The sequence below is a fragment of the Corynebacterium sp. HMSC059E07 genome (assembly GCF_001814395.1).
In the GTDB taxonomy this organism is placed as follows: domain Bacteria; phylum Actinomycetota; class Actinomycetes; order Mycobacteriales; family Mycobacteriaceae; genus Corynebacterium; species Corynebacterium hesseae.
Window position 1 is genome coordinate 56,862 of the sequence record NZ_KV816284.1, and the last position, 57,671, is coordinate 114,532.

The 57,671-nt window shown below is 59.9% G+C and carries 51 protein-coding genes, 1 tRNA gene and 1 pseudogene (2 of these 53 cut by a window edge); 25 read left to right on the forward strand and 28 right to left on the reverse strand.

What is annotated here, in order from left to right; translation table 11 throughout:
* Together mshC and HMPREF2967_RS03065 are read right to left on the reverse strand one after the other, a co-directional pair.
* Positions 1-775 carry the 5' portion of a cysteine--1-D-myo-inosityl 2-amino-2-deoxy-alpha-D-glucopyranoside ligase gene (gene mshC, locus HMPREF2967_RS03060; RefSeq protein WP_070520550.1) on the reverse strand. It extends 470 nt beyond the left edge of the window, so 775 of the gene's 1,245 nt are visible here — the first part of the coding sequence; the start codon lies at positions 773-775; its stop codon lies off the left edge, out of view.
* A gap of 97 nt (positions 776-872) precedes the next feature.
* The gene (locus tag HMPREF2967_RS03065) at positions 873-1,724 is read right to left on the reverse strand and encodes an undecaprenyl-diphosphate phosphatase (RefSeq protein ID WP_180952115.1); all 852 of its coding nucleotides are present in this window, start codon (positions 1,722-1,724) and stop codon (positions 873-875) included.
* Positions 1,725-1,793: 69 nt separating this feature from the next.
* On the opposite strand from HMPREF2967_RS03065, the gene HMPREF2967_RS03070 reads away from it, so the two are divergent.
* Together HMPREF2967_RS03070 and HMPREF2967_RS03075 are read left to right on the forward strand one after the other, a co-directional pair.
* Positions 1,794-2,831 (forward strand): NHL repeat-containing protein, encoded by a 1,038-nt coding sequence (locus HMPREF2967_RS03070; RefSeq protein ID WP_070684955.1) that lies wholly within the window; start codon positions 1,794-1,796, stop codon positions 2,829-2,831.
* A 44-nt stretch (positions 2,832-2,875) separates the two neighbouring features.
* A complete protein-coding gene (locus tag HMPREF2967_RS03075) occupies positions 2,876-3,988 on the forward strand; it encodes a quinone-dependent dihydroorotate dehydrogenase (RefSeq protein ID WP_070684957.1) in 1,113 nt (370 codons plus the stop codon).
* A gap of 45 nt (positions 3,989-4,033) precedes the next feature.
* On the opposite strand, the gene HMPREF2967_RS03080 is transcribed toward HMPREF2967_RS03075, so the two are convergent.
* Positions 4,034-4,429 carry a hypothetical protein gene (locus HMPREF2967_RS03080; RefSeq protein ID WP_070684958.1) on the reverse strand — a complete coding sequence of 132 codons (396 nt, stop codon included), beginning with the start codon at positions 4,427-4,429 and terminating at the stop codon, positions 4,034-4,036.
* 23 nt (positions 4,430-4,452) lie between these two features.
* Positions 4,453-5,015 (reverse strand): annotated as a pseudogene (locus HMPREF2967_RS03085) (YbhB/YbcL family Raf kinase inhibitor-like protein).
* A 210-nt stretch (positions 5,016-5,225) separates the two neighbouring features.
* On the opposite strand from HMPREF2967_RS03085, the gene HMPREF2967_RS03090 reads away from it, so the two are divergent.
* Positions 5,226-5,311, forward strand: a tRNA-Leu gene (locus HMPREF2967_RS03090).
* A 75-nt stretch (positions 5,312-5,386) separates the two neighbouring features.
* Here HMPREF2967_RS03090 and HMPREF2967_RS03095 read toward each other — a convergent pair.
* Positions 5,387-6,058, reverse strand: coding sequence for a DedA family protein (locus tag HMPREF2967_RS03095; RefSeq protein WP_198531012.1), 672 nt, complete (start codon positions 6,056-6,058; stop codon positions 5,387-5,389).
* Positions 6,059-6,403: 345 nt separating this feature from the next.
* Between HMPREF2967_RS03095 and HMPREF2967_RS03100 the strand changes: the two genes are divergently transcribed.
* Together HMPREF2967_RS03100 and HMPREF2967_RS03105 are read left to right on the forward strand one after the other, a co-directional pair.
* Positions 6,404-7,144, forward strand: a complete 741-nt coding sequence (locus tag HMPREF2967_RS03100) for a TVP38/TMEM64 family protein (RefSeq protein WP_070684960.1) — start codon at positions 6,404-6,406, stop codon at positions 7,142-7,144.
* A gap of 37 nt (positions 7,145-7,181) precedes the next feature.
* Positions 7,182-7,754, forward strand: a complete 573-nt coding sequence (locus HMPREF2967_RS03105) for a MarR family transcriptional regulator (RefSeq protein ID WP_070520572.1) — start codon at positions 7,182-7,184, stop codon at positions 7,752-7,754.
* On the opposite strand, the gene HMPREF2967_RS03110 is transcribed toward HMPREF2967_RS03105, so the two are convergent.
* On the reverse strand, positions 7,751-8,599 hold the full coding sequence (locus tag HMPREF2967_RS03110) for a DUF3097 domain-containing protein (protein ID WP_070684962.1): 849 nt from the start codon (positions 8,597-8,599) through the stop codon (positions 7,751-7,753). The genes HMPREF2967_RS03105 and HMPREF2967_RS03110 overlap by 4 nt on opposite strands.
* Before the next feature lie 33 nt (positions 8,600-8,632).
* Here HMPREF2967_RS03110 and HMPREF2967_RS03115 point away from each other — a divergent pair, with 33 nt between their 5' ends.
* Positions 8,633-9,400, forward strand: coding sequence for a hypothetical protein (locus HMPREF2967_RS03115; RefSeq protein ID WP_070684965.1), 768 nt, complete (start codon positions 8,633-8,635; stop codon positions 9,398-9,400).
* On the opposite strand, the gene HMPREF2967_RS03120 is transcribed toward HMPREF2967_RS03115, so the two are convergent.
* The 3 genes from HMPREF2967_RS03120 to HMPREF2967_RS03130 form a co-directional block, all read right to left on the reverse strand.
* The gene (locus HMPREF2967_RS03120) at positions 9,397-10,515 is read right to left on the reverse strand and encodes a ferrochelatase (RefSeq protein WP_070684967.1); all 1,119 of its coding nucleotides are present in this window, start codon (positions 10,513-10,515) and stop codon (positions 9,397-9,399) included. The two genes, HMPREF2967_RS03115 and HMPREF2967_RS03120, sit on opposite strands and share 4 nt — an antisense overlap.
* Before the next feature lie 26 nt (positions 10,516-10,541).
* Positions 10,542-12,455 (reverse strand): DIP1281 family NlpC/P60 protein, encoded by a 1,914-nt coding sequence (locus HMPREF2967_RS03125; RefSeq protein WP_070684969.1) that lies wholly within the window; start codon positions 12,453-12,455, stop codon positions 10,542-10,544.
* A gap of 1,386 nt (positions 12,456-13,841) precedes the next feature.
* Entirely contained in the window at positions 13,842-14,318 is a 477-nt protein-coding gene (locus tag HMPREF2967_RS03130) for an Rv1476 family membrane protein (protein ID WP_070564515.1), read from the reverse strand.
* A 346-nt stretch (positions 14,319-14,664) separates the two neighbouring features.
* Here HMPREF2967_RS03130 and can point away from each other — a divergent pair, with 346 nt between their 5' ends.
* From can to HMPREF2967_RS03150, 4 genes are all read left to right on the forward strand, one after another.
* On the forward strand, positions 14,665-17,481 hold the full coding sequence (gene can, locus HMPREF2967_RS03135; protein ID WP_210386950.1) for an aconitate hydratase: 2,817 nt from the start codon (positions 14,665-14,667) through the stop codon (positions 17,479-17,481).
* A gap of 172 nt (positions 17,482-17,653) precedes the next feature.
* Entirely contained in the window at positions 17,654-18,226 is a 573-nt protein-coding gene (locus HMPREF2967_RS03140; RefSeq protein WP_070564512.1) for a TetR/AcrR family transcriptional regulator, read from the forward strand.
* 120 nt (positions 18,227-18,346) lie between these two features.
* Entirely contained in the window at positions 18,347-19,129 is a 783-nt protein-coding gene (locus HMPREF2967_RS03145) for a hypothetical protein (RefSeq protein WP_070684972.1), read from the forward strand.
* A gap of 257 nt (positions 19,130-19,386) precedes the next feature.
* Positions 19,387-19,884 (forward strand): hypothetical protein, encoded by a 498-nt coding sequence (locus HMPREF2967_RS03150; RefSeq protein WP_232770619.1) that lies wholly within the window; start codon positions 19,387-19,389, stop codon positions 19,882-19,884.
* Here the strand turns inward: HMPREF2967_RS03150 and HMPREF2967_RS03155 are convergent.
* Entirely contained in the window at positions 19,881-20,570 is a 690-nt protein-coding gene (locus HMPREF2967_RS03155) for an SDR family oxidoreductase (RefSeq protein ID WP_070685027.1), read from the reverse strand. The genes HMPREF2967_RS03150 and HMPREF2967_RS03155 overlap by 4 nt on opposite strands.
* 79 nt (positions 20,571-20,649) lie before the next feature.
* Here HMPREF2967_RS03155 and HMPREF2967_RS03160 point away from each other — a divergent pair, with 79 nt between their 5' ends.
* The 4 genes from HMPREF2967_RS03160 (at position 20,650) to HMPREF2967_RS03175 (ending at position 23,642) form a co-directional block, all read left to right on the forward strand.
* Positions 20,650-20,919: an ACT domain-containing protein gene (locus tag HMPREF2967_RS03160; protein WP_070524521.1), complete on the forward strand. Its 270-nt coding sequence runs from the start codon at positions 20,650-20,652 to the stop codon at positions 20,917-20,919.
* A 15-nt stretch (positions 20,920-20,934) separates the two neighbouring features.
* Positions 20,935-22,299, forward strand: a complete 1,365-nt coding sequence (locus tag HMPREF2967_RS03165; RefSeq protein WP_070684974.1) for a PFL family protein — start codon at positions 20,935-20,937, stop codon at positions 22,297-22,299.
* A gap of 73 nt (positions 22,300-22,372) precedes the next feature.
* Positions 22,373-23,062: a MerR family transcriptional regulator gene (locus HMPREF2967_RS12770; RefSeq protein WP_083312574.1), complete on the forward strand. Its 690-nt coding sequence runs from the start codon at positions 22,373-22,375 to the stop codon at positions 23,060-23,062.
* Positions 23,063-23,210: 148 nt separating this feature from the next.
* Positions 23,211-23,642 carry a hypothetical protein gene (locus tag HMPREF2967_RS03175; protein ID WP_232770621.1) on the forward strand — a complete coding sequence of 144 codons (432 nt, stop codon included), beginning with the start codon at positions 23,211-23,213 and terminating at the stop codon, positions 23,640-23,642.
* A 30-nt stretch (positions 23,643-23,672) separates the two neighbouring features.
* Here HMPREF2967_RS03175 and HMPREF2967_RS03180 read toward each other — a convergent pair whose 3' ends face one another.
* Together HMPREF2967_RS03180 and HMPREF2967_RS03185 are read right to left on the reverse strand one after the other, a co-directional pair.
* Positions 23,673-24,410: a hypothetical protein gene (locus HMPREF2967_RS03180; protein ID WP_070684979.1), complete on the reverse strand. Its 738-nt coding sequence runs from the start codon at positions 24,408-24,410 to the stop codon at positions 23,673-23,675.
* Between the two features lie 218 nt (positions 24,411-24,628).
* Positions 24,629-26,260, reverse strand: a complete 1,632-nt coding sequence (locus HMPREF2967_RS03185) for an ABC-F family ATP-binding cassette domain-containing protein (protein WP_070684981.1) — start codon at positions 26,258-26,260, stop codon at positions 24,629-24,631.
* A gap of 161 nt (positions 26,261-26,421) precedes the next feature.
* Here HMPREF2967_RS03185 and HMPREF2967_RS03190 point away from each other — a divergent pair, with 161 nt between their 5' ends.
* Positions 26,422-28,434: a fructose-specific PTS transporter subunit EIIC gene (locus HMPREF2967_RS03190; RefSeq protein ID WP_070684983.1), complete on the forward strand. Its 2,013-nt coding sequence runs from the start codon at positions 26,422-26,424 to the stop codon at positions 28,432-28,434.
* Here HMPREF2967_RS03190 and HMPREF2967_RS03195 read toward each other — a convergent pair.
* The 7 genes from HMPREF2967_RS03195 to HMPREF2967_RS03225 are packed head-to-tail and all read right to left on the reverse strand — an operon-like array spanning position 28,431 to position 34,706.
* Positions 28,431-28,856, reverse strand: a complete 426-nt coding sequence (locus tag HMPREF2967_RS03195; RefSeq protein WP_070524254.1) for a metal-sulfur cluster assembly factor — start codon at positions 28,854-28,856, stop codon at positions 28,431-28,433. The genes HMPREF2967_RS03190 and HMPREF2967_RS03195 overlap by 4 nt on opposite strands.
* Positions 28,857-29,306 carry a Fe-S cluster assembly sulfur transfer protein SufU gene (gene sufU, locus HMPREF2967_RS03200; protein WP_070564486.1) on the reverse strand — a complete coding sequence of 150 codons (450 nt, stop codon included), beginning with the start codon at positions 29,304-29,306 and terminating at the stop codon, positions 28,857-28,859.
* Positions 29,303-30,550 (reverse strand): cysteine desulfurase, encoded by a 1,248-nt coding sequence (locus tag HMPREF2967_RS03205; protein ID WP_070564483.1) that lies wholly within the window; start codon positions 30,548-30,550, stop codon positions 29,303-29,305. Before HMPREF2967_RS03205 ends, sufU begins: the two co-directional genes overlap by 4 nt.
* A 60-nt stretch (positions 30,551-30,610) precedes the next feature.
* On the reverse strand, positions 30,611-31,369 hold the full coding sequence (gene sufC, locus HMPREF2967_RS03210; protein ID WP_070524257.1) for a Fe-S cluster assembly ATPase SufC: 759 nt from the start codon (positions 31,367-31,369) through the stop codon (positions 30,611-30,613).
* Positions 31,370-31,396: 27 nt separating this feature from the next.
* Complete coding sequence (gene sufD, locus HMPREF2967_RS03215) at positions 31,397-32,587, reverse strand: Fe-S cluster assembly protein SufD (protein ID WP_070564479.1); 1,191 nt, start codon at positions 32,585-32,587, stop codon at positions 31,397-31,399.
* Positions 32,588-34,033, reverse strand: a complete 1,446-nt coding sequence (gene sufB, locus HMPREF2967_RS03220; protein WP_070524260.1) for a Fe-S cluster assembly protein SufB — start codon at positions 34,031-34,033, stop codon at positions 32,588-32,590.
* A 22-nt stretch (positions 34,034-34,055) separates the two neighbouring features.
* A complete protein-coding gene (locus HMPREF2967_RS03225; protein WP_154736555.1) occupies positions 34,056-34,706 on the reverse strand; it encodes a helix-turn-helix transcriptional regulator in 651 nt (216 codons plus the stop codon).
* 198 nt (positions 34,707-34,904) lie between these two features.
* On the opposite strand from HMPREF2967_RS03225, the gene mptB reads away from it, so the two are divergent.
* From mptB to HMPREF2967_RS03250, 5 genes are all read left to right on the forward strand, one after another.
* Positions 34,905-36,668, forward strand: a complete 1,764-nt coding sequence (mptB, locus tag HMPREF2967_RS03230; RefSeq protein ID WP_070564476.1) for a polyprenol phosphomannose-dependent alpha 1,6 mannosyltransferase MptB — start codon at positions 34,905-34,907, stop codon at positions 36,666-36,668.
* A gap of 6 nt (positions 36,669-36,674) precedes the next feature.
* Positions 36,675-37,589, forward strand: a complete 915-nt coding sequence (locus tag HMPREF2967_RS03235; protein ID WP_070564473.1) for an ABC transporter ATP-binding protein — start codon at positions 36,675-36,677, stop codon at positions 37,587-37,589.
* A gap of 45 nt (positions 37,590-37,634) precedes the next feature.
* A complete protein-coding gene (locus HMPREF2967_RS03240) occupies positions 37,635-38,396 on the forward strand; it encodes an ABC transporter permease (RefSeq protein ID WP_070564470.1) in 762 nt (253 codons plus the stop codon).
* 82 nt (positions 38,397-38,478) lie between these two features.
* Positions 38,479-39,489, forward strand: a complete 1,011-nt coding sequence (locus tag HMPREF2967_RS03245) for a COX15/CtaA family protein (protein ID WP_070564468.1) — start codon at positions 38,479-38,481, stop codon at positions 39,487-39,489.
* Between the two features lie 102 nt (positions 39,490-39,591).
* Positions 39,592-40,563 (forward strand): quinone oxidoreductase family protein, encoded by a 972-nt coding sequence (locus HMPREF2967_RS03250; RefSeq protein ID WP_070564669.1) that lies wholly within the window; start codon positions 39,592-39,594, stop codon positions 40,561-40,563.
* Positions 40,564-40,582: 19 nt separating this feature from the next.
* On the opposite strand, the gene HMPREF2967_RS03255 is transcribed toward HMPREF2967_RS03250, so the two are convergent.
* The gene (locus tag HMPREF2967_RS03255; RefSeq protein ID WP_070564465.1) at positions 40,583-41,527 is read right to left on the reverse strand and encodes a heme o synthase; all 945 of its coding nucleotides are present in this window, start codon (positions 41,525-41,527) and stop codon (positions 40,583-40,585) included.
* 340 nt (positions 41,528-41,867) lie between these two features.
* On the opposite strand from HMPREF2967_RS03255, the gene tkt reads away from it, so the two are divergent.
* From tkt to pgl, 5 genes are all read left to right on the forward strand, one after another.
* A complete protein-coding gene (gene tkt, locus HMPREF2967_RS03260; protein ID WP_198531016.1) occupies positions 41,868-43,943 on the forward strand; it encodes a transketolase in 2,076 nt (691 codons plus the stop codon).
* Between the two features lie 44 nt (positions 43,944-43,987).
* On the forward strand, positions 43,988-45,076 hold the full coding sequence (tal, locus tag HMPREF2967_RS03265; RefSeq protein ID WP_070564459.1) for a transaldolase: 1,089 nt from the start codon (positions 43,988-43,990) through the stop codon (positions 45,074-45,076).
* A gap of 130 nt (positions 45,077-45,206) precedes the next feature.
* Positions 45,207-46,739: a glucose-6-phosphate dehydrogenase gene (gene zwf, locus HMPREF2967_RS03270; protein WP_083303832.1), complete on the forward strand. Its 1,533-nt coding sequence runs from the start codon at positions 45,207-45,209 to the stop codon at positions 46,737-46,739.
* Between the two features lie 21 nt (positions 46,740-46,760).
* Positions 46,761-47,693, forward strand: a complete 933-nt coding sequence (locus HMPREF2967_RS03275) for a glucose-6-phosphate dehydrogenase assembly protein OpcA (RefSeq protein WP_070564456.1) — start codon at positions 46,761-46,763, stop codon at positions 47,691-47,693.
* A gap of 72 nt (positions 47,694-47,765) precedes the next feature.
* On the forward strand, positions 47,766-48,527 hold the full coding sequence (gene pgl / locus HMPREF2967_RS03280) for a 6-phosphogluconolactonase (RefSeq protein ID WP_070564453.1): 762 nt from the start codon (positions 47,766-47,768) through the stop codon (positions 48,525-48,527).
* 108 nt (positions 48,528-48,635) lie between these two features.
* Here pgl and secG read toward each other — a convergent pair whose 3' ends face one another.
* From secG to uvrC, 8 genes are all read right to left on the reverse strand, one after another.
* Positions 48,636-48,869 carry a preprotein translocase subunit SecG gene (gene secG / locus HMPREF2967_RS03285; protein ID WP_070524288.1) on the reverse strand — a complete coding sequence of 78 codons (234 nt, stop codon included), beginning with the start codon at positions 48,867-48,869 and terminating at the stop codon, positions 48,636-48,638.
* 186 nt (positions 48,870-49,055) lie between these two features.
* Positions 49,056-49,835, reverse strand: a complete 780-nt coding sequence (gene tpiA / locus HMPREF2967_RS13390; protein ID WP_070564450.1) for a triose-phosphate isomerase — start codon at positions 49,833-49,835, stop codon at positions 49,056-49,058.
* A 42-nt stretch (positions 49,836-49,877) separates the two neighbouring features.
* Positions 49,878-51,095 carry a phosphoglycerate kinase gene (gene pgk, locus HMPREF2967_RS13395; protein WP_070564448.1) on the reverse strand — a complete coding sequence of 406 codons (1,218 nt, stop codon included), beginning with the start codon at positions 51,093-51,095 and terminating at the stop codon, positions 49,878-49,880.
* 237 nt (positions 51,096-51,332) lie between these two features.
* The gene (gap, locus tag HMPREF2967_RS03300; protein ID WP_070532937.1) at positions 51,333-52,340 is read right to left on the reverse strand and encodes a type I glyceraldehyde-3-phosphate dehydrogenase; all 1,008 of its coding nucleotides are present in this window, start codon (positions 52,338-52,340) and stop codon (positions 51,333-51,335) included.
* A gap of 481 nt (positions 52,341-52,821) precedes the next feature.
* Positions 52,822-53,811 (reverse strand): DNA-binding protein WhiA, encoded by a 990-nt coding sequence (gene whiA, locus HMPREF2967_RS03305; protein ID WP_070564445.1) that lies wholly within the window; start codon positions 53,809-53,811, stop codon positions 52,822-52,824.
* Between the two features lie 179 nt (positions 53,812-53,990).
* Positions 53,991-54,989, reverse strand: coding sequence for a gluconeogenesis factor YvcK family protein (gene yvcK / locus HMPREF2967_RS03310; protein WP_070564442.1), 999 nt, complete (start codon positions 54,987-54,989; stop codon positions 53,991-53,993).
* 76 nt (positions 54,990-55,065) lie between these two features.
* Positions 55,066-55,947 carry an RNase adapter RapZ gene (gene rapZ / locus HMPREF2967_RS03315; protein ID WP_070524299.1) on the reverse strand — a complete coding sequence of 294 codons (882 nt, stop codon included), beginning with the start codon at positions 55,945-55,947 and terminating at the stop codon, positions 55,066-55,068.
* Between the two features lie 38 nt (positions 55,948-55,985).
* Positions 55,986-57,671, reverse strand: partial view of an excinuclease ABC subunit UvrC gene (uvrC, locus tag HMPREF2967_RS03320; protein WP_070683013.1) — the 3' portion only. Its footprint extends 369 nt past the window's final position; the window shows 1,686 of its 2,055 coding nt (coding positions 370-2,055); the start codon falls outside the window, past its right edge — the gene reads right to left on this strand; it ends in the stop codon at positions 55,986-55,988.

A 57,671-nucleotide genomic window follows, 5' to 3' on the forward strand; every position in this document is an offset into this window, starting at 1 on the left:
CGTGGTGCGGGAACTTCAGGTCCGACCCGCCGCCTTGAATATCGAAGCTGGAGCCAAGCCGGTTGGTTGCGATGGCGGAGCACTCAATGTGCCATCCAGGGCGGCCCGGACCAAAAGGCGAATCCCAGGCCGGTTCGCCTTCACGGTGCGCGCGCCAAATAAGAGCATCAAGAGGATCGCGCTTACCAGGGCGATCAGGGTCGCCACCGCGCTCGGCAAAGAAGGTCTCCATTTGCTCGCGGGAGTAATTCGACTCGTAGCCGAAGTTCTTCGTGGCCTCGATGGATGCGTAGACGTCCGGATAGTCGGGGTCATCGACGACGTAGGCCGCACCTGCGTCGAGAAGCGCCTGCACCATCTCCGTAATCTCGTCGATGGCTTCCATCGCCCCAACGAAGTGCTGCGGAGGAAACACGGAGAGCAGCTCCATGTCTGAGCGGAAAAGGTTGATTTGGGAGGTCCCCAACTCGCGCCAATCCACGCCATCGCGCTCCGCGCGCTCGAAGAGCGGATCATCCACATCGGTGATGTTCTGGGCGTAATTCACCTTGTAGCCGTTATCCAGCAGCTGGCGGTAAATCAGATCAAAGGTCAGATAGGTCGCGGCGTGGCCCAGGTGGGTCGAATCATATGGGGTGATGCCACAGACGTACATGGTGGCAGTCTCCCCACTGATGTCGAGCTTCTTGACCGCTTCATCAGCGGAGTCATAGAGGTGAAGCGGCGACGGGGCGCCAGGGACGGAATCGATGTGCGGGACAGGCCAAGATTGCATGCCCACAATCCTAACGTGTGCTGCCTCCGACGCGGGCGCATGGCCGGGCACATGGCTGTGTATCGCAGGGTGCTGCGGGGCTGGGCCTCTTCACCTCCTACGCGGCCAGCACGCCAAGGCCCAGCAAGAGCATGACGATCAGGCCGACGGGGATGCGGTAAGCGGCGAACCACTCGAAGGAGTGGCTGCCCACGAACTTCAGCAGCCAGGCGATAGATGCATAGCCCACAACGAAGGCGATGAGCGTGCCAACGAGTAATTGGGCGCCGGTGGCGGATTGTCCCACGGTGGGACCGAAGGCGTCGCCAAGCGAAAACAGCCCCGAGGCCATCACCGCCGGAATAGCCAACAGAAAGCTAAAGCGCGTGGCCACCTCACGGTCGAGGCCGAGGAAGAGGCCACCGGAGATGGTGCCGCCGGAGCGTGAGACGCCAGGGATGAGCGCCAGGCATTGGCATAGTCCCATAACGATGGCATCGCGCATCGTGAGCTCGTCGAAGCCGCGGGTTTTCTTACCCACGCGCTCTGCCAGGATGAACACAAAGGAAAACAGGACGAGCATGGAAGCAGTAATCCATAGGTTGCGCAGATTATCCCTAATCAGGTCTTTCCCCAGCACTCCCAGGATGCCAATCGGGATTGAGCCAACGATGACCATCCAACCCATTCGATAATCCTGACCGCGCTGGTCCTTGTGTACGAGGCCCACGCACCAGCCTTTCAGGATCTGCCAAATCATCCCGGCGAAGTAGACGATCACCGCTAGCTCGGTGCCCAGCTGGATGACAGCGGTGAAGGAAGCACCGGCATCCTGTCCCCAGAAAAGAGTGGAGACGATGCGCAAGTGCCCGGACGAGCTCACGGGCAGGAATTCGGTGAGGCCTTGGACAAGAGACAGGACGATGACCTGCAGCCATGTCATGGCTTCAGTTGTAGCTGTTGTAGTCACCCGCGATAGCCTACTCGGGAGTCCCATCGCTTCCTGTTTCCACCACGCTGGCTGCTAGGATGAGGGATCGTGAAAACGCGTCGAGTCCTGCTTTCTTTTGCCCTCCTTTCCAGCGCATGCGCGCTTGCCGCCTGTAATCCTACGGTCGGGGTTGGCGGGGACCCCGACTCGGCGGTCTATGGCAAGGCCGAGCCCGCGTCCTCCCCGGCATCAGAGAAGCCGGTGGGTACCGTCGTGCCATTCGATGCAGCGACAGACCTCGCAGCCGTCGGCGACATCCTCGCCGTGCGCACCGAGGACTCGCTCGCGGTAGGTTCAGCTGCGGACTTTGAAGGCAGAAAGTCGACGCAGGTCACCGTGGACGAGAAATGTGGTGACCTCACCGCTTCTGAGAAGCACTTCCTTCTAGCGTGCGGGGATAGAGTTATGCTCATTGATCCGCTCAAGCCGGATTCCCCGCAGGAATTGGCTGTGGAAGAGGGGCAACCGGTGACGGTGGCTGCGGAAGCCTCCAGTGGCGAAGTCTTCGTTGGCTCGAAGGACTCCACCACCATCGGCGTGTACCTAGACGGCGAACGCACTACCGGCATCACTGTGGAAGCAGGCTCGGATCAGCTCATCTCCGTGCCTAATCCGGATGGCGCCGACGGCATCGTCCGTGTCTTGAGGGAAGACTCCACGATTCAATCGTTGGACTGGGAGAAGGAGCGTGCAGGAGGACGCCTTCGCGTGGGCCAGGGTGTAGGTCAGATCGCAGGCGGCGAGGGCGCCGTGGTTGTGGCTTCGGATACCGTCGGAAAGCGCATCGCCATTTACACCGCCAGCGACGTCATCCGCTTGCACCAGTACGGCAATACCGATGGCACCCCGTGGGGTGTGGCTTGGGACGCCGGGCGCAAGCTAGCGTGGGCGACAACTACAGACAACAACCTCCTCCACGCCTACACCATCGCTGCGGGTGTCCCGGAGAACGTCGGCACCATGGATACGGTGGCGGATGCGCGCAATATTGCCGTGCTTGGCGACGGCACCCTCGTCACCGCCTCCGCTTCTGGCGACGGGCTCCAATTCATTTCTGATCCACAGCTCGAGAAATCCCCGCGTTAGTATTTCAGTCCCCCCCTTAGCCTCAACTTTCCAAAGGACAATGCATGCAGTACTCCGCTCTTGACCGCGCCCGCCACGTGGCTTACCAAGCCGCCTTGAAGGGGATGTTTAAGCTCAGCCCGGAAAGAATTCACGGGATCATCAACGGTGGGTTGGCTGTGTTCCAATCGGCCGGCCCCTTCAACCGAGCTCTGGGCAAAGCTTTGCCGGTTACCGATCCCGTCCTTGAACAAGACGTGTTTGGGGTGCACTTTCCGCGCCCGCTGGGTCTAGCAGCAGGCTTTGACAAGAACGCGGCGGCAGCCGACGTCTGGTCCGCCATCGGCTTTGGGTACGCGGAGCTGGGCACCATCACCCCGAAGGCGCAGCCGGGAAACCCGGCTCCCCGGTTGTTCCGGCTCAAAGCAGACAAGGCCATCCTCAACCGCATGGGCTTCAATAACGAAGGGGCGCTGGCGGCCGCACGAAACCTCCGGAAGCGCCGCTACAACGATGTCATCGGCATCAATATCGGAAAGAACAAGGTCACCGAGGCTGAGCACGCGGTGGATGACTACCGTCAGTGCGCATCAGTTCTCGGGGAGCTGGCCGACTACGTTGTGGTCAACGTGTCCTCCCCTAATACCCCGGGGCTGCGTGATTTGCAGGCAGTGGAATCGCTGCGCCCCATCATGGAAGCCGTGGTGGAATCGACGTCCTCGCCGGTCTTGGTCAAGATTGCCCCAGACCTCAGCGATGAGGACATTGATGCTGTGGCGGATATGGCCGTTGACGTGGGGCTGGCGGGAATCGTGGCTACCAACACCACCATTTCTCGCGAGGGTTTGAAGACCCCATCCGCTGAGGTTGCCGCCATGGGCGCAGGCGGCGTGTCGGGTCCCCCGGTGGCTGCGCGTTCCTTAGAGGTGCTCAAGCGCCTCCATGCCCGCGTAGGCGACGACCTGGTACTCATTTCCGCAGGCGGAATCTCCACCCCGGAGCAAGCATGGGAGCGCATCACGGCAGGCGCTTCGCTGTTGCAGGGCTACACCGGCTTGATTTACGGCGGCCCGGATTGGATCCGTGACATCCACCGCGGCATTGCCCAGCAGATCCACGCTCACCGCCTCAGCAATATCTCGGAGGCCATTGGTTCTGGTCTTGAATGGATTGACTAGCCCGGCGAAGAGCTTTCAGGCCAGCCGCACGGAGCGCTTCAGCGTTTAGCAGAGTGTGCGGCGGATGATAACCGCGCACAGCCCTGCCGCCACTGCGTAGAGGAAGACGACGTATTGGCCCATCGTCGTGAGGACCGTACTAGGCAGCGCGCGGCTGGCGATGATAAGCACTAGCGCGAGAATCAGCGCAATGATTTGTTCGCGGCTACCACGCTGATCGCGGCGTTGGGTACTGAATGCGCCGACGAGGAGGGCCGCACCAACGATGGCGAGGCGGCGCCACGTCCATTCGAAGGTGGCGCCCCATCCGTCGGTGAAAATGGACACGAGCCCGAATAGTGCTAACACGGCAGCCAACAACATGAAAGCGCCGCCCACGCGCAGGGCGGCGGGGATTTCTACTCCGTCGGATGTGGGAGGGATGTCCGGGTTCTTACTCATTGTGATGAGTGTAATTGGGCCGCTTAGTGGGCCTCGTACCAGCCCCAGGTAATCGCGCGCCCGAGGGCGTGGAAATAAAGGTTGAAGCCGAGGACCGTAGGTGTTGCCTCCGGGTCGATCTCGAGGCGTTCGACGTCGACGGCGTGAACGGCGAAGAGGTAGCGGTGCGGGGCGTGACCTGCCGGCGGCTGGGGGCCATAATAGACGCGCTGGCCGGAGTCACCGCGCAGGCTGATAACGCCTTCGAGTCCGAGATCCTCAGCGGACCCTGCACCTGTGGGGAGCTCGCGTACGTCGGCCGGGATGTTGAAGGCCGCCCAGTGCCAGAAGCCGGACCCCGTCGGCGCGTCAGGGTCAAAGCACGTGACGGCAAAGGACTTGGTCCCTTCGGGCACATCCGACCACGACAGCTGGGGCGAGACATTTTCAGGTGCGCGGAAACGCTCTGCGATCTCCGCTCCCTCCTCGATATCGGACGAGGCCACGGTAAAAGCTGGGACACCCCCAACGGTGCATAGGGGTCTGGACCGGGGAAACGGGAGTCGGTGGCGTAGTTCGCAGTGGAATGTGAAGTGTTACTAGTCATAAATCCATTTCTACCGGAAAGCTATCTGCCGCGTTGTCGCTTACTACCCGGCTGTCTCAGGAGGTGGCAGTGGATACGCAACTTTCATCGTTGTGTTTTCCTCGTTTAAGAACCCAGTGAAAACCCGTTCTGAAGTGGCGATTTGTGAAGTTATGCCGGTTCGGGATACAGTATGCGAGTGCCCAGCCGAGAGGCTGAACAAACACCCTAGCCCGGGTGGCGGAATGGCAGACGCGCTAGCTTGAGGTGCTAGTGTCCTATTAACGGACGTGGGGGTTCAAGTCCCCCCTCGGGCACAGACCGAAGCCCCGTGCTTCACACCGTCAGAGATGATGATGTGAGGCGCGGGGCCTTCTTCATGCGTCGAAGGTCTATGCGTGCGATTCCGCAGTAGGTGCCGTCTCCTCTACTACCGTAGCCTTCTTCTTCGACGTGATGTAGCTATGCAGGCCCTTGATGACGATAGGCGCCACCGACAACGCGATGATAAGCAGCATAATCTTCTCAATCGAGTCAGCAATACCCGGAATGTTTCCGAGAAAGACACCAACGAGATTCATGGAGAGCACCCAAGCGACTGCGCCGCTGACATTCCATCCAATGAACTTCTTGTACCGCATTCCCGCCGTGCCGGCGGCTACCGGAATGAAGGTGCGCACGATTGGGACGAATCTTCCGAGCACTAGTGCAAGCGGGCCGTGCTTGTGGAAGAAGTCCTCGGCGGTGTTGAGATACTCCAGTTTGAGAAGCCGAGCGTCCTTCTTAAACAGGCCACGGCCAAAACGGTGCCCAATCCAGTACCCCACCTGGTCACCAGCTATCGCGGCGATCATGCCTACAGCAATGAGTACCCACAGGGAGACCTGGAGCTCATGGCGCAGAATCGCGGCAGTTACGAGTAGTGAATCACCTGGAAGAAATGGGAAGAGCACACCGGACTCGATGAAGACGACAAGGGCTATACCACCGATGAACCAGGGCCCAAAGGCTTCGAGCAAGGTGGCTGCGTCCATATAAGACGTGAGGTTGTGGATAAAGTCCATAATGCTCTCCAAAGAAAAATGCAGGCGCCAGGGCGGGCGCCAAAAGTAGGTAGTGAATCAGGAATTCGCTCCGCAGCTAGGGCGTAGAGACAATAAAGGTGAAACTAGCTAAGACGGTCACAATAGAAGTGGCCCTAGAGATGCTTGCGGATGCGCAGTGCTGTTCAGTATCCCGCGTGCAAGGCAATACTCATGCATCGAATCGCGGCTTAACAGTAAGTTGAGGTGCAGCTCTCAGCTGCTCCCCAGCCAGCCAAGCCGTCTCCTGCCTCCGTCTTTAGCCGTTCTCCCATGCTTTGGACTCAATGCGGGGTTTGGCGTCTTCGGCACTAGACTTCTATCTCTATGAACACAGGTTGGGTGCACAGCGTCGGGGACTTCTTCGCGTCCCTGGGCCGCGCTGCGTGGCAAAGCTGCAAGCGTTGGACGTGGAAACGTTGGACGGCAGTAGTCGCTGCCGGTGCGGCATTGACGCTACTCGCCGTGCTTGTCGACGTCCCCTCACTCACCGCCCTCCGCACGTGGTCAGACCAACTCGGGCCGTGGTTTGTCGTTGCTTTTACGGGCGCCTACATCTTCTTCACCCAGTTCCCTATTCCCCGGACCGTGTGGACTTTGGCGGCAGGCCTTCTTTTCGGCCCGTGGCTTGGGCTTTCTGTTTCCCTTGTCGCGCTGACTATCTCCGCCACCATTTCTCTCCTTATCGTCCGCGGCTTACTTGGTGAGTGGATTCGCCCGCATCTCACGCACAAAGCGGTATATGCAATCAATGCCCGGCTTGAGCGCCGGGGTTGGCTAGCGGTGGCGTCATTGAGAATGGTCGCCGGAGTTCCGTTTTCCTTACTAAACTATGTTGCAGCGCTCACGCCGATTTCGGTGACTCACTTCGCCATCGCTACACTCATCGGTTCGATTCCCACCACCGCCATCGGGGTCTTCTTCGGGGATGCGCTCACCGGAGCGATGAGCCCCTACACGATCGCCGGCTTCCTTATCGCTGCGGCAGTGGGAATCGCTGGTCTCATCCTAGACACGCGGTTGCCGCTCGGCCCCGGAATGCGTGGCCCAGTCAAGCGCAAAGAGTAGACTGAGCGTTGTTTCTTGCTGGAAGGAGTCTCTCACTGTGCTAGCTGTCCATGCCCGCTACCGCGGACGCTCGGTACGCCGCGCCGATTTGGTCCAACGATCCGCCGCCGCGCTTTCCACCCTGGAGGGAATCGGCGAGTTTGAGGTCCTTGGTGTTGAGGATATTTGCGCTGTGGCCTATTCTTCTCCGGCGGTCTGTGATGTCGTTATGGCGCTTCTCGCGGACGGTGACTGGGCCATTGGCATTGGAATTATCCCTGGCGAAGGCGCAGGTGATGCCGAAACACGCGCAGTGGCAACCGCCGCGGTAAAGGGCTCGGCGCGGGCCGGACACGTCTACGCCAAAATTGATCGGCGCGGGCGCGCTGCGGAGGCGCAGGATATTGCAGCGGCATTCGCCCTACTCGGCTTTGTGCTGCACAAGCGCACAATGGAAGGCCGTGAGGCGACATCTCTTGTACGCGGCGGGTTGAATCAGAACGAAGCTGCGGAAGAGCTGGGCATTTCCAAACAAGCGATGTCCCAGCGCCTCCAAGCGGCGGGGTGGGCAGCAGAGACGGCCGGTTGCCAGCTCGCCATCAACCTCATTGACCGAGCGAATTCGAATTAGAGCAAATCTTCTTTGCTCAATTCCGGTGTTGTGACAAAGTCGACGAGCCGCTCGACGGCGCCGATGAGCGTGGAATCGAGATCCCGGAAAGAATTCACGGCGTTGTACACGCGGCTCCACCCTTCCTTGGGATCAGACCACCCCGCGCGCTTGCAGATGCCCGTCTTCCAGTCTTCCCCATAGGGAACCTCGGGCCAGGCGCGCAGCCCTAGGCGCTCAGGCTTTACAGCCGCCCAGATATCAATGAAGGGGTGACCGGTGACAAGCACGTGCTTGCCCACCGTTTGCGTCAACCGCGTTTCCTTTGATCCTTCGACTAGGTGATCCGCGAGGACGCCCACACGGCGTCCCGGACCGGGCTGAAACTCAGCCAGGCGTTCCTCAAGGTTATCGAGTCCTTCGAGGTATTCGACGACCACACCTTCCACCCGCAGATCGTGACCCCAGACCTTTTCAACGATGGCCGCGTCGTGAATGCCTTCAACCCAAATGCGCGAAGGTGCGGCAACTTTCGCCTCAAGATTCTCCACACGGCGCGACCCGGAGTTTGACTTCCGCGGCGCCTGCTTTTCGACGTATCGCGTTAACGTCACTGGCTGCCCCTCCAACAAGAACCCCCCTTTCACGAGTTTGAATACTCGCTCATTTCCATGTCGGTCCTCGAGGCGCACGACTGGGCCCCATACGGTTTTGTCGACGCCCAATACTGCCCCTACAAAGTCATCACCTCGAACCTCGACGACCATGCCTGGTTCAGCGGGTACCTCGGGGTACTCCGGCTTCTTGTTCCGCGCATGTCCTGCAAAAATATCGCCACCATAGGGATCTCGGGAATTCAAGCTCATAGGGGTCTACCCTATCGTCTACACTGTCCAGCCATGGATATGCGCGCCGAAGTCTGGTCCCCTGTACAAAACGTTTCTGTTTGGCTTGGTGCATGGCTATGGGGTCACGAATCCACCGATGACCTTCTCGATGCCCTCAGCGAGCTGGGTGGTGAGCAACAAGGAGTCGAAGGAGAGCCGTTTGTTGATGTTATGTCACTTCTCCGGCGTGAAACGGCCTCCGTCATCGAGCTTGGAGAGCGCGAACCGCTGCTTCGGCTAGTTCTCTCCGGTCCTGGCGACGCGCCAGCACTTCCAGCCGGCACGGAATCGGCGCGAGCGGCGGCAGAAAATCCGGCAGGCGCAATCGTGGTGCGTACCAATAATCGGGATCGAAACCTGGTGTTGGTGCCCACCTATGCCGTGGGCGCGACACGGTGGACGGTGATTGAAGAGACCGCCCCGTTACCCTCGCCCGCTTGGCTTAGCCCGGGCGAGGCCGATGAGCTCTTGAGCACTGCGACGAATGAGTCAGCAAACCTCATCGAGGCATTGGGCTATCGCAGCGATGCCCTCCCCAATCCCCGGCTAACAGTAGGCACACTAAGCGATTTCTACGACACCCCCGGATTACCCGCTGCAGTGCCGGGGCGGGCAGCGAAGCTTTTCGCCCGCGCCGACCGCGTGGCGGCCATCATCGAGACGGTGACTGACCGCATTCAAGATCACAGTCTCGATCCGCAGCTTCTGCGCCTGTGGCGCCATATCCGCCAAGCACGCATGGCCGGCGTGGCTTATGCGCTCACCGATTTCGCGCGTTAATGCGGCTTGCGCAGAGACCAGATGTCACAGCAACCTTCAGCGCAGGGTGCGCCATTGACCGTACAGCCCTGAACGGTAACCTCACCGAGTGAAGCAGGTTCTGCGTCATGCTCTAGCTCCTCGATGAGGTCCACGACGAGCGAGGCAAACCTTGCAGATGGACCAGCGGTGCGGGTGCGATAGACGCTGACGCCCATTTCCTCAGCGGCTTGCTTCAGTTCAGTATCGAGATCCCAGATGACCTCCATGTGATCGGAGATAAATCCAATTGGGCACACGACGACGCTGTCGACACCATCTTCCTCGTGGATTCGCGTGGTGTGGTCGACAATGTCCGGTTCCAACCACGGGGTGGCTGGGTTTCCTGAACGGGATTGCCACACTAGGTCATAATTCTGGACCCCGGCAGCCTTGGCTACGAGCCGTGCAACCTCCGCTACCTGGCGGGAATAGATATGTTTATCGCCTTCTGCTCCCCCAACAGCATCGTGTGCCGATGGCACTGAATGCGCAGTAAAAAGCATGCGGGTGCTAGCCAGCTTGTCTTCCGGAACCTCCGCATAAGCCTCACGGACGGCTGCAGCCATCTCCTCGATGAACTTGGGGTGATCGAAGAATTGGCGCAGTTTGGTGAAGTTCATGTTGGGCAGTTGCTCGTCCTCGAGGTGCTTGCGCAATGCAACGATGTCTTCGTTGTACTGGCGGCAAGCACTGTAGCCACCCCAGGCGGAGGTGGCGAATACGGCGACGTTGCGCACACCATCGGCGGCCATCTGCTCGACGGCTTCTGTCCCAAACGGGTACCAGTTACGGTTACCGAAATAAACCGGTAGATTATGTCCGCGTTCCTTCAGCTCTGCGGAAACATTAGAAATAATCTCTCGATTTAGCGCATTAAGCGGACTAATGCCGCCTAGGCGGAAATAGTGTTCCCCGACGACTTCGAGCCGCTCGCGCGGGATGCCTCGCCCACGGGTGACGTTCTCCAAAAACGGGACGACCTCCTCGTTTCCTTCCGGGCCACCGAAGGAAAGGACGAGGAGGGCGTCAAATGAGGAGGGCACCGAATCGGTGCCGCGGGTGTTGCCCTGGGCAGTACGCAGTGTGTCAGTCATGCAGCCCAGTTTAGCAACGGGCTGAACTAGATCAGTCGCACGGCATAGGGTGCCATGCCGGCTTGACGTACTGGGGAGATGCTGACGTTTTGACCGGACTGCGGAGCTTCGACCATGGTGCCGTCACCAAGATAGATTGCCACGTGCTGATTTCCGCTCGGGCCGTAGAAGACAAGGTCGCCCCGCTGCATCTCGCTCGGGGAAATCTTGGTTCCCTTCTGATACTGGTAGCCGGTGTAATGCGGCAGGGAAATGCCGACGCCAGCAAAGGCATAGAGCACCAGCCCAGAACAGTCGAAGCCGACCTTGTTGTAGTCGCCATAAGAGTCAGCGACGCCGCCGTCGCGAATGCCCTGCGTAGGACCGTTGGCATCGCCACCGCCCCAGGCATAAGGAACTCCTACTTGAGACGTCGCACGCTCGATCACGGTCTCGATCTTCGCTTCGCGAGAGGCATCGCCCAGTGAAGCGGATGCCTTCTTCGTCACGCTATCGGTGGTGTCAAGTTCCTCCAGGACACCGGAGACATCGGATTCAAGGGAATCCTCGTCATCAGTTGCGTTCGCTGCATCGCTATCGGACGTCTCCGTGGAATCCGTCGCTTCCCCAGCGCTGTCTTGCCCACCCTGGAGGGCAAAGAGCTTGGAAGAGCCCTCCGCCAGAGCATCGATTTCCTCTTGGCTCAAGCTGTTATTGTGGTCCGGCTGAGATGCGGCCACCATCGAGGCCACCGTTCCCACCGCTTCAATGCCAAGTGCAACGGTTTCCGCATCGATTCCGTTCGGATCGAACGAGCTGGAGCTACCGCCCTGGGAGTTCTCGGCGTTCTCTTCAGAGGAGCTGGCCGTGCTTGTCGACGACAACTCTTGCACGTTCGGATCGGAAGCCACAGTGCTTGCGGCGCTAGAGAGCTCTTCCAATTCGTCTGCAGAGGCAGAAGCCGTCGACGGCTGCGATTGAAGCGTGGGGTTCTGTGCCTCAGAGTCGGAGGGGCCGGCCACGGTGGACGCTGTGGACTCGGCGGTCGGCTCCGTGCTGGCTGGTGTCGAGTGCCCCGCAGCGGACGGTGAGGATACCGTCGATGGGTCGTCGGCAGGAGTTGCGGCACTAGACTCAGAACGACCCTGTGCAGAATTAGTCCCGGCCCGCTCCTTGACCTTAGATCCAGTTGTTGGGCTTGACACATCTTCTCCGTCCAGACCCTTGGCTTGATTTAGCGCCTTATGAAGAAATGAGAGTTGGGAAAGCAGATCCTCGCGTTCGGACGTGGATTCCTCAATAGAAGCCTCGGACGCGGAGAGTTGCTCGCGCGCGGCAGCCTCGGCATCGGCCGCCCGGTCCGCACGTTCCTCGGCCAGTTGTTGGGTCTTCCGCAGCTGGGATTCCTTGTTCGCCTTTTCCGTGCGCTGCTTCTCCAAGTCGCTAACGACGGCCTGCTGCTTCTCAGACTGCGAGCGAAGGTAGGACTGGCGCTCCAGCATGTCCGAACGCGCGTCTTTTCCTGCCGCATGGGAGACGGCATCGGAAGTATTGGCTCGGCGGTAGGCGGAACGGGAGACCTCATCCAGCTTGGCCTGAGCATCGGCGACATCCGCTTGTGCGTCGTCAAGCTGCTCGCGCGCTGTCGTTGTTCCTTGGCGCGCTTGGTTTGCCTTAGTGCGGGCGTCGTTGAGATCGACCAGCGCACGGTTGACGGTTTCGCGCTGCGCACCTATGGAGGCTTCCGCTTGTGCGATGCGCTCCTCAATCTGGGCGATTGCGCCCGCGAGATCTGCGATGGATGGGTTGTCGGAGGATAGCAGGGATTTGATGTTGATCTGCTCAGGTTCCGCAGCCACTGCAGGAGTGAGCGCGGAGACAGTAGACAAGGCGGCGGTGGTCGCTATGGCAGCGCACGCTGCCTTAAAGCGTCGAAAGCCGAAAGATGATGTGGTGGCCACGAGGGTTATCTCCTAGACACCTACCCCGGAGATGTCACGCATGTTGCGTAGACGAGCTTGCCGGACATCGAGACCTGGAGGCGACGAGTTGGACGAGCAAAAGAAACAGCGGTGTGTACGTAGCTAGTCTCGCCTTCAAGCAGGATGAGGCGGCAATGGATTTCCCAATGGGACAACAGATTTCCCAATGGGAATAGTGGACTTAATAAGGCTTGCGCCCGGAATTGACCGGGATACGCGAACGCGGCTTGCCCCTGAAGAGCTCTTTGCTCTCTACGCCACTAAATGCCGAATAGACGGGGCGGCATTTTCTCTCACAGAGGCGGCAGGGAAACCTGCGGGGCATCTGGTGTGTGCACCAACATCACGTCGAACCGTGCGTCATAGCTAGCCACACTGCACTCTCATAGTGCTCGCTCGGCTCTCGTTGAGCGAGCGCCGAGTATGGCTGCACGATCCGACGACGAAGGGACACACACCCAATTTCAGGCTCGAGGTCCTGTGTCGGTTCCTCCTCGCTCGGCGCCGCGCTCGTGGAGGGCACTTCCGCGGTCCTTAGTGGCGCACGCGTAAGCACTCACAGCTGGCACCCAACCGGAAACCGATGGAACTCATGGCCATCACAGCCCTCGATGAGGGCGTGCGAATGAAGTGTATGAAGCCTCTTCCACTCGGGAGGTAGGTGTTTCGATATCTAAAAGGTTGAACACTGGTACCGACTGCGTCGAGAAAACTGCATTGCTACGCGCATCGCTGGCGCGGTGCGACGGTCATCCACCAGGCGGTGAACCCCAACGGTCCTCTTCGCTCGCGGCGTGCTTCCCCACATACCCGTGCGACAAATCAGTTGAGAGTCAAGGCTTGGTCCATGAACGTATGGAGCAATAGTCAACCCGTGAGTCGATACGTGAACCATACGTCACCGACACGCCATCTCGCACACTTTTCCCATCTTTCACATCAGCCACGGAAAACCACAAGGCGTTGCAGGCGCACCTAACCTGCAATGACTTTGTTATCAATGTGTGACTGTGACGTTGCTCACTCTCCCCCGGAGTGCAAACCTCTTCCCCTTGACTATCGCTGTGGATTGCGGCCCTGGGGCTGCCGCAGAAGCTCCGATTGCTCCCAGCGGAACCTGTCTTCTGGGGTGCAGGAAACGCTCCATTTCGGGACTGGAGAGAACCGAAGTATTCGTCGACTTAAGGTGCCTGTGCGGCATCCGATGTGGTCGCTGTGCGAGCCGTATTCCTAGGCCCCTTGCGTACCTCTCAACCACTCCCCCGTTGCAAAAGTCAAGGCTTAGTGGTTGATACTAGCCACTTCCCTACCCCTGCGGTAGGTACGGCGCATGTTTAGTGGAATGCTCGCGGCGGCCTCGATTGCTTAGTTTCTGACCGTGTCAGCCTTCCGTGTGGCGGCTCGAAATCCCGCCCAGCCCGCAACTGCCGCTACGCAGAAAAACAGCGTCAAGATTGTCAGCCATGGCGCTGAAAAATGATCTGCAGTTGCATAGAAATCATTCAGCAAAGTTACCTGATCGAGTCCAGTTGGCAGCGAATCCTCGGCTGCCTCAATGGATGCCCGATCATAAGAATTACTGACTGCGGACACCCGCATTGGCGCCTGGAGAATCACGGTATCGAGTCCCGTTTGTTCTTGAAGGGTTGTCGCCAGGTCGCGTAGATCTGGAATCTTGTCGGGGAAGACATCTACCACTGCGATGCCATGGTTGGGCTGGAGGGAGTCTGCGATGCGGGCCTGGAGGTCGTCGTCTAGCGCCAGCTCTGGGTTGGAGAACGCTACACCGTCGACCGAGAGCTGATCTGCAATGTCGTCTACATCTACGCCCGCCGGGATCATCCGCCACTCCTTAATCTCTATGGCCGTTAATGCTTGGTGGCACAGTCTTCTGCCCAAACACGATTCGGAGGTTTGTCCCCCGGATTCCCGATCGAGCCTAAACCTCGGAATGTGGGCGAGGCCGGCGACTCGCCGCTACCCCCGAAATGTAGGAAACAGAACGCCCGTACTGTTATGCTGGTGTCGACCGAGGGTTCTTGCATCTACAATAGATACGGAACATTCGCGTTCTGAGATCGCCGATACACCTGGCTCCATGTGGTTGCTTGGGCATATCGGCAAATTCGATGAACCTTCGACCAGTGTTCGATAACCCACAAGCGAAAAGCAAGGAATGGAGCTCCTTATGACTGAAAGCCTGAACTCCTTCGGCGCCAAGAAGACTCTTGAGGTCAACGGTAAGTCCTATGACTACTTTGACATCAATGCAGTCGAGGGCCTGGAGAAGCTTCCTTACTCCCTCAAGGTCCTGGCTGAGAACCAGCTGCGCTACGAGGACGGGAAGAACGTAACCAAGGATCACATTAACGCTTTGGCCAACTGGGATCCGTCCGCTGAGCCGGATACCGAGATCCAGTTCACCCCGGCCCGCGTTCTGATGCAGGACTTCACCGGCGTCCCCTGCGTGGTCGACTTGGCAACCATGCGTGAGGCTATCGCCGCCCTCGGCGGCAAGCCGGACCAGGTGAACCCGCTCAACCCGGCCGAGATGGTTATTGACCACTCCGTCATCGTCGAGGCTTTCGGCTCCACCGAGGCCCTGGAGAAGAATGTTGAGATCGAGTACGAGCGCAACCAGGAGCGTTACCAGTTCCTGCGCTGGGGTGCCGAGAACTTCTCCAACTTCCGCGTTGTTCCTCCGGGAACCGGTATTGTCCACCAGGTCAACATTGAGTACCTTTCCCGCGTGGTCTTCGACAACGATGGTGTTGCCTACCCGGATACCTGTATTGGTACCGACTCCCATACCACCATGGAAAACGGCCTGGGCATCCTGGGCTGGGGCGTTGGCGGCATCGAGGCCGAGGCTGCAATGCTGGGGCAGCCGGTGTCCATGCTGATCCCGCGCGTCGTGGGCTTCAAGCTCACCGGCGAGATTCCGACCGGCGTGACCGCTACCGACGTGGTGCTGACCATCACCGAGATGCTGCGCCAGCACGGTGTGGTTCAGAAGTTTGTTGAGTTCTACGGCAACGGTGTGAAGTCCGTGCCGCTGGCTAACCGCGCCACCATCGGTAACATGTCCCCCGAGTTCGGTTCCACCGCTGCGATCTTCCCGATCGACGAGGAGACCATCAAGTACCTCGAGCTCACCGGCCGTCCGCAGGAGCAGATCGACCGCGTCGAGGCTTATGCCAAGGCTCAGGGCATGTGGCTCGAGCAGGACGCTCCGGAGGCACAGTACTCCGAGTACCTCGAGCTGGATCTGTCCACTGTTAAGCCGTCCATCGCCGGCCCGAAGCGCCCGCAGGACCGCATTCTCCTCTCTGAGGCAAAGGAGCAGTTCCGTAAGGATCTGCCGACCTACGCTTCCGGCGAGGTTGTTGCAGACGAGTCCACCATCGAGGCAAAGCGCATGACCTCCGAGGGTGGCGACGAGAATGCTCTCGTCGACGTTACCGGTGGCCTGAACAAGTCCCGTGCAGGCGAAGGCGAGTCCGCCGCCAAGGGCGGCTCCGGCCGCCAGTCCAACCCGGTTACCGTCACCTCCCCGAACGGTGGCGAGTACACCCTGGACCACGGCATGGTTGCTATCGCTTCCATTACCTCCTGCACCAACACCTCTAACCCGTCCGTCATGGTTGGCGCTGGCCTCATCGCACGTAAGGCTGCTGAAAAGGGCCTGAAGTCCAAGCCGTGGGTCAAGACCATTTGTGCCCCGGGTTCCCAGGTTGTTGACGGCTACTTCCAGCGCGCAGACCTCTGGAAGGATCTGGAGGCGCTTGGCTTCTACCTCTCCGGCTTCGGCTGCACCACCTGTATCGGTAACTCCGGCCCGCTGCCGGAGGAAATCTCCAACGCCATCAACGAGCATGATCTGGCTGCTACCGCGGTGCTGTCCGGCAACCGTAACTTTGAGGGCCGCATCTCCCCGGACGTCAAGATGAACTACTTGGCCTCCCCCATCATGGTCATTGCATACGCTATTGCTGGCACCATGGACTTCGATTTCGAGACTCAGGCGCTGGGTCAGGATCAGGACGGCAACGATGTCTTCCTCAAGGACATCTGGCCTTCCCCGAAGGAGATCGAGGACACCATCCAGCAAGCCATCTCCCGCGAGCTCTACGAGGCTGACTACGCCGACGTGTTCAAGGGTGACGACGCATGGCGCAACCTGGACGTTCCGGAGGGCGAGACCTTCAAGTGGAACGAGGATTCCACCTACATCCGCAAGGCACCGTACTTTGACGGCATGCCGACTGAGCCGGAGCCCGTTCAGGACATCAAGGGCGCTCGCGTCCTTGCTAAGCTCGGTGACTCCGTGACCACCGACCACATCTCCCCGGCTTCCTCCATTAAGCCGGGTACCCCGGCCGCTCAGTACTTGGATGCCAACGGTGTCGAGCGTCAGGACTACAACTCCCTGGGTTCCCGTCGCGGTAACCACGAGGTCATGATGCGCGGTACCTTCGCCAACATCCGCCTCCAGAACCAGCTGGTCGACGTCGCCGGTGGCTACACCCGTGACTTCACCCAGGAGGGCGCACCGCAGGCCTTCATCTTCGATGCCTGCGAGAACTACAAGGCAGCCGACATTCCGCTGGTTGTCCTTGCTGGTAAGGAGTACGGCACCGGTTCCTCCCGTGACTGGGCTGCTAAGGGCACCAACTTGCTTGGCGTGAAGGCTGTCATCACTGAGTCCTTCGAGCGTATTCACCGCTCGAACCTCATTGGCATGGGCGTCATCCCGCTGCAGTTCCCGGAGGGCGAGTCCCACGAGTCCTTGGGCTTGGATGGCACCGAGACCTTCGACATCGATGGCATCGCAGCCCTCAACGAGGGCGGCATTCCGAAGACGGTCCACGTGACCGCCACCAAGGAGTCCGGCGAGACCGTTGAGTTCGATGCCAAGGTTCGCATCGACACACCTGGTGAGGCCGACTACTACCGCCACGGCGGCATTCTGCAGTTCGTTCTGCGCCAGATGGTCAAGGCCTAAAACAGCCTTGCCCATTATGTAGGCACCCCGACTCTGGGGCGACCTACATAGTTAGGCACCAAGGCCAGCTAGCAACATGGAGTGCTGGCTGGCCTTTCTGCTTCTGCCCCTCCCCCTCTATTTCCACCACCCGTTTACCCGCCGCCGTGCTTAAAGGAGCTAGTTTTCAGCCATGCCGATTATGAGCGACTCTGAACTGAACCGCCGCCGCCACGACATTCTGGTTGGCGCACGTAAATGCTTCGCTGAGCACGGCTACGACGGCGCGACGGTGCGGCGTCTCGAAGAAGCCACAGGTAAGTCGCGTGGGGCAATCTTCCACCACTTCGGTGATAAGGAGTCCCTCTTTCTTGCCTTGGCCCGGGAAGACGCCGCCCGTGAGGCCGAAGTTGTTGCGAACAACGGTCTCGTCGAAGTCATGAGTGAGATGCTGCGCCATCCAGAGCGCCATGACTGGCTTGCCACCCGGCTTGCTGTGACCTCGATGCTGCGTACCGATCCGTCTTTCGCCGCGCGCTGGCATGAGGAGCAACAGATTCTTGATAAGGCGGTCCGTGCCCGCTTGGAATCCAACGCTGAGAAGGGGCGCATGCGAGACGACGTCTCCATCGACACCCTCGTGACATATCTTGAAACCTTTATGGACGGTTTTATCAACCGCCTAGCGCTCGGGGACACGAAGAATCTAGAGCAGGTTTTGGATTTGGTCGAGCAATCAATTCGCGGCTCCCACGCCGATCGCTAGGCCTTAACTGTCATGTGCATAGGGTAATTGGCATAGCACCGTGGGCCTGGCTCGGGGGCTAGTCCCCAGCCGCCGATGGTCACCGAGAAAGTGGAGACCACGACCATTAAGCTGTGATCCATGACTCACTCGCCTTTGCAGCTGCCTCGCACTCCGCTGAAGCTTCCTTCCTCAAGTGCAGGATCCCTCGCGCCTAAGGATTTGAAGGATCACGATCAGCAACCCAACCCAAACATGGATCGCAGCGGCATCCGCGAGGCTATTAATAGCGTCGGGTCTCCGATCGGCCAATCCAACGTCGGCACAATTATCGCTGGCTTTATCCTCACCTTCATTGGCGGTTCAGCGCTACTCTTTTCGGTGGCTCACACTATCTTTATATCGATCCTGTTCCCCGGAGCTGAGGGCACAATTGGGAATATTCCGATAGCCAGCCTTATCACTGGGGCCGCTGCCCTAGTGTTCGTCATTATCGGGATCATGCTCCTACGGGGGCGCTTGGGTTCCACAACACGATTGCGCACCGCGTGGGCGAATGGATGGATTGAGTACCGCCCCGCCCTGATCGGTGAGTTGATATATAGACGGCGTGTCGATTACAACGATAAGACCGACTATTACTACACCGCCCCGATCCTGATCTTGCAACCGGACGGCTCATTGACGAAAAGCATGACCGAAGAATTCATTGCTCCAAACCCGAACTGGCTGAAACTGCGTGGCCGGCTGCTTGCCGACGGTCCCCTCGTCGCCACCGTGGACTTCAACCACAATAACGGATGGGGTGTAGTGGGATACCGGGTAGATGCAGATAAACCGCAGCCAGAACTGCACAATGGTCTGCGCCAAAAGAACATTGAAGCAGCACTGTCTTTTGCAGAGCGGAACTGGGTAAGAAGTTAGTGATAAGAATGTCTGACCACGCTTTAGCACCATTCGACTTCCCGGAACACCACTACTCCGAGAGGCTCATTCCCCGCACTCGGCGTTCTGTGTCCGCCCCGAACTTGAGATCAAGCACATCTAGCATCGCTCGCGCGATCGCAGCGGCTGGGCCACTCCCAGGCGGGGCCGCACCTGAATGGCGAAGTCTACGGAACAACCTCATCACGGCGGTAGTGGGCCTAGCTATCGCACTATCAGCCTTTATCGGCGAAGATATGTCTATTAGTTCCGGATGGCAGGGATTGGCCGTTGCGGTCTTTGTTCTCTTCCTCGTCGTGGCGGCCGGTCGGAACATTCGAGCAATTCGGAGCTCTACGTGGGGTGCTCGCCGCCTACGGACGGCGTCGGAAAATGGGTGGATCGAGTACTACCCCGCGCTGCTCAGTGAGATCTGGCAAACAGGTCGACACGTGCCGCACGCAGATCCCACCGAGTACTACTGCAAGGCGAAGGTACGCATTTTCCTTCCAGATGGCACAGTTCAAGAAATCATCAGCGATGAGTTTGAGTCCCACGCTTCTCCCCGCGCCTTTCGCGAACAGGGGGTGGCCGTGGTGCGTTTCCAAAGCCAGGCGACGTTCGAGCACCCCACAGGCTGGTATATCGCGGCCCACCTATCCACCAAGCCACTTCGCTATGCGAGCCTCCACCACCAATTGAGCAGAGAGCAAGTCATCGCCGCGCTTGACGCGGCGGCATCCGCTCGATTTTAGATATCCTTCACGCTGCCATCGCCATCGATGAACTCTAGCGGCGAAGTCGGGAAGCTTTCGCGTCCGGCGACCTCGGTGACCACCTCAGCGACAAGCTCTCGGGAGGTTGTCAGCTTACCGGTGCGCTCTGCGTCCTTATCTAGCACGGTGATGCCGCGCGAAGGCTCCTCCGTCAGGGCTGCCGGGCCAAGGATGAGGTAATTGAGGTCGGTGGAGTTGAGCTTGTTGTCCACCTCCTTCTTCGACTCCACGTAGGCGTACCACTTCTCATCCGCAGGATCAGTCGTGTTCTCCGTAGCGCCCATGTAGGAAATCATGATGTAGGCGGGAGTGTTCTTGCCCTCGGCAGAAAGCTTTTCCAGACCCGCAATAGATGCCAGCGCCGCATCACGGTCGACCGCCCACGTCACCTCCGCACCAGCACGGCCACCATTTCCGGCGCCCCACACGACGACGTCATAGTCAGCCAAAAGCTCTGCCCAGTCTTCCACAGAAAGCTCGGTGAGATCGCGCACCACCGCGGTGGCACCGAGGGCCTCAATATCAGAGACCTGGTCCGGGTTGCGGATGAGGGAACGGACGGTGAGGTTGGCGTCGACAAGCTTGGGCGCCGCCAAAAGCCCAACCTTGCCGTGGCCGCCGATGTACAGAACCTTCTTGCGTGCAGTTGTTGTCGTATCAGTCATGTGCGCCACCGTACGCGCCGGCTCGCTATCCTGCATGACCCCAGGGCAGCGTGAAAAACCGAAGGGCTACAATCAAACTATGATCGCCATCATGACTGTTACCGGTGTTGATAACACCGGAATTATCTCTGCCGTTTCCACCGCCCTCGCTGAGCTCAAGATCAACATCGTTGACGTCTCTCAGACCCTCATGTCTGGGTACTTCACGATGATCCTGCGCGTCGAATTCGATGAGAATGAGGTCAGCATCCAGCAGATTCAGGAGCGGATGAATACCGTCGGTGAATCCATCAAACAATCCATTCGCGTGCAGTCGGAAGCACTGTTCACCGCCATGAATGAGATTTAGGAGCGAGAATCAGTCATGCTTAATCGCTTCAACACCGTCAGTATTCTCGACACCATCGAGATGATCGAGAAATACCGCCTCGATATCCGCACCGTTACCATGGGGATCTCGCTGCTCGGCTGCACGCGCTCCACCATGGAAGCTACCGCAGAGGCCGTTTATGATCGCGTGACCACCCGGGCGGCTCAGCTCGTGGAAGTCTGCGAAGGGATCGAGGCCGAGCTCGGCATCCCGATCGTCAACAAGCGTATTTCCGTCACTCCGATCTCACTTATCGTGGCTGGCGTCGAAGGAAACCCCGTCGACGTCGCCCGTGCACTGGATCGCGCCGCTGAGACGACAGGTGTTAACTTCGTCGGCGGCTACTCCGCATTGGTTGAAAAAGGTGCCACCACCGCGGAGAAGACACTCATCCGCTCTATCCCGGAGGCGCTGGCTGAGACCAACCTGGTGTGTTCCTCGGTGAATATCGCATCCTCGCGCGCCGGCATCAACATGAACGCAGCAGCGCAGATGGGACGCATCATCAAGGAAGCTGCCGAGCTTACGAAGGACCGCAGCGCCATCGGCTGTGCCAAGCTCGTGATCTTCTCCAACTCCGTGGGCGATAACCCCTTCATGGCCGGTGCCTTCCACGGTATCGAGGAACCGGACTGCGTTGTCTCCGTCGGTGTGTCTGGGCCGGGTGTTGTCGACCGTGCTCTCGGATCCCTGGAGGGCGCCACCCTTAATGAAGTCGCCGAGGAGGTCAAGAAGGCTGCCTTCAAGGTCACGCGTGCCGGACAGCTCGTTGGTTCGATGGCCTCGGAGCGCCTCGGTGTTCCCTTTGGCATCATCGACCTTTCGCTGGCCCCCACTGCGGAGCTGGGAGATTCCGTCGCGCACATCCTGGAGCACATGGGCCTGGATCAGGTGGGCACGCACGGAACGACGGCAGCCCTCGCACTGCTTAACGACGCCGTAAAGAAGGGCGGCATGATGGCCTGCTCCCGCGTGGGCGGTCTGTCCGGTTCCTTCATCCCGGTTTCGGAGGACAAGGGCATGATCGATGCGGTGCGCACCGGCGCTATTTCCATCGACAAGCTGGAGGCCATGACCTCCATCTGCTCGGTGGGCCTGGACATGATCGCCATTCCGGGCGATACTTCCGCGGAGACTATTGCCGGCATGATCGCTGATGAAGCCGCCATTGGCATGATGAATCATAAGACGACTGCCGTGCGCGTTATCCCCGCCCCGGGAACCAAGGCTGGCGATGAGGTCAACTTCGGCGGCCTGCTGGGCTACGCTCCGGTCATTCCGGTCAATGAGGTGGGCAACTCCACCTTCATCAACCGCGGTGGCTTCATCCCGGCGCCGGTACACGGCTTCCGAAACTAAAGGCCTCAGCAACTCGGATTAGTTTTCACCAAGCACTTGACCCTCACACTATGTGAGGGTTTAGCTTTGTCCTATGAAGATATCGGACGTCGCCGCGGTCGCTGGATGCTCAGTTCGTTCTGTACGACATTTACACGAGACGGGCGCGGTCCCTGAACCCGCCCGCACCAGCGGGAACTACCGCGACTATTCTGTTTCTGACTTGGCCTCGGTGCTACGCGCGCGTGCGCTGATCGACGCCGGAGTCCCCGTCGCCGACGTCAATCTGCCGGACGCTATCGAGCGTTCATTTGGGGCGCTCGACGAGCGCATCGCTCGGCTCAAGAACCAACGTGAACGCTTACGCGCCCTTGCCCAAGCACCCAACGGGACTCCGCGAGACATCCGCGAATCCCTCAAAAAGGCGATCCATGATCCCGCAATGCTCCAGCTCGAGCTTGATTCTTGGGATCTGATGGCACTGTGTGGTGTCGCAACGGAAGGAACCTGGCAACAATTGCGCGAGAACCTTGAAGACGCCGAATGTTTGAGAGTTCTCCGCGAGGTTGAATCGCTGTGGCGAAAACTGGGTGCATTGTCCCCGAATGATCGCGAGGTCGCGGTAGTCGTCGCCAAGCTGCAGCATTTAGGCGAACGTGGCCTCATGCGGGGAATCTATCCTACGTTGCGCCCAGGTAAGGTCCCGCTGAGTGCCACCGATGCACCGACAACTGGTGCACAGGGCAGAGCGCTCGCGGCACTGTCGGGAGCGCCACATGGATAGGATATGGAGATTCCTGGGAAAGCATCCTGGATTCCGATTGGCAAAGTATGAACTTAGCCTCTACCGCGATTTGTGGCTTTGGATACGCGGCGAGACTTTGCTCCCCGCTGGTGCTCAGGCACTTCCACATCCTCCGGGCAGGCTGCAAATGCTTGGGTTTGTCACCGCAGTGTTGGTGGTTGAAATGGTGGTCGTCCACCTGATTCTCCCTGCAGGCGTGGTGCGGGTTGTGGCGCTACTGCTGTCACTGTGGGCCATCATCTTCGTGTGGGGGTTGATTGCCGCTGAGCGCATTCGCCCCAGTTATATCTGCGACGATGTTACCGTTCTGCGGCGCGGAAGAACTGTCTTCGCTGAGATACCGACTGCCGTTGTGCAGCACAAGAGCGTTGACCGCAGTTTTGCCTCAGCGATTGAAATACGCGATGGCGAGCTGACAGTAGGCGGCCCCGCAGGCACGGACACCCTCCTGCAGCTGAGGTCGCCTGTTATGGCCACCCCGGATCGCTATCCTTGGCAGCGGCCCCAGCCGATGGAGGTTGATAAGGTGCGCTTCTTTAGTGCTGCGCGCGAACATTAAATGGCGCTTTCACTGGTGGAAAGAGAATACTTATGCGCCGGCGTTGCGCAGTTTATTTTCGAGTTCCGCTATTAGAGGTAGTGCTAGTTGCGCGCGGTCAACGTCGATTCCCCATTTCTCGGGTTCACTACGCACCATGTGTGCTGTGGCAGTGAGAAAGCGGGCGAAGTTTTCCACTACCGCGCGGTTACCATTGCGCACTCCCTCGTTGAGGACTGTATTGCTCAGGCGTTCAGTCCATATTTCTAGGATGTGCGGCGAGGTGCTCTTAGCAATCGTCGTGCACGCAGCACGCGCCAAGCGTTCTGCCTCATCGTCGTGCCACACTCCCCCTGGCACGCGCAGGCGGCAAGAAATAATTGCCGCGCCTTCCACGGCAGGAATCATCCCCATGCGCACGCAGGTTGCTACGTAGTCCGCGCCGTAGCCGACCGCCATGATGGGGCCAATGTCCTTGACTATGCCACGTGTGTCTTCTTCCGTGACGTACCATGCGCGGAAGGTGAGATAGTCCTCGTAATGAAAGTGGCCCGACTCCGCGAGAACAGTGAGCAAACGCGCGGCCATCACCTTGGTCCATACCTTGTCTGTGCGAAGATACCCGGTAAGCCGCTCCCGAATCTGCTCGAGATGGCCGTCCCACTGACCGGATTCGATTCCTTCCTTGAGCTCAGCAAAAGCCCAGTCCTCGCGGATATCAGGCCGTTTGCTCACCAAGCCGGTGAGCAAAGGTTCGATGACGGAATCAAGGGTATCGGCGGGGCTCATGACTTCTTCCTCTCCTGCTGCAGCATGGCTGGGGTCGTAGCGCTACTAGACCCTGTGCGTGGGAAGCCGGAAGGACCCAAGAAAAGAGCCTTGAGCGGTGCGTGAGTGTGCCCCCGATTCTAGCGCACTATAGGTTTTATGGAAGGCCACGAAGTACCACGGTGACCAGAAGAACAAAGAGCGTTGCCGTTGCCGCTTCTGGGGCTAGGAACTAGCCCCTAGGCCAACTCAACGATCTCCATGTATTCGTCGTTCCACAAATCCTCGTCGCCGTCAGGCATGATGATGACACGCTCTGGGTTGAGGGCCTTTACCGCGCCTGGGTCGTGGGTTACCAGAACTACGGCACCGGTATAAGTACCGAGCGCATCGAGAACCTGCTCGCGGGACTGGGGGTCGAGGTTGTTCGTGGGCTCGTCGAGAAGCAGCACATTTGCGCGCGAGGACACGAGCGTGGCCAAGGAAAGACGCGTCTTTTCACCACCGGAGAGCGTGCCGGCGGGCTGCTCCAGCTTATCCCCGGAGAACATAAAGGCACCGAGCAGACCGCGCAAATCCTGCTGGCCTGCATCGGGGCAAGCCTCGATGGTGTTTTCCCACACGGTCTTGTCTGGGTCGATGTTGTCGTGTTCCTGGGCAAAGTAGCCGATGCGCAAACCATGGCCGGAGACGATACCGCCCTCACCGTCGGTGCGCTCCACGCCGGCCAGCAGTTTCAGCAGGGTCGTCTTGCCCGCGCCGTTATAGCCCAGCACGACGACGCGTGAACCCTTGTCAATGGCCAAGTCCACGCCCGCGAAGACTTCAAGCGAGCCATACATCTTGGTCAGGCCCTTCGCGTTCATCGGGGTCTTACCGCAGGGAGCCGGCTCCGGGAACTTGATGTGGGCGACCTTGTCGGCCACGCGCACGTCATCGAGCTCGTTCATCATGCGCTCAGCGCGGTGCAGCATCTGCTTAGCTGCTGCGGCCTTCGTCGCCTTAGCGCCGAGCTTTGCGGCCTGCTTGTGCAGGGCGGCCGCCTTCTTCTCTGCGTTGGCGCGCTCACGGCGGCGCCGGGCCTCATCGGTCGCACGGGCATCGAGATACTTTTTAAAGCCCATGTTGTAGACATCCGCCTCGGCGCGCACGGCGTCGAGGAACCAGACCTTGTTGCAGACGGCCTCGAGCAGGTCCACGTCGTGCGAGATCATGATGAGTCCGCCCTCATGCTTGGACAAGAAGCCACGCAGCCAGGTGATGGAATCTGCGTCGAGGTGGTTCGTGGGCTCGTCGAGAAGCAGCGTGGTCTGGGACTTGCCCGAGCCTGTCGACGCCGCGAAAAGAATCTGCGCTAACTCCACGCGGCGGCGCTGGCCACCGGAGAGCGTCTTGAGCTGCTGATCTAGGACGCGCTGCGGGAGGCCAAGGTTGTCACAGATCTGCGCGCACTCGGAATCCGCCTCGTAGCCGCCGAGGGAATGATATTCCTCTTCCAAGCGGGAGAACTTGCGGATGGCCTTATCGCGGAACTTGTCGTCCGTGGCCGTCTCCATGAGCTCCTGCTGCTTGGCCATGCGCTGCTTGATCTCATCCAAGCCGCGCGCAGAGAGCACGCGCTCACGCGCGGTCTGTTCGATGTTGCCCTCGCGAGAATCCTGCGGCAGGTAACCAATGGGGCCAGAGCGCGTTACCGAACCGCCATAAGGCTCGGTCTCCCCCGCCAAGATGCGCATCGTCGTGGTCTTTCCCGCGCCGTTGCGGCCGACCAGCCCGATGCGGTCACCCGGCTGTACGCGGAGGTGCTGGCCGGGGGCGTCGAGAAGCGTGCGTGCGCCCACGCGCACCTCGAAATCATTGGTCACAATCACGTCGAAACAGTCTAGCAACCAGGGCAGTTAAACCCGAACCCGCGGCAGGGCGCTGCTCGACGTAAAGCTAACGGTACGGAGGATAAGTCATCTGGAAATTCGTGGCCCGGATTCGGCGCGCTTGACCTATACAAGATGAAAGATGTGCCTACATTGACTTCATGAGTACATCAGCCACATCGAAACCGCCATTAATCCTCGCAATTACCGCCTGCCCAACTGGTATTGCGCATACCTACATGGCGGCTGAAAACCTCGAGGCCGCTGCCGCGGAACTTGGATACCGGATCAAAGTTGAGACCCACGGCTCAATCGGTGTCGAAGGCACCTTTAGCGCTAAGGACATCGAAGAAGCCGATGCCATCGTAATTGGCGCCGACACTGTGATTGCCAAGGATCGTTTCCGCGGCAAGCGCTTGGCAGCAACGGGCGTCGATGAAGCTATTAAGCACCCAAAGGAGCTCCTCCGCCGTTCGCTGTCCGCATCGAAATGGGAAGAAAAGCTTTCTGCCGAAGAGCCGAAGGGATCTCAGCGCGAGGACAGCTCCGGCAGTGCTCATGGCGCGCGCGCCGTGGGACAGACCCTCTATAAAGCGCTGATGAACGGCGTATCCCACATGATCCCGTTCGTGGTGACCGGCGGTCTCCTCATCGCAGTAGCACTGTCAATTGGAGGAACCCCGACGCCCGAAGGCTTGGCAATTCCCGAGGATTCCTTCTGGAATACGCTGAACGAGCTGGGTGGTTTGGCCTTTTCGCTCATGGTGCCGATTCTCTCCGGCTATATCGCAGTGGGCATTGCGGACCGTCCTGGGTTGGCGCCTGGTCTGATTACTGGCCTCATCGCTACGACTGGATCACTCTACGGATCTGAAGCAGGTGCCGGGTTCTTGGGAGGTATCGTCACCGGCATCCTGTCCGGCTATGTGGCGCTCGGGATCAAGAAGATTCCGGTGAACAAATACATCGCCCCGATTTGGCCGATCATCGTTATCCCGATTTTCACCACCCTCATTGTGGGTCTTATCTTCATTTACCTGGTCGGCTCACCGATAGCTGGTGCATTTGAAGCCATGACCGAGTACCTCGCAGGAATGCAAGGCTCCTCTGTCGTTGTGCTTGGCCTCGTTATCGGCGCGATGATCGCGTTTGACATGGGCGGCCCCTTCAACAAGACAGCGTTCCTCTTTGGTGGAGGCATGATTGCCGCTGGTAATGCAGCCCCTATGGGAATGGCCGCTACCGCTATCGCTGTACCGCCATTGGCGGTGGGCGCTGCCACCCTTGCCCGCCGTGCCTGGTTTAATAAGGCCGAAAAAGACGCCGGTATCGCCGCGCTTTTCATGGGGCTATTCGGCATTACGGAAGGCGCAATTCCCCTTGCCGCTGCACGCCCTCTGCAGGTCATTCCGGCGAACGTCATCGGCGGTGCGGTTGCCGGTGGCCTAGCAGGCGCATTCGGAGTTAAAGACCATGTCATGCACGGCGGCCCCATCGTCGCAGTGCTCGGTGCTGTCGACAACGTCGCGGGCTTCTTCGTGGCATTGCTTATTGGCGTTGTCGTCTGTGCATCAGTCATGCTCCTATTAATCGCACTTACTCAGCATAAGAAAACGACAGAGAAGAATGAGAGCAAGAGCGACCAGGGCGCTGCGGACAAAGCTTCAGCAAACGCGGCGGAAAGCTCGCATCTGGGACAACCACTGCTGTCTATCGAAACGGTGAGCCTCGACCACAGTCTGGGCAGTACTCGCGACGAAACCATCGAAGCACTAGTGCGGCTAGTTTCTCCTCGCCTTGCTGATCCTTCTGCGGTACTCACAGCGGCTCTTGAACGCGAGTCGAAGCACTCTACCGGCGTGGGCCATGGCGTGGCGATCCCGCATGCCCGTTCAGCTGGCGTGAAGGTTCCTACCTTGGCTTTTGCTCGCATTCCCGAAGCAATCACGTGGGCAGAGGGTGAGGAGCCCACAACGATGGTGTTCCTCATTGCCGTGCCAGACGACGCCGGCAAGCAACACCTCAAGCTGCTCTCCAAGCTGGCACGGGCAATCATGAAGGAGGACTTCCGCGTTCGCCTTCAGTCCGCTGCAACCCAAGAAGAAGCCGTCGATATCATCTCCTCGGCGCTGGATCCGGCGTCCTTGCCCACTGTGGGGCAGCGAAACGATTAGACCGCGAAGCCGAGGGCCTGGAGCATCTCGCGGCCCTCTTCGGTAATCATGTTCGGGCCCCACGGCGGCATCCACACCCAGTTGAGCTGGACGGCGTCGGCAAGCTTGTTGCCCACCACGACGTCGTCGATCTGCTCACCGATGACGTCAGTCAGCGGGCACGCCGGGGACGTCAGCGTCATGTTGATGACGCAGGTGTTCTTGCCGTCAATGTCCTCGAGCCAGAGGTCGTAGACCAGGCCCAAGTCAACAACGTTGATGCCCAGCTCCGGATCGATGACGTCCCGGAGGTATTCGGTGATGTCGAATGCCTTGGCAATCTGCTCTTCGGTCTGCTCAGGCTTTACACCGCCCCCGGCGAAGGAGGCGTTCTCGTCCTGATACGGGTCGGTCGGCTGGCTATCGTTAGTGGTATCCGCCATCTACTTCTCCAATTCAGTCAGCGCCTGCGCGGTGGCAGCCTGGAAGGCCTTCCACCCCAGCAGCGCGCACTTAACACGGGCAGGGAACTTGGCCACGCCGGCAAAAGCGACGCCATCCCCAATGATCTCGTCGTCTCCCTCAACTTCGCCGCGGGAAGTCACCATGCGGTCAAACTCCTCGAGCTTGGCGTTGGCCTCCTCCAACGGGATGCCTACGATTTCTTCCGCCATGACGGAGGTCGAAGCCTGCGAGATGGAGCAGCCTTCAGCGTCGTAGGACACGTCCTCCACAGTCTTGCCGTCGGCCGACAGCTTCACGCGCAGCGTGATCTCATCGCCGCACGAGGGGTTGACGTGGTGAACCTCAGCCTGGCCATCGCGCAGGCCGGAGAATTTCGGGTTCTTATAGTGGTCCAGAATTACATCCTGGTACATGGAATCTAGGTTCATTCGCTCACTCCAAAGAAAGCACGGGCAGCCCGCACCGCCTCTACGAGGGCGTCGACCTCGTCCTCAGTGTTGTACAGGTAAAAGCTAGCGCGTGCGGTCGAATTAGCCTTGCACGCGCGGTGCAGTGGCCACGCGCAGTGGTGACCAGTTCGGATGGACACTCCATGAGCATCAAGCACCTGGCCCAAATCATGCGGGTGGATGCCCTCCACGATGAAGGAGACCGCTCCCCCGCGATCCTCGGTGTTTTCGGGGCCGATGATGCGTAGACCAGGAATCTCGGAAAGCTTGTCCAAAGCCAATGCGGTGAGCTTCTGCTCGTGGGCGTGAATGGCCTCCATGCCAACTTCGCTCAAAAACTTCACCGCGGCCCCCAGACCAACGACCTGGCTGGTCATCTGAGTTCCGGCCTCGAAGCGAGTCGGCGGCTCGGCAAAGGTCGAGCCTTCCATCTTGACCACCTCGATCATGGAACCGCCGGTAAGGAAGGGCGGCAGCTGTGCTAGCAGCTCCGCCTTGCCGTAGAGCACACCGACGCCGGTTGGGCCGCACATCTTGTGCCCAGAGAACGCAGCGAAGTCCACGTCCAGAGCGTGGAAGTCCACCGGCATGTGCGGAACGGACTGGCATGCGTCCAGAACCACCATGGCGCCTACAGCGCGGGCACGGCGCACCAGTTCCTCGGCGGGGGCCACGGCTCCCGTCACGTTGGACTGGTGGGTAAAAGCCACGACCTTGACGGAGTCATCGAGCTCGAGCGAATCGAGATCAATGCGGCCGTCCTCAGTCATGGAGTACCACTTCAACGTCGCACCAGTGCGCTGACACAGCTCCTGCCACGGAACCAAGTTCGCATGGTGCTCCAATTCGGTGACGACGACGGTATCGCCCTCGCCGACATAAAGCTGACCCGCGCGCTCGTCGCTAAGCACGTAGGCAACTTCATTCAACGCTTCAGTGGCGTTCTTGGTGAAGGAAATCTCATCGCGGTCCGCGCCAACGAAAGCGGCAATGGCCTGGCGGGCGGACTCATACGCGTCATCGGCTTCCTCCGCCAACTGGTAGGAGCCGCGGTGCACCGGCGCATTGGTGCCGAGTACGAACTCCTCCTCGGCCTTCCACACCGGGAGGGGACGTTGCGAGGTCGCACCCGAATCCAGGTACACCAGTGGTTTACCGTCGCGCACGGTGCGCGAGAGGATGGGGAATTGCTCCCTGATCGCATTAACGTCTAGTTCAGACATAGGTCCTTGTGCTCGGTTCTTTATCTCTTGCGTGTTGTGGTGTGTGCAGCCTGGTGAGTTCTACTTGAGGAACTGCTCGTAGCCGTCCGCCTCAAGCTGATCAGCCAGCTCGGCGCCACCGGTCTTGATGACGTGTCCGTCTGCGAAGACGTGGACAAAGTCCGGGACGACGTAGTTAAGGATGCGCTTGTAGTGCGTGATGAGGAGGATGCCGCCCTTGGTTTCTTCCTGGTAGCGGTTAATCCCCTCGGAAACCACGCGCAGGGCGTCGACGTCCAGGCCGGAGTCGGTCTCATCCATGACTGCGAACTTCGGCTTCAGGATGTCCAGCTGCATGACCTCGTGGCGCTTCTTCTCACCGCCGGAAAAACCTTCGTTCACGGAACGGTGGGCGAAGGACTTGTCGATGGAGAGCTTCTCACGAGCTTCCGTGAGCTCCTTGTTCCACTCGCGCAGCTTCGGGGCCTCGCCACGAATAGCGGTCACGGCAGAGCGCATGAACTGCGACATCTTCACGCCCGGCACCTCGGTCGGGTACTGCATGGCGAGGAAGAGGCCAGCGCGGGCGCGCTCATCGACTTCCATCTCGAGGATGTTTTCGCCGTCGAGGAGCACCTCGCCCTCAGTAACCTCGTACTTGGGGTGACCGGCAATGACGTAGGACAGGGTGGACTTGCCGGAGCCATTGGGTCCCATGACGGCATGGGTCTCACCGGAGTTGATGGTCAGGTTGACGCCCTTGAGGATCTCCTTCGGCTCGCCGTCCTCCTCGTTGGGGAGCACCTGCGCGTGGAGATTCTTAATTTCCAGAGTAGACATTGAGTTGGTACCTGCTTTCGGGGAGTTTTAAGCGTTGATCTTGGCGAGCTCGTCGACGACGCGGGATTCCAGTTCCTCGCGCAGGGACTCGACCGGGATGCGTGAGATGACTTCGGAGAAGAAGCCGCGGATGATGAGGCGGCGTGCCTCGGCGGCCGGAATGCCGCGGGACATGAGGTAGAACAGCTCGAGGTCATCGAAGCGGCCCACAGTTGCGGCATGGCCGGCGCCGACGATCTCACCGGTCTGGATCTCCAGGTTCGGGATGGCGTCTGCACGTGCGCCCTCGGTGAGAATCAGGTTGTTGTTCGTCTCATAGGTGTCCGTGTTGTTCGCGTTCTTGCGGATGAGCACGTCACCGACCCAGCAGGTGCGGGCCTCCGGGGTGCGGGAAGCGGAGCCAGCCTCGGCCTTCTGCGCGGACGTAGCGCCCTGCAGCGCGCCCTTGTAGAAAACGCGGGAGCGGCAGTTCGGCACATCGTGGTCCACCAGCAGACGGTTCTCAAAGTACTGGCCGGCATCGGCGAAGTAGACGCCCAGCAGTTCGGCATCGCCGCCCGGGGCGTCGAAAACCACGCGTGGAACGAGGCGCACAATCTCGCCGCCGAAGATGGCGGTGTTGTGGCGCAGGACGGCGTCGCGGCCCACCTTCGCGATCTGGTGGGACAGGTGGACGGCGTCATCTTCCCAATCAGCGTCAACGACGACGGTGACGTGGGCGCCGTCGCCCAACACGAATTCAACATTGTCCGCGTGGGTGCCGGAGCCGACGTACTTCAGCACGATGGTGGCTTCGGCGTGGTGTCCCACGTGGATGGAGGTCGCACCAAAGGAGGTCACGCCCTCACCAGCACCGGTAATGGTGATCTCCACCGGCTGGTCCAACTGTGCCTCAGCGTCCACAGTGACAACCTGTGCTTCCGGCATGGAAGTCCAGGCCTGTGCGGCAACGCGGTCAGCAGGGGCGCCAGCGGTGCCGAGGCGGGCGTCGTCAGGCGCGACGGTTTCGGAGGTTACGCCTTCCGGAGCGGTGACGTCGATCTTCTGTGCGGTCGCCGGCGCAAACTCACCGTTGTGCAGGCCCCGCAGGTTACGCAGGGCGATAAAGCGCCACACCTCATCGCGGCCATGCGGGACCGGGAAGTCCTCCACATTGAATGACGTGAACTGGTCACCCTTGGTGACGTCAGCAGGATTAAATTCGTTGGAAGCTACCACTTAGCCCACCGATCCTTCCATCTGCAGCTCGATAAGACGGTTGAGCTCCAATGCGTATTCCATGGGGAGCTCCTTTGCAATCGGTTCAACGAAGCCGCGCACGATCATCGCCATGGCCTCTTCCTCGGCGATACCGCGGGACATGAGGTAGAACAACTGCTCCTCAGAGACCTGCGAAACGGTCGCCTCATGGCCCAAGGTGACGTGGTCGTTGCGGATATCGTTGTACGGATACGTATCCGAACGCGAGTTATTGTCCACCAGCAGCGCGTCACACTCGACGTTGGCCGTGGAATTGGCAGCGTTGGCGTTGACCTGCACCAAACCACGGTAAGCGGCGCGGCCACCATTGCGAGCCACCGACTTGGACACAATGTTGGAGGAGGTATTCGGCGCCATGTGGACCATCTTGGAGCCGGTGTCCTGCACCTGGTTGTCCGCCGCGAATGCCAGGGAGAGAACCTCGCCCTTAGCGTGCTCGCCGGTCAGCCAGCAGGAGGGGTACTTCATGGTGACCTTGGAACCGATGTTGCCATCAACCCATTCCATGGTGCCGCCCTCTTCCACCTTGGCGCGTTGGGTCACCAAGTTATAGACGTTGGTGGACCAGTTCTGAATGGTGGTGTAGCGGCAGCGGCCGCCCTTCTTCACGACGATCTCGATGACACCGGTGTGCAGTGAGTCCGAGTTGTAGATCGGAGCGGTGCAGCCCTCGATGTAGTGGACGTAGGCGTCCTCTTCCACGATGATGAGGGTGCGCTCGAACTGGCCCATGTTCTCCGTGTTGATGCGGAAGTAAGCCTGCAACGGGATGTCCACGTGGACGCCCTTCGGCACATAGACGAAGGAGCCACCAGACCAGCAGGCATTGTTCAGCGCGGAGAACTTATTGTCACCGGCCGGGATGACCGTGCCGAAGTACTCCTGGAGGATCTCCGGGTACTCGCGCACAGCGGTATCGGTATCGACGAAGATAACGCCCTGGGCTTCGAGGTCCTCACGAATCTTGTGGTAGACCACCTCAGACTCGTACTGGGCGGCAACACCGGAGACTAGACGCTTCTTCTCGGCATCCGGGATACCCAGCTTGTCGTAGGTCTCCTTAATATCTGACGGCAGGTCATCCCAGGTTTGGGCCTGCTTCTCAGTGGAGCGGACAAAGTACTTAATGTTGTCAAAGTCGATGTCGGACAGATCCGGACCCCACGTGGGCACCGGCTTCTTGTTGAAAACGCGCAGTGCCTTGAGTCGAGACTCAAGCATCCATTCCGGCTCGTTCTTCTTCTCCGAGATATCGCGGACGACGTCTTCGCTCAACCCTCGGTGTGCTGCCTGGCCGGCCGCGTCCGAATCGTGCCAGCCGTAGTCATATCCACCGATGGAGGAGATGATCTCATCATCGCTCATCTTGGTCTCAAGCCCTGGTGCTGGTTGTGCCTGTGTCAAAGCCCGCTCCTTTCTATGTTGATTAGTCTTTTTCCCGTTCCACCGCAGACGGCGGGACAGGTTTTAAGGGGATATTCGTGGTGCAGATTCCGTGGCCATCCGCGATGGAGGCCAAGGGCTGCACATGTTTGCCTAATAGCGCGGAGAAAACTTCTTGTTCAGCTTCACACAACTCCGGATGCTCAGCAGCCACATGGGCCACCGGGCAATGGTGCTGGCAAATCTGCACTCCATTTCCCACCGATGTCACCGTGGCCGCGTAGCCGTGTGCATCAAGCACAGCGGCCAGCTGGCGTGCCACCTCAGGTACGGATTCTTCCTCCTCTACCAAAGGGGTCACGTCTTCCACGAGCCGCTCGAAGCGGGCCTTGGCAAAGCGCCGGACCGCCTCGGGCCCTCCCGCTTCGCGCAACGCGGTGAGTGCTTCCGCCGCCAGTTGGTCATAGGCGTGCCCGAATTGGGCACGGCCTTGATCCGTGAGGCGGAAGTGCTTGGCGGGGCGACCACGGCCTGCCGACTGCCCGGGGCGGGCTGCTGGGCGGCGGTGTACAACCTCGGTGAGTCCTTCCTCCACCAAAATGTCTAAGTGCCGGCGTATGCCGGCTGCAGAGAGACCTAGGCGTTCACCTAAGTACGACGCCGTCACCGGGCCGTCCTTGAGAAGCAACAACATGACGTGGCGGCGAGTATCGCCCTCGGTCGAGCGAGTCTCCCTGGGTAACTCCTTCGTCACGGTGCACACCTCCTTGAGTGAATCATTCCCTGTTTAGACAACACTAGTGTTCCTTAATTCATTCCCAATTTCCACTCTTTCCTTCGTGTCGCGGGCAGCTAGTTCCCGCTCACCACTGAGCCGCTAAGGTAGACAGTCATGAATATGGAACGCGACTACACCCGATCGGGGCGACTGCCCCGCGTCATCTGGGGCGTGCGCGATGAGCTTCCCCGCATGGGTGTTCCTGGTTCCCGTTCCGCGCTCCTTCACCAAGACTTCCCCGACTCCGCCGAGGGCGCAGATCACGCCGCGCTTGGCGACGCCCACCGCCGCACCATCTCCCAGCTGCGTACACTGTTCACGCTTCGCTGGCTCGGCACGATCGGCGCATTGCTCATTGCACTCGGCGGCCTGGGCGCCGGCGCGCTCCCAGTGGTGGGAAACCCGTATGAGTCCTTACCTTTCGGTTCACTCATGTCACGAATGCTGCAGTCTTCCTCCGCCATCGTGTTTATCGGTGTCGGTTTCATGGTGACCGCGTGGATTTGTATGGCCCCACTCGTGGGAGCACCACTGCGCCTGCGCAAGGCCGAGCACAATCCAAAGCTAACGGGCGACGGGGAAGATACGAGGTTTAGCCACTCCCCACGAGTGCTGACGCAAAGCCAGATGTGGCGAACCTGGCTGGGATGGGTACTTCCACTACTGGTCACCGCTCCCCTTTTCACCCAAGACATCTACTCCTACCTGGCCAACGGATCCATCGTGCTGCAAGGCCTCGATCCCTATTCCGCAGGCCCCGTCGAACTGCTGGGTGCCGATAACGACCTTGCCCGTTCCGTCCCATTCATCTGGGCAAACTCCCCCTCCCCGTATGGCCCTGTGGCGTTAGGACTGGCCGCATTGGTCAGCTGGCTCACCCACGACTCCATCATCTGGGGTGTAGTCCTGCACCGAGTGTTTTCCCTCGTCGGCATTATCGCTGCTGGCTGGGCCATTTCGCGTCTTGCCGCCCGCTGCCGGGTGGCGCCGGAGGCCGCACTCTGGCTCGGCATCCTCAACCCCTTGACCATCCTTCACCTGGTAGGAGGCATTCACAATGAATCCTTCATGCTAGGGCTGGCTCTCGTCGGAGTGGAATTGGGCCTTCGGGCTGTCAACGATTCCCACGCCGCCCGTTGGCGGGTATGGGCACTGTTCATCGCGTCTGGCGTCCTCATTTCGTGCGCCGGCATGGTGAAAGTTACCGGCTTTATTGGACTTGGGTTTGTCGGTATGGCGGCTGCTCGCGGGCTCGTTGACAAGCACGGTGTGCCCGCCGTCCGGGCGGTCCTTGGCGCCGGTCTCGCCCAGCTGCTTCTGCTCGCCGTCTCTATTGCGGCAGTCACGATAATCACGGGTATCGATATTGGATGGATCTTTGGTCAAGGCGGCGCGGCTACGATCCGTTCCTGGCTCTCTGCGACAACCTCCGTGGGCGTCGGCGCCGGCTTCCTCGGGATGCTGTTGGGTTTGGGCGATCACACCGAGGCCATTCTCAGCGTCACCCGCACTGTCGGCGTCATCATTGCCGCCGGTTTTATGCTCCGCATGCTGTATGCGACCTTCCGCGGAGCCATCCACCCGGTGGGCGGACTCGGTGTGTCCACCTTCGCGCTCGTGGTTTTCTTCCCCGTCGTCCAGCCTTGGTACATCCTGTGGGCCGTGCTGCCGCTCGCGGCATGGGCAAACCGGCGTTTCTTCCGTATGGCGGTAATGATTTACTCCGGGTTGATGAGCTTCATCGTCCTACCGCGCGGGCTAGGCCTGCCCCCAGGCACGGTCTTCGTTATCTACCTAGCCGCTGTGGTGACGTTCGTAGCACTGATCGCTGCGGGGTGGGTTGCGTTGCGCCGAGCGGGCGTGCGTGTCTTAAACTAACTGCCCGTGACTAGATCGGCTCTCATCCTAGAAAACGTCAAAAAGACCTATGGCGACGTCAACGCGGTTAATGGGCTGAGTTTCCGCGCTAATTACGGCGAGATTCTATGTCTGCTTGGCCCCAATGGTGCGGGCAAGACAACCACCATCGAGATGTGTGAAGGATTTAAGAAACCCACCTCCGGTCACATTGAGGTTCTGGGGCTTGACCCTGCACGCAACCCTGACGCGGTGCGCGCCCGCATTGGCATCATGCTGCAGGGCGGAGGTTCTTATTCCGGAATCAAGGTTAAGGAGATGCTGCAACTTAGCGCCTCCTATAACGACAATCCCTTAGACCCGGAATGGCTACTGGATACCCTAGGGCTGCGCGCGGTGGAAAAGAATAGTTACCGCCGTTTGTCGGGCGGGCAGCAACAGCGGCTTTCTCTCGCCTTGGCCATCATTGGACGTCCAGAATTGGTCTTCCTCGATGAACCCACGGCAGGTATGGACGCGCAATCGCGCCTTGCCGTGTGGGATCTCATCCGTGCGTTGCGTGCAGATGGCGTGACAGTCATCCTCACCACGCACCTCATGGATGAAGCGGAAGCACTCAGCGACCGCGTGGTCATTATTGATCACGGCCAGCTCGTCGCCAGCGGCACCGCAGCGTCGCTGACGAGTTCCGCTGATATCCCACAGGTGAGTTTTGAGACCGCGACTCCAGTGGACCTTGAGGCGCTGCGTAAGGCAGGCATCTCCGCCGACGCTACCCGCCCCCTCCACTACCGCCTTACCTCTTCGGTCAGCCCAGAGGTCATCGCAGCGCTCGCCACGTTCTTAGCCGCGCACAACATTGTCCTCCGCAACCTGCAAACCTCGCACCGTAACCTCGAAGAGGTCTTCCTAGATCTCACTGGCCGCGAGATGCGCAGTTAGCCCGCATCTGACACCTACCACTTTGTTTGATCAAGGAGAAGCTCCATGAGCACCTTCGCACCCGGCACATTCAGCCCGAATCCGCAGCGCGTTGGCGTTGCCGCCATGGCCCGTGCCCAAGGGGCAATCGAGTCAAAGCTGATGCTGCGGCACGGCGAGCAACAGCTACTGAGCATCATCATTCCGCTCGCTATCCTGATCGGCGCCGCCAAGATGCAGGACAGTACGGGCCACGGCGTAGAGGAGATCTTCCCCATGGTCCTAGCCGTCGGCGCTACATCCTCTGGGTTTACCGGCCAAGCTATTTCTCTGGCTTTCGACCGTCGCTATGGCGCGCTCAAACGAACGGGCGCATCAGGAGTTCCGGCTTGGGCCATCGTGGTGGGAAAGATCCTTGGCGTTCTTTCAATGGTGGTACTTCAAGTCCTTGTACTGGGCACAGCAGCTGCCATCCTCGGGCTGCATATTACTGCCGGCGGTGCCGCCATCGGTGTGGTGGTGTTGGCGTTTGGTGTCGCCACATTTACAGCGCTCGGCTTGCTGCTCGGCGGGACCCTCAGTTCAGAGGCTGTCCTGGCGGTGTCCAACCTCATTTGGTTCATTCTGCTCGGTACCGTCGGCTGGGTGATGTATTCCCAGGGTCTGGGCGATAATGGAGTGCTCACGCTCGTGCCCACTGTGGCGATGGCCGGTGGGCTCGACATCGCTCTTAAAGGAGCATTCCCTGTCTTTGAGATCCTCGTCCTCATCGGGTGGTCAGCGGTAGCGTCGTTTGCAGCGGTGCGTTGGTTCCGCTTCGAGGGCTAAAAGTGATTCTTCTCCCTTGCACGGCGTGACGCACATACTGATTTTGGTTTCGAAGCGGTGCCGAACGGTAGGCTGAGTACCCGTGAGTACTGCCAACATTTCTTCTCAACGCACCCCTGCGCCTGCTACAAGTCCTGCAGGCCCCTCGCTGAAGACACAGCGCATTATCGCACTCGTCCTCTTAATCTGTCAGGCTGGCATTACAGTATCGGGTTCCATCGTCCGCGTGACCGGTTCCGGCCTTGGTTGCGTGACGTGGCCCAACTGCCACCCCGGCTCCCTCGTTCCTATCCAGGGCGCGGCCCCCATGCTGCACCAGGCCATTGAGTTTGGTAACCGCCTGCTGACCTTTGTTGTGGCGGCGGCGGCCATCGCCAGCATTGTGGCCGTTCACAAGGCGCAGCGCCGCAAGGAGCTCAAGGTCTATGCCTGGGCGGGGCTCGCAGGTATCTTCGTGCAGGCACTCATTGGTGCCCTGTCGGTCGTGCTGAAGCTTTCTTGGTGGAGTGTGGCAATTCACTTCCTCCCCTCTATGGCCCTGGTGTGGATTGCGGCCATGCTGTTCTCCCGCATCAACGAACCCGATGACGGAACCCCTACTCGCCTCTTCCCCGCCGCCGTGCGCACGCTCGCGGTCGTTGCTGCGGTAGCGCTCTCCATCGTGCTTCTCACCGGTACCTTTGTCACCGGCTCTGGAACACACTCCGGCGACGCTGGCGTGGGCATGGAGGGGCGCCTCGGTGTCGATACCTATGGCATGGCCGTCATCCACGCTATCTGCATGTACGTTTACTTGGCACTGACCCTCATTGTGGTCTTCCTCCTTCACCGCACTGGTGCACCCAAGGCGGCCAGGAAGGCCGGCTGGGTGCTCATTGCCTGCATCGTCATCCAATGGGCTCTTGGCGTAACGCAGTTCTACCTGCACATTCCACGCTGGACAGTCCCCTTCCACGTTGGGATGTCCTCGGTGGTTACGGCCTTCACCGCCCTACTGTGGGCGCATGGACTGCGCCGCGTCCGCACCACTGAAGCTGCTTCTTCCAGCGCTACTCAACCTGGTGTCGAAAGCAACTCCGCAACCCAAAGCTAGGACAACCCGGTAGGTGCTCACAGCGCCGTCTTCCCCACCACGCTAGGAGGAAGGCGGCGCTTTTGCTGCGCGGGGGCCGGGGTGTCGTTTAGCCTAGACACCATGCATGCTATTCAGGTGACCACGACCGGAGGGCCTGAGGTCCTCACCTACGCCGAGGTAGATTCCCCCACGCCATCGCAGGAGCAGTTGCTTGTCGACGTCTCCGTGGCCGGCGTCAACTACATCGACACCTACTACCGCGAAGGCATCTACAACGCCTCTGTGCCTTTCATCCTCGGCCTCGAAGGCACCGGCCGGGTTGTGCACGATCCCCAGGGGGAGATCGCCCCGGGCACGATGGTTGCCTGGGATCACGCATTCGGTTCCTATGCCGAGCAAGTCTGTGTGCCGCGCGACCGCGTGGTGGCCGTCCCGGATGAGATCCCGTCCGCCGTCGCAGGGTCCATGCTCCTCCAAGGCATGACGGCACACTACCTCACTCACGGTGTATATCAGCTTGGGGAAGGCGCATCGTGCCTCATTACCGCCGGTGCGGGCGGCGTCGGCCTAGTCCTTACGCAGATGGCCAAGTCCCTCGGCGCCACCGTTTACTCAGTGGTCTCCACGGACGAGAAAGAAGAACTGGCCTATAACGCAGGTGCTGACTGTGTCTTCCGCTACAGCAGTGGCCTAGCCGAACAGGTACGCCGCCACAACGGTGGGCGTGGGGTCGACGTGGTTTACGACGGCGTCGGCAAGGCGACCTTCGGCGAGTCCCTCGAAGTCGTGCGCCCGCGCGGTACTGTGGCGCTCTTCGGCGCCGCATCGGGACCAGTCCCGCCCATGGATCCGCAGCTGCTGAATAAGCACGGCTCCATCTTCCTCACCCGCCCCTCACTCGGCGCCTGGACCTCCCAAGAAGGCGAGTTCCAGATGCGCGCTCAGGCCGTGGTGCAGGCGGTTATCGACGGCGAGCTTGACTTCCGCGTATCTGCAGAATACCCGCTTGCAGAAGCCGCTCAGGCCCACCGCGACCTCCAAGAGCGCAAGACCACCGGCTCAATTGTTTTGCGCGTGCGGGAGGAAGAATAGCTAGATAAACACTAGCTAATTAAAAGAGCGTGGCTGACCAACCCAGCATGCGCCCGATGGGCTCCCAACCCACGATGGCGTCGATGGACAGGCCGATGAAAAGAACTGACAGATAGTTGTTGGAGTAGATAAACAGGCGCATGGGCTTGACCTTTGCGCCCTTCTTTACTCCTTGGTGCAGGCTGATGGCCATCCACAGGAAGACCGCACCGGAAGCCACCGCGGCCACCAGATAGATCCACGAAGCGGCCGGGATGATGAGGAAGGTTACGATGACCGTTCCGATTGTGTACCAAACGATTTGGCGAGTTACTTCCACTTCTCCGGCAACAACGGGCAACATCGGTACCCCAGCCTTGCGGTAGTCCTCTTTGTACTTCATTGCGAGTGCCCACGTGTGTGGTGGGGTCCAGAAGAAAATGATGAGGAACAACACCACGGCCTGCCACCACTTATCGGGCTCCCCCGCGGGCGCGTTATCCCGAATCACTGCCCAGCCCACCATGGCGGGCATACAGCCAGCGAGACCGCCCCACACGATGTTCTGGGAATTCCGCATCTTGAGAAACTTCGTGTAGACGATGACGTAGAAAAAGTTGGTCAACAGCACGAAGAACGCGGCCAGCCAAGAATGCGCCAGCACGCCCAACCAAAAGACGGACAGCGCGAGCATGCCCCAGGCAAAGGCGGCGGCATTACGGCGCGAAATGGTCTTGCGCACCAGCGGACGAGCGCGCGTGCGTTGCATCTTCTGATCGATTTCATAGTCCACAACGTTGTTGAACGTGTGGGCTGCTGCGGCACCCATCCAGCCACCAAAGATGGTGGATAAGATGAGCCAGAAATTCGACGACACCGCCTCGAATCCACGCTGGGCCTGGAGCATAGCCGGGATTGCTGCCACGAGGAGGAGCTCAATGATCCTCGGTTTCGTTAGCGCAAAATAGGCCTTGATAGTCTCCAAGGAACAGTCCTCCGTAAATCCGGCACGTGGGTGAATGGCTTATTGATCTGAAGTAGTGGTCGTCTGCTCGTGCTAGAAAGTTCCCAAGGACGTCTAGAACACATCCTGAAAACCTCGTGGCGAGAATCCAGATCATTCTCCGGAGAAAACTCGCCGGCCACTGGCCGATAGCAGGGAGCAACGGCGTCAACCATGCCAGATTACCGTCCGAAACCTGGTTTCTATAATCCCCCGCCGAGGATCGAAAAACCTTTACACTGATAAACGGTATATCTGTTTCCAGAAGCGAAGTGAGGTTTTCGCCGTGTCGCACGATAAGTTGTCCCCGGAACTGCAGGCTATGGTCCAGCGCCGCTACCCTTCGGACTGGAGTGACCTCGATACCCGCGCTGTGGATACTGTTCGCGTGCTCGCTGCCGACGCAGTCCAGAACTGCGGCTCCGGCCACCCGGGTACCGCTATGTCCCTGGCCCCGTTGGCCTACACGCTCTACCAACGCGTGCTAAACCACGATCCAGCAGACGTCCACTGGGCCGGGCGCGACCGCTTCGTCCTTTCCGTCGGACACTCGTCCCTGACGCAATACATTCAGCTCTTCCTCGGTGGCTTCAGCCTCGAGATGGAGGACCTGAAGTCCTTGCGCACCTGGGGTTCCAAGACGCCCGGCCACCCGGAGGTGCACCACACTGACGGCGTAGAAATCACCACCGGCCCGCTGGGCCAGGGCCTGGCCTCCGCGGTTGGTATGGCAATGGCAGCGCGCAAGGAGCGCGGATTGTTCGACGCTTCCGCCCCAGCGGGCGAGTCTCCCTTCGATCACTTCATCTACGTCATCGCCTCGGACGGAGACCTTCAAGAGGGCGTGACTGCTGAGGCTTCGTCCTTGGCAGGCACTCAAAAGCTCGGCAACCTCATCGTCTTCTGGGATGACAACCGCATCTCCATTGAGGACGACACCAACATTGCCTTCAATGAGGATGTGGCCAAGCGCTACGAGGCCTACGGCTGGCATGTGCAGACCGTCGAATCCGGCGAGGACGTTGAAGCCATCGAGGCAGCCGCTGCTGCTGCCCGCGCCGAGACCTCCCGGCCTTCCTTCATCCGTGTGAAGACGGTCATCGGCTACCCGGCACCGAACAAGATGAACACCGGTGGCGTCCACGGCGCCGCCCTCGGTGAGGATGAGGTCGCCGCCACCAAGGAAGTCCTCGGCTTCGATCCCACACAGTCCTTCCACATCGACGAGGAAGTCCTCGCTCACACCCGCGAGCTGACTGCCCGCGGTGCACAAAAGCACGCCGAATGGCAGGAGAAGTTCGACGCATGGGCTGCGGCCCACCCGGAGGAAAAGAAGCTCTTCGACCGCCTCCAGGCCCGGGAACTTCCGGCTGACTTCGCCGCTGACCTTCCCACCTGGGAGGCAGGCGAATCTCTGGCCACGCGCAAGGCCTCTGAGGCCGCCATCCAAGCGCTCGCAGCCTCCCTGCCGGAGATGTGGGGCGGCTCCGCCGACCTGGCGGGTTCCAACAACACTGTCATCAAGGGCGCGGATTCCTTCGGCCCGGAGTCCATCACCACGGGTGCCTGGACGGCCACGCCTTACGGCCGCAACCTGCACTTCGGTATTCGTGAGCACGCCATGTCCGCAATCATGAACGGCATCGCGCTGCACGGTAATACCCGCGTTTACGGCGGTACCTTCCTCATCTTCTCCGAGTACCAGTACCCGGCTGTGCGCCTCGGTGCGCTCATGTCTACTGATACCTACTACGTGTGGACCCACGACTCGATTGGTCTGGGTGAGGACGGCCCGACCCACCAGCCGGTAGAAACCCTCGCAGCACTGCGTGCCATCCCGAATCTCTCCGTCATCCGTCCGGCAGATGCCAACGAAACTGCCCAGGCATGGGCCGCGGCGATGGAATACAAGGCAGCGCCGAAGGGTTTGGCGCTGTCCCGACAGAACCTGCCCGTGCTCGAGGGCACCAAGGAGAAGGCCGCCGAAGGTGTTCGCCGCGGCGCCTACGTCCTCGTTGAAGCATCGAAGGAAACCCCGGACGTCATTCTCCTCGCCACCGGTTCCGAGGTTCAGCTCGCGGTAGAAGCCGCCAAGCAGCTCGAGGCTGAAGGCACGGCAACGCGCGTTGTCTCCGCTCCGTGCCTGGAGTGGTTCGACGAGCAGGACGCCTCCTACCGCGAATCTGTCCTTCCCTCCTCGGTCCGCGCTCGCGTCTCCGTGGAGGCTGGCATCTCGATGCCGTGGCACAAGTACACCGGTACCTTCGGCCGCACTGTATCCCTGGAACACTTCGGTGCCTCCGCACCGGCGGCGGAGCTCTTTGAGAAGTTCGGCTTCACCGCCGACGCTGTTGCCGACGCCGCCCGGGAATCACTGAACGCTGCCAAGGAAAGCTAGTTTCCCGTTCCGAGTTCTCACCACGAAAGGATCTGCACAACACCATGACGCATATTGATGAATTGGCTCGCCTCGGGACGTCGACCTGGCTCGACGATCTTTCCCGCGAGCGCCTAGACTCCGGCAATCTTCGTGAGCTCTTGGACACCAAGTCCATCGTGGGCGTCACCACGAACCCAGCCATCTTTGCCGCGGCAATGTCCTCCGGCACCTCCTATGACGCCGACATCGCAGCGCTGAAGGAAAAGTCCGCTGCCGCAGATGAGGCGGTGTACTCGCTGGCAATCGACGACGTCCGCAACGCATGCGATATCTTCACTGAGATTTACGAGAAGTCGGGCGGGCGCGACGGCCGCGTCTCCATCGAGGTTGACCCACGCATCTCCGCCGATGCAGACGCAACCTTGAAGCAGGCGCGCGAATTGTGGGCCAAGGTTGACCGCCCCAACCTCATGATCAAGATTCCGGCTACGGAAGGCTCCCTACCAGCCATCACCGAGGCGCTTGCGGAAGGTATCTCCGTCAACGTCACCCTAATCTTCTCCGTAGAGCGTTATGCCCACGTCATCGCTGCGTACAAGGAGGGAATCAAGCGCGCTGCCGAGGCTGGCAAGGACGTCTCCACGATTCATTCCGTGGCATCCTTCTTCGTCTCCCGCCTGGATACCGAAGTGGACAAGCGCCTCGAGCTGATCGGCACTGAGGAGGCCCTCGCACTGCGTGGAAAGGCCGGGGTTGCCAACGCCCAGCGTGCCTATGCCCTGTTCCTCAAGGAATTCAAGGAGCCAGGCGCACACCTGTCGTCTGGTGCACACCCGCAGCGCCCCCTGTGGGCGTCGACGGGCGTCAAGAACCCCGACTACCCCGCCACGCTGTACGTCTCCGAGCTAGCTGGCCCAGATACCGTCAACACAATGCCGGAGAAAACCATCGATGCCGTTCTCGAACAGGGCAACCTGCACGGCGACGCTCTCAGTGACTCTGCTGAGCAGGCAGAGAACGTGTGGTCACAACTGAAGGCAGTCGGCATCGACTTCGACGATGTTTTTGCTGTGCTGGAGAAGGAGGGCGTCGACAAGTTCGTCAACGCCTGGGAGGAATTGCTTGCCTCCATGACTGATCGCCTCTCCTAATCGAACGTGAATTCTTGACCGCCTACAATCGCCGCGCGCACCGCAAATGGCCATGCAACTATGGTCGGCGGGGCGCGTGTCGCTATGCTGGGCTGTTGGACTTACCTCACACAGACCGAAAGGACACTTAGTGAGCACTAGCAGCGCGTGGGTCAACCCGTTGCGCAACTCGAAGGATAAGCGCCTGCCACGCATCGCCGGCCCCTCTGGCATGGTGATTTTCGGCGTCACGGGTGACTTGGCGCGCAAGAAGCTCCTCCCCGCCATCTACGACTTGGCCAACCGCGGATTGCTTCCGGCAGGCTTCACTTTGGTCGGCTACGGCCGTCGCGACTGGGACAAGCAGGCATTCTGTGACTATGTCCGCGAGGCCGCCGAAGCAGGTGCGCGAACCACCTTCAACCAGCATGTGTGGGAGCACCTTGCCAAGGGAATCGAGTTTGTGCAGGGCAACTTCGATGACGCCGGCTTTGACAAGCTTTCTGCGCGGCTGGCGGAGCTCAATGACTCCCGCGGCACGGGTGGAAACTGGGCCTACTATCTTTCGGTACCGCCGGAGTTTTTCTCCGATATTTGCCACCAGCTTGAGCGCGTCGGTATGGCCGATAGCACGGATAATTCCTGGCGCCGCGTCATCATTGAAAAGCCATTCGGACACGATCAGGCTTCCGCGCGCGAGCTCAACGAGATTGTCAACGCCGTCTTCCCTGAGTCCTCGGTTTTCCGCATCGACCATTACCTGGGCAAGGAAACGGTCCAAAACATCATGGCCCTGCGCTTTGCCAACCAGATTTTCGAGCCAATGTGGAATGCGCATTACATCGATCACGTGCAGATCACGATGGCTGAGGACATCGGGCTGGGCGGGCGTGCCGGCTATTATGACGGCATCGGCGCCGCGCGCGACGTCATCCAAAACCACCTCCTCCAATTGCTTGCTCTCGTAGCAATGGAGGAGCCCTCCTCCTTCGACCCCGAGGCTCTTCAGGCGGAAAAGATTAAGGTGCTGCGAGCCACCAACGCCGTGCATCCGCTGAACAAGACCACTGCGCGTGGCCAATACTCCGCCGGCTGGCAGGGATCGCAATATGTCAAAGGCCTCCGGGAGGAAGAGGGTTTTGATCCGGAATCCACGACGGAAACCTATGCAGCCTGCACTCTTGAGGTCAATTCCCGCCGCTGGGCGGGCGTTCCTTTCTACCTGCGCACTGGCAAACGCCTAGGCCGCCGTGTGACTGAAATTGCGCTCGTGTTTAAGACAGCACCCCACCAGCCTTTTGATCAAGGCCAAGCTGAGGCTCTAGGCCAGAATGCCGTGGTGATCCGCGTTCAGCCAGATGAGGGCGTCACCATGCGCTTTGGTTCCAAAGTCCCCGGATCCACGATGGAGGTCCGTGATGTCAACATGGACTTCGCGTATGCCGAGGCCTTTACGGAGGAATCTCCCGAGGCCTATGAGCGCCTGATTCTCGACGCCCTCCTTGACGAGTCTTCCCTCTTCCCCACCAATGAAGAGGTTGAGTTGTCTTGGTCCATCCTCGATCCCATCATTGAATACTGGTCCAACATTGGTCAGCCGGAGCAATACCGCGCCGGCACGTGGGGACCGGAGTCTGCCGATAAAATGCTGCGCCGCCGGGGACATTCCTGGCGTCGTCCGTAGGTCCCTAGGAGGAATGGCTTAATGATTATCCCCTTGCCCGATACGACTACGCGCAAGATCTCCAAGAAGCTCGTGGAAATGCAGGAGCATTACACGCTCACGACAGGCCGCGTCCTCACCCTCATCGTCATGACTGAGGAGGGCGATGACCTAGACAACCTTCTCGCCTCGGTTCGTGATGCCTCCCACGAGCACCCTTCTCGCGTCATCGTGATTGCCACAGGTTCCTTGGAGGAAGAGACGCGGCTCGACGCCGAGCTGCGCGTGGGCGGCGAAGCGGGCGCTTCCGAAATCGTCGTGATGCACCTGCACGGCGCGCTAGCGGACCAAGCGGAGTCCGTGGTTACTCCCCTTCTTCTTCCCGATACCCCAATCGTGGCATGGTGGCCCACCGCGTGCCCGCCGTCACCAGCCGCGGTGCCCATCGGCGCACTCGCCCAACGCCGCATTACGAACGTGGCTTTCGGCAGCGGCGTTGACCAGTATGACCTGCACGTGTTGTCTTCGGGCTACACGCCTGGTGATTCCGACATGTCGTGGGGCGCTATTACCCTGTGGCGAGGCATCGTAGCCTCGGCGCTTGACCGTCACCCCCATGAGCCGGTCACTTCCGTCGAAATTTCTGGTGCTGAGCACCACGCTGCAGTCGACTTTGCAGCTGGCTGGCTTCTCGACGCCCTCTCCGTCCCCGTCACCCGCACCGTCTCGGACTGCACGGCGGGTCCTTTCCCGATCTCCTCGGTAGTCTTCCGCCGCCCCACTGCAGATGTCAGTGTGACCGTTGTCGATTCCGAGACGGTCAGGGTCAGCGTTCCCGGCTCCCCAGAGTCCCTCGTAAGCCTCACCGTACGTTCCGAAGCGGAAGTACTCTCAGAGGAACTCCGCCACCTCGACGCAGATAAGACATACGCCCATTCTCTCCGCGCTTTAGCTCGAGTGGACTACAGTGTGTAGTCGTAGACTTTTCTTTTTCACCTAGACCCCTAGACCCCCTAGACACAGCATTCACAAGGATCTTTCTGCACTATGGTCACGCTTCGCCGCGTTAGCGACATCGATGAGCTCATATCCTCCGCCGCACTCGCCTTCATTGAGACGGTTGCGGCGGTTCAAGCCCCGGGCGGAGGCCTTCACAAAGACGGAGTAGCCCGCGTAGTCCTCACCGGTGGCGGTGCAGGCATTGGTGTCTTGCGCGAATTGGCTCGCCTTGCTCACGCCGCCCAGCAGCAAGGAACCGACTTCCCTGCCCTCTCGGTGGACTGGACGCGAGTCCATGTCTTCTTCGGCGACGAGCGCAACGTGCCGGTCAGTGATCCTGATTCCAACGAGGGCCAAGCCCGCGAAGCACTCCTGAGCCAGGTCGGCGTTCCCGAGCGCCATATCCACGGCTATGACTTGGGCGCCGTGTCCATGGAACACGCCGCCCAGGCTTATGAAGGCGAGATTCGTGAATTCGCACCTGAGGGGTTTGATCTGCATCTCCTCGGCATGGGACACGAAGGCCATATCAATTCCCTCTTCCCGCATTCGGAGGCAGTCTACGAGGACTCGGACTATGCATTCGCAGTCCACGATTCCCCGAAGCCGCCTTCGGAGCGTGTCACGCTAACCTATCCCGCGATCAACCGCTCTCAGCGCATTTGGTTCCTTGTTTCCGGAGAAGAAAAAGCCGAGGCGGTATCACACCTTGTTGCTGGCGCTGCTGCAGAAGACTGGCCGGCCGCTGGCGCCCAGGGAACGGAAGAGACCCTGCTTTTCGTGAGCGAAGACGCCGCGCAGAAGCTCTAACAACGCGTGCACGCAACCCGAGAAAACCTATAACGCCGCGTGTCCCCCTCGACGTGAGGAGGCACGCAGCGTTAATCGTGTCCGGAGCCGGAGGCTCGTCAGCTGCCTTTAGCTATAAGCCTGCAGCAGGTTCAGAGCTACGATGCAGGCGAGCCAGATGACCACCATGACCACGGTATAGCGGTCGAGGTTCTTTTCCACCACGGTGGAACCAGACAGGTTGGACTGTACGCCGCCGCCAAAGAGGCTGGACAGGCCGCCGCCCTTACCTTTGTGCAGCAGCACGAAGATAGACATCAAGATTGCGGCAATCACGAGGATGATTTCCAGTGCCAAGATCATGAAATAGTTCCTTGTTGTACGCGTTCAAACGGTTAGTGTGGCGCGTGAAGGTGTGCATCACTTTCACGCTGGAAAAGGGGCGCCAGCGAACGGGCGCAATAAACCTTGATGATACACCACGTGGCGGGCCAGAAACCATTCCGACCCGCCACGACAGAGTGGTGCAGATGCGATCAGCTGGAAGAACTAAGCGCCCTGTGCAGCGTTAGCCGCCAACTTGGCAAACTCCTCGCCCTTCAGGGATGCACCGCCGACGAGGCCGCCGTCTACATCAGGCTTGCCCACGATCTCTGCGATGGAGTCGACCTTGACGGAACCGCCGTAGAGAATGCGGATGCCTTCGGCCACTTCATCGCCACCCAGCTCGCGAACGAGCTCACGGATAGCGGCGCACACTTCCTGTGCGTCATCAGCGGAGGCAACCTTACCGGTGCCGATTGCCCACACGGGCTCGTATGCGATGACGGTTTTAGCAAGATCCTCTGCGGAAAGCCCCTGCAGGGAGTTGCGCGTCTGGGTAACCACGTAATCGACGTGAGTGCCAGCCTCGCGCACGTTGAGGGGTTCGCCGACGCACACAATCGGGCTGATTCCGTTGGCCAGCGCCGCTGCAGCCTTTTCCGCAACGAGCTGGTCGGTCTCGCCATGGTACTGACGGCGCTCGGAGTGGCCTACGACTGCCCACGAGCAGTCCAAGGCGGACAGCATCTTGCCGGATACTTCACCGGTGTAGGCGCCAGACTCGTGCTTGGAAATATCCTGTGCGCCATAGGTGAACTGGAGGTCGTCGCCGTCGACAAGCGTTTGCACAGTGCGGATATCAGTGAACGGGACCATGAAGGCCACGTCGACCTTTTCGTAGTAGTCCTTCGGCAGGGAGAAGGCGAACTTCTGCAGGGAGCTGATGGCTTCCTTGTGGTCGAGGTTCATCTTCCAGTTACCAGCAATTAGCGGGGTACGTGCCATGATTAGCCTTTCTAGATCAGACTGTGTTGACGGTGTATATGACTAGGATTCCAGGACCTTAACGCCCGGCAGCTCCTTGCCCTCCAGGAACTCCAAGGAAGCGCCGCCGCCCGTGGAAATGTGGGAGAAGCCTTCTTCGTCGAGGCCGAGGAGGCGGACGGAGGCTGCGGAGTCGCCACCGCCAACGACGGTGAAGGAGCCGTTCTTCGCGGTGGCGTCGATGATGGACTGAGCGACACCTGCGGTGCCCTTGGAGAAGGCCTCCATCTCGAACACGCCCATCGGGCCGTTCCAGAAGACGGTCTTGGAGGAAGCGATGACCTCGTCGAACTTCTTTACAGACTCCGGTCCAATATCGAGGGACATCCAGCCCTCCGGAATTCCGTCGAGTGCAACGACCTTGTTCTCTGCGTCAGCGTTGAACTCGGTTGCAGCAACGAGGTCGACCGGCAGGACGATCTTGTCGCCGAAGCGCTCGAGCAGCTCCTTGCAGTTGTCGATCTGGTCTTCTTGCAGCAGGGAATTCTGAACGTTGTAGCCCTTTGCAGCCAGGAGCGTGTAGCACATGCCGCCGCCGATGATGACCTTGTCGGCCTTGCCAGCAAGGGCTTCGATCACACCGAGCTTGTCGGAAACCTTAGCGCCGCCGAGTACGACAACATACGGGTGCTCAGGCTTCTCAGCCACTGCTGCGAGGGTCTCCACTTCCTTCTGAACCAGCTTGCCGGCGTAGGCAGGCAGGCGCTTGGCGACGTCATACACCGAAGCCTGTGCGCGGTGGACGACGCCAAAGCCATCAGAAACGAAGGCGCCATAATCCGCAGCGAGTGCAACGAGCTCATCGGCAAAGGCCCCACGCTCGGCCTCGTCCTTGGAGGTTTCGCGAGGATCGAAGCGAACATTCTCGAGCAGCAGGACATCGCCATCATTGAGGCCGTTGGCGCGCTCATGGGCATCCTCACCGCTGACGTCGCCGGCCAGGGCAACGTACTGGCCCAGGGCCTCAGACAGTGCCTCAGCAACCGGTGCCAGGGAGTACTTCGGGTTGACCTCGCCCTTCGGGCGACCCAGATGCGCGGACAGGATGACCTTGGCTCCGCCTTCGATCAATGCCTTGATAGTCGGCAACGAGGCGGTGATACGGCCAGAGTCGGTGATGTTTCCCTCGTCATCGAGCGGAACGTTGAAGTCCGAACGAACAAGGATGTGACGGCCGGAAACGCCTTCTGCGAGCAAGTCGTCCACAGTCTTGAAAGCCATAGTGTTCTCCTTAAAGGTAGGTATTCAAGCTAAAGGTTAATGCTATTCAATTAGAAAGTGTGGTGAACGCCTAGCACGGCGGGTTCGGGGCGCCGTGTGCGTTCTGGATAGACGAATAACGGCCCAGCGCACGCCACGTAATCATGAGGCGTGGCGCATGGGCCGGTTTTCTAACCTGTGGTGCTACCGCAGGCAATCACAGCTTGGTTCACTGTGCTCATTCTAAGAATCGAGTCCTTAGAGCTTGGAGGCAACCAAGGAGGTGGTGCGGACGAGCTGGTTGGTGTAGCCCCACTCGTTGTCGTACCAGCCGAGTACCTTGACCAGGTTGCCGTTGGAGACCTTGGTCATGCCGGCATCGAAGATGCAGCCGTGCGGGTCGGTGATGATGTCAGTGGAGACAATCGGGTCCTCGGTGTAGCCCAGGGTCTCACCGAATTCGCCGGTAGCAGCTTCCTTGATGGCAGCGTTGATCTCCTCGGCGGTAACCTCGCGGGAAGCCTCGAAGGTCAGGTCGGTGGCGGAACCGGTGATGGTCGGAACGCGCATTGCGTAGCCGTCCAGCTTGCCCTCGAGCTCCGGCAGAACCAGAGCGACAGCCTTAGCAGCGCCGGTGGAGGTCGGAACCATGTTCACGGCGGCGGCGCGGGCGCGGCGCAGGTCGCGGTGCGGAGCATCCTGCAGGCGCTGGTCACCGGTGTAGGAGTGAACGGTGGTCATGAGGCCCTTCTCAATGCCGAACTTGTCGTTGAGGACCTTTGCCATCGGAGCCAGGCAGTTGGTGGTGCAGGAAGCAGCGGAGATGACGTTGTGCTTATCAGCATCGTACTTGTCGGAGTTGACGCCGTAGACGAAGGTGCCGTCAACGTTCTTGCCCGGTGCGGAGATGATGACCTTCTTGGCACCGGCCTCGATGTGAGCCTTGGCAGCCTCACCGTCGGTGAAGAAGCCGGTGGACTCGATGACGATGTCAACGTTGTGCTCAGACCACTTCAGGTTCTTCGGGTCACGCTCTGCGGAGACAGCGATGCGGTGACCGTTGACGGTGATGGACTCCTCGTCGTGCTCGATGGTGCCGTCGAAGCGGCCCAGCACGGAGTCGTACTTAAGCAGGTTGGCAAGAGTGCCGTTGTCAGTCAGGTCATTGACGGCTACGACCTCGAGGTCGGTGTTGCCCTGTGCAACTGCACGGAAGAAGTTACGGCCGATACGGCCAAATCCGTTGATACCTACGCGAATGGTCACTGTAATGTCTCCTCAAATAATCGAGTGAAGTTCTGTTGTGGGGCTTCCGAGACTCTGTCTTTAACGGCAGTGCGGTAAACCGCTTCCGCGGAACCGTTGCTCTGCCACTTCCGTGACGTGCTCGGTGGTTTTCCCAACACGGCCGATAGTACCGACCCATTGTGCTTCCCGCAGTGAGCATGTGAGCTCCTGTTGCAAGCTCTCACATGACGGCACAAAGAGGCGTACACTGTTAAGGCTTCTATCGGGGATGGTGGGGGACCAAAGTTCAGACACCTGCGGTAATGCCCGATTATGTGGGATTGTGTTGGGTGTCGGAATTGTAGGGTGGGATATCTCACTTAACCGGAAAAGAGCGGGTTAACCCAAAACAGTACGGGCACCCAAACCGTGAAAAATGCCCCAGACGAGCCTTTCAGTGCCCGAACGGGCACTCACGACTCTGTCTGGGGCAAGGATTGGAAACTACGACGTTTGGATCCTAGGACTCCTCAAAGAGATCCTCAGTCACCGCTTTCGTCGTATCCGGTACACCAAGTTCCTTGGCACGCTTATCCGCCATGGACAATAGGCGGCGAATACGCCCAGCCACCGCGTCCTTGGTCATCGGCGGATCTGCCAAACGCCCGAGTTCTTCCAAGGAGGCTTCGCGGTGCTGCACACGTAGGCGGCCAGCATCAGCCAAGTGCTCCGGCACGTCATCACCCAAGATCACCATGGCACGCTCGACGCGGGCCGCAGCGGTTACTGCCGCTCGAGCGGAACGGCGCAAGTTGGCATCGTCAAAGTTGTCGAGGCGGCGGGAGGTGTCGTGAGCCTCTCGCTGGATGCGCTTCTTTTCCCACGTCAGGCGAGTCTCCTGAGCGCCCATACGGGTCAGCAACGCGCCAATGGCGTCGCCATCGCGCACCACGACGCGGTCGGCGCCGCGTGTTTCCTTGGTCTTCGCCACCACTCCCAAACGGCGCGCGCAGCCCACGAGGGCGAGAGCCGCCTCCTGGCACGGACACGTCACCTCGAGCGCTGAAGAGCGGCCCGGCTCTGTCAATGATCCTTGAGCCAAGAAGGCTCCACGCCACGCCGCTTCATTATCAGCAACAGAACCTGAAATGACCTGCGGTGGCAGGCCCACCACGGGGTGTCCGGAGCGAGTTACCAAACCCAGCCGCCTCGTAAGCTCCTTGGCCCCGGAGGTGATTCGCACTTGCACTCTGCTCTTCTTAGAGGATGCAGCGGGACCCGCCACATGGGTGCTCGCCGCGATTGAGTACAGCTCATCGAGCGCAGTGACTAAACGATTGGCCACGCTCTGGGATTCCAATTCGACCTCGTACATCACTCGATCCCCGGTGATGTGGAGGTCACCGGCAAACCTGAGAATTGCGGCAACCTCCGCCGCACGAGCGGACTGGCGCGGTACGGACACCGCCGTAAGCTCTTCCTTGACCTGATCGGTCAACGACGCAGACACCTCGTGCCTCCCCTTTCGACTCTTGACACAGTGCACCGCGAACGTCGGCAGTAGCGCAGTACGACGCAGCCTGACCTCACTCTAGAAGGCACGCAACGCGTCGCGCCGCACTTGTGCGCTATGACGTATGCGCTATGACGTAGCAGTGAACAATGAATGCCCCATAGTCTATCGTGCGCCTAGCCCCGATGAGTGCCCGGGGCACCCGCCGTCGCCCCACGTTCGGCAGCGTACTCGGCATACAGTTCGGTAAGAACCTGCGCTAGCTTGTCTGGACAGTGTTTGTTCAGCGAGTTCCCGTCAGCGTCCGTCTGACAGACATCCCGAAATACTGCGCTGGCGCCGAGCACACTAGCAGCGCGCTGCACAAAGACTCGCTCCGATTCATTGGGGAGACCGGTGCCGTCGACGATGACTTTGTCGACCCGCAGGTTTGGCGCATGCTGCGCTAGCACGTGCAGGTGGCGCTCCGCAGAAAACCCCTGGGTCTCCCCTGGTTCGGCGGAAAGATTGAGCACCACCACGCGAAGGGCATCCGACGACGTTATAGCGTTGACGATGTCCGGAACGAGAACGTGCGGGAGCACGGAGCTAAACCACGAGCCGGGGCCCAAGGTGATCAAATCCGCGTCGTGCAGCGCAGCGATCGTTTCCGGGTTAGCTTCCGGCTTCTCCGGGATGATGCGCACGCGGCGCACCTGCCCCACAGTTGAGGCAACGGCCACCTGGCCGCGCACGGAGCGCATGATACGGGGGTCGTCGTCAAGCCCGGAAACATCCGCCTCAATCTCGAGCGGTAGATTTACGGCCGGCAGCACCCGTCCGGCCGACTCCGTCAAACGCGCAACGGCATCGAGCGCCGCCTGGAAGTCCCCCAACACCTCGTTGAGTCCGGCGATAAGGAGATTACCCACAGCGTGCCCGGCCATGGCACCTGTGCTCTGGAATCGATGCTGCAAAGTAGAAGCCCACAGCTGTCCTTCGTCCGAATCGCTCGACAGAGCGGCAAGGGCCATGCGCAAATCACCAGGCGGGATGATGTCCATCTCACGGCGTAAGCGGCCGGAGGAACCGCCATCATCGGCCACAGTGACAATGGCGGAGATTGTCTCCGCGCCCGTACGGCGTGCGGCCAGCAGAGTTTGATACAGCCCATGGCCGCCGCCCAGGCTAGCCATGTGGATAGGGAGAGTCGTCACGGGAATAATAGCTTTCAGTTATTTAGGTAGGGAATGAATATGTATCTTATCGCACCTAATCGCGAGAAATATCTCGGTGCAACGTGCTCACATCGAGGTCACCGCGGTCCCTGAGGCGGCGGGCAATTTCTTCCGTAACGGCCACCGAGCGATGGTGCCCACCGGTACAACCGATGCCCACGGTGATGAAGTTCTTCCCCTCATGGCGGTAGCCGGTGAGCATCGAGTCAAACATGGTGATGAACCGCTCGATAAAGGGCTCAGCCGCCTCTTGAGACAAGACATAATCCGCAACCGGCTCGTCGGTGCCACGGTACCCCCGCAGCTCAGGTACCCAATAGGGATTGGGAAGAAAGCGAACATCAACGACAAGGTCCGCATCACGCGGTGAGCCATGCTTGAAGCCGAAGGACTCAAGCGTGACGTGTTGCTTCTCATGACCCATTTCGCCGAAGGATGCTTCGATAGCGCGCCGCAGATCATGGACGGACAGGTTGGTCGTATCGATGATGATGTCCGCGCGCTCGCGAATTGATTGCACCGCTGCGCGCTCTCGTTGGATGCCTGCTTTGAGGGTTTCGCCCTCCTGCATCGGGTGGGTACGCCGCACCGAATCGAAGCGACGGATGAGCACATCATCGCGCGCATCGAGGAAAAGCAGGGTGGGCTTCATATCCAGCTTTTCGAGTTCCTCCAAGGTTTCCGCTAAAGAACCCGGAAACATTCGGGAACGCACATCGGTCACCGCGGCAATCTTTGTCACCGGGGAATCGGGCCGAGCGCACAGCCTCAGTAGGTCGACGATAGACTTCGGCGGAATGTTGTGGGCTACGTAATAGCCCTTATCCTCCAGCACTTTAGCCGCCGACGTCAGGCCACCGCCTGACATGCCCGTGATCAAAATGGGTGGGGAGTCTAACAGCGTCATGACTTCCATTCTTACCATCTGATCACGAGGCAAGGAGGGAAACCTGCTTAGGAATCCTGGAGATGATCAAATACCGTCTGCGCCAGCTTCGGGCCAAACCCCTTCACCGCAGCAATCTCCTCCACGCTGGCCTCTTTGAGCTTCTTCACTGAGCCGAAGTGCTTCACCAGATCGGTGCGCCGCTGCGGCCCCAATCCCGGTACCGCATCGAGTACGGACGAGCGCATCCGCTTCGACCGCTGCTGTCGGTGGTACGTAATAGCTACGCGGTGCGCCTCATCGCGGAGGTGCTGAAGAAGAAATAGCGCCTGCGAATTACGCGGCAGAATCACCGGCTCATCATCGCCCGGGACCCACACTTCTTCCAGGCGCTTGGCCAGGCCGATGAGTGTCACATCGACGATGCCGAGCTCGTCGAACACCGCCTGCGCCGCCGCCACCTGCGGTGCGCCACCGTCGACGATGAACAGTTGCGGCGGGTAGGAGCTGCGTTTGGTCTGGCTCGCGGCCTCCTCGCGGACCATTTCTTCAGCGAAGGTGGTGTTTTCCAGCTCCTCGTCCGGAACCGCTCGTTTGTCCTCGTGGTGGTGCTTGAAGCGGCGCCGGGTCACCTCAGCGATAGACCCCACGTCGTTGGAGCGGCCATCGCCCGCCGCCTCCTTGATGCGGTAGCGGCGGTAATCGGACTTGCGCGGTAGCCCATCTTCGAAAACCACCAGGGAGGCCACGACATCGGTGCCCTGAATGTGCGAGATATCCGTGCACTCGATGCGCAGCGGCGCGGAATCCATGTCCAACGCTTCCTGCAGCTCCTGCAGGGCTGCGGATCGAGCAGTAAGGTCTCCGACTCGCTTGAGTTTGTGCTGCCGCAGCTGCTCCTTCGCATTGCGCTCGACGGTCTCCATCAAGGCGCGCTTGTCACCGCGTTGCGGAACCCGCAAGTCAATCTGCGCGCCCCGCAGGTCCTCCAGAACTATCTTCACTTCACCGGCTTCGTCCGGCAGCGTTTGGACCAAGATCTCACGAGGGATGGCGTTTCCCCGATGAACCGCGGTATGGGATTCCTGGTCTACTCCCCTGCGCTCCAGCTTGGCGTCTTCCGCGGCCTCCTGGCGCTGGCGCTCCACGGCATCCGAATAGAACTGGATTAAGAAATTCTGGATGAGCGCCGGAAGCCCCGGATCAGGCTGTCCTTCCTCGATTGGCTCCGTGATGGCTTGGTCACCGGAGCGTTCCACCACCCAGCCTCGCTGGCCGCGGATGCGCCCCGCGCGCACGTGAAAGATCTGAACTGCCGCCTCCAACTCGTCGGAGCTAAACGCGATGAGGTCGGCGTCGGTGCCGTCGGAAAGCACCACAGCCTGTTGCTCCATGAGCTTGTCAATCGCGCCGAGATCGTCGCGCAGGCGGGCAGCCAGCTCGAACTCGAGGTTCTCTGAGGCTTCCTCCATTCGCTGGGTTAGTCGCTTGCGCACAGGACCAGTATTGCCGTTCATGAAGCTCAGCAGCTGGTTCACCGTCTCACGGTGTTCCTCGGCGCTCACCCTGCCAATGCAGGGGGCATCGCATTTTCCGATATACCCCAACAAACAAGGCCGCCCCAAGCGCTCATGGCGGTTGAATACCCCTTTGGCACACGTGCGCATAGGGAAAATTCGCGTCAGCAGGTCAAGCGATTCACGCACTGCCCAGGCGTGGGAATAGGGGCCAAAGTAGCGCACACCTTTACGGCG

Coding starts and splice junctions, on each gene's coding strand:
- HMPREF2967_RS03075 (WP_070684957.1), top strand. CDS start 2,876: ATGCAGTACTCCGCTCTTGACCGCGCCCGCCACGTGGCTTACCAAGCC.
- HMPREF2967_RS03080 (WP_070684958.1), bottom strand. CDS start 4,429: ATGAGTAAGAACCCGGACATCCCTCCCACATCCGACGGAGTAGAAATC.
- HMPREF2967_RS03095 (WP_198531012.1), bottom strand. CDS start 6,058: ATGGACTTTATCCACAACCTCACGTCTTATATGGACGCAGCCACCTTG.
- HMPREF2967_RS03100 (WP_070684960.1), top strand. CDS start 6,404: ATGAACACAGGTTGGGTGCACAGCGTCGGGGACTTCTTCGCGTCCCTG.
- HMPREF2967_RS03110 (WP_070684962.1), bottom strand. CDS start 8,599: ATGAGCTTGAATTCCCGAGATCCCTATGGTGGCGATATTTTTGCAGGA.
- HMPREF2967_RS03115 (WP_070684965.1), top strand. CDS start 8,633: ATGGATATGCGCGCCGAAGTCTGGTCCCCTGTACAAAACGTTTCTGTT.
- HMPREF2967_RS03120 (WP_070684967.1), bottom strand. CDS start 10,515: ATGACTGACACACTGCGTACTGCCCAGGGCAACACCCGCGGCACCGAT.
- HMPREF2967_RS03130 (WP_070564515.1), bottom strand. CDS start 14,318: ATGATCCCGGCGGGCGTAGATGTAGACGACATTGCAGATCAGCTCTCG.
- can (WP_210386950.1), top strand. CDS start 14,665: ATGACTGAAAGCCTGAACTCCTTCGGCGCCAAGAAGACTCTTGAGGTC.
- HMPREF2967_RS03140 (WP_070564512.1), top strand. CDS start 17,654: ATGCCGATTATGAGCGACTCTGAACTGAACCGCCGCCGCCACGACATT.
- HMPREF2967_RS03145 (WP_070684972.1), top strand. CDS start 18,347: ATGACTCACTCGCCTTTGCAGCTGCCTCGCACTCCGCTGAAGCTTCCT.
- HMPREF2967_RS03150 (WP_232770619.1), top strand. CDS start 19,387: ATGTCTATTAGTTCCGGATGGCAGGGATTGGCCGTTGCGGTCTTTGTT.
- HMPREF2967_RS03155 (WP_070685027.1), bottom strand. CDS start 20,570: ATGACTGATACGACAACAACTGCACGCAAGAAGGTTCTGTACATCGGC.
- HMPREF2967_RS03160 (WP_070524521.1), top strand. CDS start 20,650: ATGATCGCCATCATGACTGTTACCGGTGTTGATAACACCGGAATTATC.
- HMPREF2967_RS03165 (WP_070684974.1), top strand. CDS start 20,935: ATGCTTAATCGCTTCAACACCGTCAGTATTCTCGACACCATCGAGATG.
- HMPREF2967_RS12770 (WP_083312574.1), top strand. CDS start 22,373: ATGAAGATATCGGACGTCGCCGCGGTCGCTGGATGCTCAGTTCGTTCT.
- HMPREF2967_RS03175 (WP_232770621.1), top strand. CDS start 23,211: ATGCTTGGGTTTGTCACCGCAGTGTTGGTGGTTGAAATGGTGGTCGTC.
- HMPREF2967_RS03180 (WP_070684979.1), bottom strand. CDS start 24,410: ATGAGCCCCGCCGATACCCTTGATTCCGTCATCGAACCTTTGCTCACC.
- HMPREF2967_RS03190 (WP_070684983.1), top strand. CDS start 26,422: ATGAGTACATCAGCCACATCGAAACCGCCATTAATCCTCGCAATTACC.
- HMPREF2967_RS03195 (WP_070524254.1), bottom strand. CDS start 28,856: ATGGCGGATACCACTAACGATAGCCAGCCGACCGACCCGTATCAGGAC.
- sufU (WP_070564486.1), bottom strand. CDS start 29,306: ATGAACCTAGATTCCATGTACCAGGATGTAATTCTGGACCACTATAAG.
- HMPREF2967_RS03205 (WP_070564483.1), bottom strand. CDS start 30,550: ATGTCTGAACTAGACGTTAATGCGATCAGGGAGCAATTCCCCATCCTC.
- sufC (WP_070524257.1), bottom strand. CDS start 31,369: ATGTCTACTCTGGAAATTAAGAATCTCCACGCGCAGGTGCTCCCCAAC.
- HMPREF2967_RS03225 (WP_154736555.1), bottom strand. CDS start 34,706: ATGTTGTTGCTTCTCAAGGACGGCCCGGTGACGGCGTCGTACTTAGGT.
- mptB (WP_070564476.1), top strand. CDS start 34,905: ATGAATATGGAACGCGACTACACCCGATCGGGGCGACTGCCCCGCGTC.
- HMPREF2967_RS03240 (WP_070564470.1), top strand. CDS start 37,635: ATGAGCACCTTCGCACCCGGCACATTCAGCCCGAATCCGCAGCGCGTT.
- HMPREF2967_RS03250 (WP_070564669.1), top strand. CDS start 39,592: ATGCATGCTATTCAGGTGACCACGACCGGAGGGCCTGAGGTCCTCACC.
- tkt (WP_198531016.1), top strand. CDS start 41,868: ATGGTCCAGCGCCGCTACCCTTCGGACTGGAGTGACCTCGATACCCGC.
- tal (WP_070564459.1), top strand. CDS start 43,988: ATGACGCATATTGATGAATTGGCTCGCCTCGGGACGTCGACCTGGCTC.
- HMPREF2967_RS03275 (WP_070564456.1), top strand. CDS start 46,761: ATGATTATCCCCTTGCCCGATACGACTACGCGCAAGATCTCCAAGAAG.
- pgl (WP_070564453.1), top strand. CDS start 47,766: ATGGTCACGCTTCGCCGCGTTAGCGACATCGATGAGCTCATATCCTCC.
- secG (WP_070524288.1), bottom strand. CDS start 48,869: ATGATCTTGGCACTGGAAATCATCCTCGTGATTGCCGCAATCTTGATG.
- tpiA (WP_070564450.1), bottom strand. CDS start 49,835: ATGGCACGTACCCCGCTAATTGCTGGTAACTGGAAGATGAACCTCGAC.
- pgk (WP_070564448.1), bottom strand. CDS start 51,095: ATGGCTTTCAAGACTGTGGACGACTTGCTCGCAGAAGGCGTTTCCGGC.
- yvcK (WP_070564442.1), bottom strand. CDS start 54,989: ATGGCTAGCCTGGGCGGCGGCCATGGGCTGTATCAAACTCTGCTGGCC.
- rapZ (WP_070524299.1), bottom strand. CDS start 55,947: ATGGAAGTCATGACGCTGTTAGACTCCCCACCCATTTTGATCACGGGC.